Origin of the sequence: Acidiphilium sp. C61 (assembly GCF_905116885.1) — a bacterium.
In the GTDB taxonomy this organism is placed as follows: Bacteria; Pseudomonadota; Alphaproteobacteria; order Acetobacterales; family Acetobacteraceae; genus Acidiphilium.
In genome coordinates, this window is record NZ_CAJHNI010000005.1 from 1,736,546 (window position 1) to 1,792,123 (window position 55,578).

Here is a 55,578-nt window from a genome sequence, read left to right on the forward strand (position 1 = left end):
GACGTGACCTACAGCCACCTCAGCAGCAAGGTGATCATGGCGCATTTCCATGGGCCGATCACCAAGCCCGGGCAGAATGCGGGCGTGCAGGTGTGGCTGTCGAAGAAGCCGCCGCATCCGATGGCGGCCGGGCCGATCCGCGGCGCGGCGGTGCTGACGCCGGCGCAGGCGAAGGAGCTGATGGCCGGGCAGTGGTATGCCGTGGTCCATACCGTCAAGTTCAAGGCGGGCGAGCTGCGCGGCCGGGTTCACGCGGGTTAGAGCATTTTCCGATCAGATAGAATCATCTGATCGGATAAAGATGCCCTAATTATCAATATAATAGAGCACTTTCCGATCCGAAAGGATCGGAGCGGGTCTGCATCTGATCCGACATGCGACGGCCGGGCTTGCCTGCCCGGCCGGAGACGCGGTGCCGCACTCTTGCCTTTGGTCGCGTGGCGGCGCATGGGCGAAGGATGAACGAAAGCCATTTTCCCGCCCCGCCTGCCGCCGCAGCGCCGGCGCTGCGGCGGATGTTCGTGCGGGACATGGTGCTGGAAGCGCATATTGGCGTCCATGCCCATGAATTCGGCCGCACGCAGCGGGTGCGGATCAATCTCGATCTCGCGGTGCGCGAGGAGCATGATGGCCCTGCCGCGCAGATGTCGCGCGACGTTGCCGGCGCGCAGATGTCGCGCGGGGGCGTGGGGCGGGACGATCTCGCACGGGTGGTCGATTACGAGCGGATCGTGCTCGGCGCGCGGGCGGCGGTGGCGGCGGGGCATGTCCAGCTCGTCGAGACGCTCGCGGAACGGCTGGCCGAGCTGTGCCTCGCGGATGCGCGGGTCGTGCTGGTGCGGGTGCGGGTCGAGAAGCTCGACGTGTTCGCCGATATGGATTCGGTCGGCGTCGAGATCGAGCGGCGGAATTCCTGATCGGGGGCAGGGCATCATCCGATCAGTTGATCCCGTCTGATCGGAACGTGCTCTAGAGCACTTTCCGATCCGATTGGATCGGATGTAGTGCTCTATCTTGTTGATAAATAGAGCATATTTATCCGATCAGATGATTTCATCTGATCGGATGATGCTCTAGACCAGCAGCATCGCCAGGGTGCAGGCGCCCATGAGTGCTGCGGTGAGCCAGCCCATGACGCGCAGCCAGCGCGGCAGGATGTGGCCGTCCATCACCGCGGGGCGGCTGGCGAGGGCGACCATCGCCGCGATGATCGGCACCGCGGCGATGCCGTTGATCACCGCCGCCCAGAACAGCGCGCGGATCGGCGGGAGCGGCGAGAAGACGATGCCGACGCCGGCAAGCGTCGCTACGGCCAGCACGCCGTAGAAGGCGCGGGCCTCCAGCGCGCGGCGGGAGAGGCCGACCGTCCAGTGCAGCGCCTCGCCGATCGCATAGGCGGTGCTGCCGGCGAGGACGGGGATGGCGAGCAGGCCGGTGCCGAAAATGCCGAGGGCGAAGACGAGCCGCGCGAAGCTGCCTGCGATGGGGGCAAGCGCGCTCGCCGCATCCGCCGCCGAGGCGATGTCGGTGATGCCGTGGACATGCAGGGTCGCCGCCGTGCCGATGATGATCGAGAGCGAGACGGCGTTCGAATAGGTCATGCCGGCCCAGGTGTCGACGCGGATGCGGGCGAGTTCGCCGGCCACCGCCGCGCCGTCGGCGGGGATGCGCCCGGCATCCTCGGCTTCCTCGGCGGCCTGCCAGAAGAAGAGATAGGGGCTGATCGTGGTGCCGAAGACCGCGATCAGCGCGAGCAGGGCCGGGCGGTCCAGCGTGAGGCGGGGGATCAGCGCGCCGGCGAGGATCTCGCGCGCGGGCAGGCGCAGGACGAAGAGCAGCGCGACATAGGCGAGCAGTGCCGCGGTGAGGAATTTCAGCACGGTGACGTAGCGGCGGTAGGGGATGCGGATTTCGGCGATGACGCAGAATATCGCGATCGCCACCGTGTAGAGCCGCTCGGGGCCGCCGGCGAGCATGTGCGCGGTCTGCGCCATCGCGCCGAGATCGGCGCCGAGATTGAACACATTGGCGATGGCGAGCAGCAGGATCAGGGAGAGGGCGAGCGGGCGGGGCAGATGGGCTTCCATCGCCGCGCCGAGGCCGCGGCCGGTGATGCGGCCGATCCGCGCGCTGATCTCCTGCACCGCGACCATGAAGGGCAGGGCGAGCACCACTGACCAGCCCAGCGTGTAGCCGAATTGGGCGCCGACCTGGGAATAGGTGGCGATGCCGCTCGGATCGTCATCGGCGGCGCCGGTGATCAGACCGGGGCCGAGGCGGGCGAACAGGGCGCGGGGGACGCGCAGCCAGCGTGCCGGCCGGGCAGGAGTGCTGTTCATCGGCGGCACCTCGGGGTTCGGGAACGATAATCCCCAGTCTAGAGCACTTTCCGATCCTTCCGGATCGGATGTAGTGCTCTATCGTGTTGATAACTAGAGCATCTTTATCCGATCAGATGATTCCATCCGATCGGATGATGCTCTATAGCCCTGGTCTGCCGTCGGAAAACAGGGCCTTGTCCGATCAGGCGGGTTTACCCGATCGGACGAGGCTCCAGGTCGTCAACGAGATAGAGTACGTTCCGATCTGGAAGGATCGGAACGTGCGCGACGGGAAGCTGGGTCAGGCGGCGCGGGCGATCTCCATCTCCCCCCAGATCAGGCGCAGCGCGTCGATCAGCCGGTCGATATCCGCCTCGGTGTGCAGCGGCGAGGGGGTGAGGCGCAGGCGCTCGGTGCCGCGGGGCACGGTGGGATAGTTGATCGGCTGGACGTAGATGCCGAAGCGGTCGAGCAGGGTGTCGCTGATCTGCTTGCAGAGTGAGGCGTCGCCGACCATCACCGGCACGATGTGGCTCGGGTTGGGCAGATGCGGCACGCCGATCGCGTCGAGCTTGCGGCGCAGGGTGGCGACGCGGGCGTGCATCGCGATGCGCTCGGCGTCGCTGGTCTTGAGGTGGCGGATGCTGGCCAGCGCGCCGGCGGCGACGGTGGGCGGCAGGGCGGTGGTGAAGATGAAGCCCGAGGCGTAGCTGCGCACGAAGTCGCACATCGCGGCGCTGCCGGTGATGTAGCCGCCGATGACGCCGAAGCCCTTGGCCAGCGTGCCCTCGATCAGGGTGAGGCGATGGGCGAGACCCTCGCGCTCGGAAATGCCGCCGCCGCGCGGGCCGTAGAGGCCGACGGCGTGCACCTCGTCGAGATAGGTCATGGCGTTGTAGCGGTCGGCGACGTCGCAGATATCGGCGATCGGGGCGATGTCCCCATCCATCGAGTAGACGCTCTCGAAGGCGACGAGCTTGGGCCGCGCCGGGTCGAGTGCGGCGAGGTGGCGGGCGAGGTCGGCCGGGTCGTTGTGGCGGAAGACGATGCATTCGGCCCGGCTGTGGCGGATGCCCTCGATCATCGAGGCGTGGTTCGAGGCATCCGACAGCACGGCGCAGTTCGGCAGCTTGTGCGCGAGGGTGCAGAGCGAGGCCCAGTTGGACATGTAACCCGAATTGAACAGCAGCGCCGCTTCCTTGCCGTGCAGGTCGGCCAGCTCGGCTTCGAGCAGCACGTGATAGTGGTTGGTGCCGGCGATGTTGCGGGTGCCGCCGGCGCCGGCGCCGCAGCGGTCGAGCGCCTGGTGCATCGCGCTGAGCACGGCCGTGTGCTGGCCCATGCCGAGATAGTCGTTCGAGCACCAGACGGTGACCGGGCGGCCGCCATCGTCGCCGTGCTGGGTGGCGCGGGGGAAGTTGCCGGCATGGCGCTCGATGTCGGCGAAGACGCGGTAGCGCCCCTCGCTGCGGAGCTGGTCGAGCTGGGAGCGGAAGAAATGTTCGTAGTCCATGGCGCGTATCCTCCCTTTCTTGGTGTTGGTGCCGCGCGGTGACGGATCAGGTGGCGAGGTGCAGTTCGCAGCCGGCGAAGGCGGCGGCGAGCCCGGTTTCATCGAGATCGCGGCCGATGGCGACGACCCGCGGGGCCTCCCCCTCGGCGGCGGCGAAGGCGGCCATGCTGGCGTGGTGACCGGCGACGTCGAACTGGATCCAGCCGCGGCCGACGCGGGCGAGGCCCTTGAGCCGGGCGACCGGGCCGAAGGTGCCGCGCGCCGCCGCCTCGATCACCCGGCCGATCGCCTCGGCATCGCAGAGCGGGCCGAGCGTGCCGTGCCATGAGACGAAGCCGGCGGCGGCACCGTGGTCGTGATCGTGGTGTTCATGGTCGTGGTCGTGGTCGTGGTCGTCGTGATCGTGATGGCCGTGAGCGGCGTCGTGGTGGTGCGCATGATTGGGCGCGTGGTCGTGGTGGTCATGCGCGTGGTGATCGTGATCGTGGTCGTGGTGATCGTGCGCGTGCGGGTGCGGGGTTGTGGCCTCCGGCGCGGGGCGGGGGGTCAGCGCATCCGGCGGCACCGCGCCGTAGCAGGCGGTGACCAGCCTGGTCTCCGGGCTCAGCCGGTGCAGCGTCGCCTCGACGAGCAGGCGCTCGGTCGGGCTGACGAGATCGGTCTTGTTGATCACCACCAGCGAGGCGAGCCGGGCCTGGACGGTGAGGTGCGCCTGCATCTCGGCGAAATCGGCGAGGAAGGCGCCGGCATCGATCAGGGTGATCACCCGCAGGTCGCGCACGAAGCCGGCGATGGTCGGGCGCTGGATGACGCCGATCAGCGAGGCGAGATCGGCCACGCCCGAGGGCTCGATCAGCACGCGGTCGGGCGCGAAGCGGGCGACCACCTCCTCGAGCTGGGTGGCGAGATCGTCGCGCAGCGAGCAGCAGATGCAGCCGTTCGGCAGCTCCACCACATCCGCCCCCTGGCCGCGCAGCAGCGAGCCGTCGATCCCGACCGTGGCGAAATCGTTGACGAGGACGACGGTCTTTTCGCGGGTGGCGGCCGGCTGCTCGGCCAGCATGGCGAGGCGGCGGCGCATGAAGGTGGTCTTGCCGGCGCCGAGGAAGCCGGCGACGATCTCGACCGCGAAGGGCCGCGCCGGGGCGCGCGAGCGCAGGCTCCATTTCCACAGCCGCGCCGCCGGCAGCGGCAGCACGAGGAACCAGTGCTCGAGGATGGCGAGCGCCATCATCGTGCCGAGGAACATGTCGCCGACGCGGGCGAAGGCGGTGGGGGCGGCGGTGGCGCGCTGGAACATCAGCACGGCGATCACCGTCGAGATCGTGATGGAGAAGGGGAAGAGCAGGTTCATCGGCCGCTTGCGCAGGAAGCTCTTCAGGAAGGTCAGGTGCTCGGGGAGGAATTCCTCGTTGAGGTTGCGCACGCCGAGAAAGACGTTGAGCTTGGCGCTCTGGTGCATCCACCACAGCACCATGAAGGTCCAGGTGCCGATCTGGTTCGGCTGGCCCCAGGTGAGGGCGACGACGAGGCCGGCGGTGGCGATGATCGCCAGCTCGTGCCACAGGCTGGTCTGCACCGCGTGGCCGAAATGCCGCCAGCCGGCGCAATTCTCCGGGCAGGGCGCGCGGCGCGGCCCGGTGACGTAGCCCATGTAGAAGCTGATCTCCTGCCAGCCCCAGGCGAACAGGCCGTAGAAGAAGGCGAGATAGGCGGCGCCGACGGTGGTTCGCCCGGCGGTGTCTTGCAGGCCCCACAGACAGGCGAGCAGCACCGCGCTGGCGCCGAGCATGCTCCATTTGAAGGTGCGGCGGGGCAGGCCGTCGAGATAGATGATCGCGCCGGTGCTGAACCACCAGACGAACAGGGCGAAGGCGGCGGGGATGACATACTGGTGCATGGCGCGGCTCCTACCAGACCGGCTGCATGCGGATGTCCGCCGGCAGGGCGTTGGGCTTCGGGCGCATCAGGTAGAGCCGGCCGAAGGCGAGGGCGGCGCGGGCGGCGTTCGCGCCGCGGCGCAGCCGGGCGAGCGGGCCGGGCACCTCGCGCAGGGCGAGATTGGCGACGTCGAGCCGGCGCAGGGTTTCGAGCCCGGCGAGGAAGGCCGGGTTCTCGATGTCGAGCGTCAGCGGGAAGACCTGCCGGCAGATCGCGGAAGTGATGCGGAAGACCTGCATGTCGTAGTCGGTGGGATCGAGCCCGAGGGCAGCGTGGAAGCGGGGGCGGGCATGGTCGCGGATGTACATCGTGGCGAAGACCGCGAGCTGGAAGAAGCGCACCCAGAGCCGGTTGGCGCCGGTGAGCATGCCGGGATTGGCGCGCATCAGCAGCGCGAAGGCCTCGCCGTGGCGGAACTCGTCGTTGCACCACTCGCGGAACCACTTGAAGATCGGGTGGATCCGCAGCTCGGGATGGCGTTCGAGCTGGCGGAAGATCGAGATGTAGCGGGCGTAGCCGATCTTCTCGGAGAGATAGGTGGCGTAGAAGATGAATTTCGGGCGGAAGAAATGGTATTTCTTCGCCTTCGTCAGGAAGCCGAGATCGACCTTCATGCCGATGTCGTGCAGGGCCTCGTTGATGAAGCCGGCGTGGCGCGCCTCGTCGCGGCTCATGTAGCCGAACAGGGCCTTGAGGTCGGGGTTGGCGATGCGCTTGCGGATTTCGGCATAGAGCACGCAGCCGGAGAATTCGGCGGTGACCGAGCTGATCAGGAAGTCGATGAATTCCTGATACAGCTCCGGTTCCATCCTCGAGAGATCGACGGCGAATTCGTCGGTCCGCACGAAATGGCCCTTGTTGGGATCGGCCTCGAACTCGGCCATCAGCCGGTCCCACTCGGCGCGCACCGGCTCGATCGAGAGTCGGTCGAGGGCGGGGAAATCGGTGGTGTAGAAGCGCGGGCTGAGCATGGTGCTCGACTGGGCGATGGCCGTTTGCGCGTCGGGTGCTGCGGTGGGCGCGGTTCTTGCGTTCATGGCTCAGGCTCCCGGTGCGGCGAGGGCGGCCTCGGCCTCGGCGCGCGGCATGAAGCCGACCTCGTAGAGTTCGGTGATCTCGAGGATCGAGCGGAACTCGACCCACCAGCGCTCGATCGGGCTGGCGCGCCGCAGGGTGGCGCGGCGCGCGCAGGTCAGGCGCGTGCCGAAGCCTATCGCGGTCGGCATGTCGTGGACGATCACGACATCGCCGGGGCGGATCTCGACATCCTCGGGAATGGCGTGGGCGTGAAGGCTTTCGGGCGTTTGCTCGATGTCGATCGAGCAGAGCAGCTCGATGTCGCGGATGCTTCCGATCATGATGGCTCTCCCGGTTTGAGGGTCTCCGCGTTGCGGAGCAGCGTCGCGAACTGTTTCGCGTTGGCGGGCCCGAAGGCACGCAGGTCGATCCGCTCGTGCGTGGCCGGATCGGCGACGACGAGGCGGTCGGGCCCGTAAAGGGCGAGCTGGAAGGGAAGGTCGCGGGTGATGCCGGCGCGGGCGCGGGCGGCGAAGAGGATCCGCATGGTCGCGCGCAGGAAAGTGTCGGCGGTGGGGGCGATGCGGGCGATGGGCTGCGCGGTCGTGGCGTTGCGGATCACCAGCGCGTCATCCGGCGCCTGGGTGAAGCGCAGCAGCACGGATTCGCGCGGCGGCGGGGCGGGGTGCGGCTGGCGCGTGAGGCGCGCGCCGGCGGCGAGCGCGATGGTGCCGGCGACCAGCAGGAAACAGCCGGCGAGCGCCCAGGCGGGGATGTGGATCCGGTCGTCATGCGCTTCGAGACCGTCATCGATCTGGGAATAGACGACCCTGCCATCGCGGGGCAGCGCGGCAACAGGTGCGGCGGCGCGGGGCAGGGTGGGGCGGGTCATGCCGGGCTGGCCTCGCCATGTGCGCCGGCCGGCTCGATCGCGGGCCGCGCGGCCGATGTTGCGATGGGTGTGGTGATGGGGCGCGGGGCGACGCCGTGCGCCGTCAGCGCATCGGCCAGGCAGGCGGCGACCGACTCGGCCTCGGGGATGGCGCGCAGCATCGGCATCGCCCGTGCCCCGCGCCCGGCGCGCACATGCGGCCAGAGCAGGAGATAGGACAGCCGCGCATCCGGGCGCGGGGTCAGCGGAATGTCGCCGGTGCCATCGGCGAAGCGGCGCAGGCCGGCGGCGTCGATCGCGGTGAAGGGCAGGTTGAGATGCTTGCGGATGGCGGCGCCGTGGGCGATCACCACGCGGCGGCTGGTGATGGTGTAGATCGTGCTGCGCGCGGTCAGGCCGGCGAAGGCGACCAGCAGCAGCAGCGGCACGGCGCCGAGGGCGACGCACCAGGCGGCGGCGGCGAGGCCGGCGGCGGTGGAGTGATCGGCGATCGCGCTACTGATCCCGCCCCAGGCCACCAGCAGGCCGACATAGACCAGCCACAGCCGGATGCGGAAGGCGGAGACCAGGAGGCGGCCGAAGCGCGGCGCGCCCTGCCAGAGCAGCGCCTCGCCGGCGGGCAGCGCGTGGGGCAGACCGCGCGGCGCGCTCACAGCAGCGGCTCGGCGCGCTGGGGCGTTGCGTAGAGATGGCCGGAGGCGAAATAGGCCATCAGCCGGTCTTCCTCGCGCGGGCTGATCTGGTCGGGATGGGCGAGGGCGGGGGCGGCGGCGAATTGCGCCGCGGTGACCGACTTGACCATGACCTTGACCGTCTGGCCCGGCGCGCCGCCGGTCACACGGGCGAGCATGATCGGCACCAGGACATGGCGGGCGGGATCGGCGGCGAGGCTCGCCTCGAGCCAGACGGCCATCTGGTCCGCCCGGTCGATCCAGATATCGACGACCGTGCCGGGGGACTGGCGGTCGCAGCAGATGACCGCGGCGCCGCGCGGATCGGGGTCTTCGCTCGCCACCCAGTGATCGGTCGCGACGCGCAGCGGGACGATCCGCGCCTCGCCCTCGGGCATCAGCTCGGGATCGGTGTCACGCTGGGTGAAGGCGGCCGGCCCGAGGCCGTCCTGCATCGGGTCGCCGAGCGGGATGATCGGCGCGCCGTCCCAGGGGGCGCTGGATTTCGCGTTCAGCACCTCGATCGGCTCGTTCCACGGCACCGAATGGGTCTTGCCGTTGGGCAGGAGGAAGGTTTTCGGCGCCGGCAGGGTGGGAAAGCCTTCCAGCCGCTCGCCCTTGTGCCCGGTGACCAGCGGGTAGCCCTCGCGCTTGCTCTCGCGCTGGAGATAGAACACGAGGCCCGCGAAGAAGATCCAGAACGCGTAGAGAACGACCTGGGCGACATCGATATAGGGGGTTATGGCGCCGGTTGGCATGACGGACCTCATTGTCAGGGGTGGTGGGGCAGGATGGCGGCAAGGCCGGAAGGCTGCCTGCTGGAGCGGCGGACCAGGGGTCCGATCGCGACGAGGGTGGCGAAGAGCAGCAGGATCTCGAGGTGATAGACGACGCCGTAGCCGGCGGCGGGGCCGGCGAGGGCGGTGCCGAGCGCGCCGGTGGCGGCGAGATGGGCGACGGTGTCGCGCAGCACGCCGGCCATCGCGATGGCGAGGCCGGCGGCGAGCGCCTGCACCGCGCCCCAGGCGCCGAGCGCGAGGCCGCTCATGTTGCCGACGACGCGGATCATCGCGTCCGACAGGGTGCCGGCGAGAAACAGCCCGCCGCCGAAGCCGATCAGCCCCACCCCGGCGGCGAACAGCGCCGGCGAGGCGAGCGGGGCGGAGCAGATCACCGCGCTGAAGGCGAGCAGGCCGGAGAGCACGCCGGCGGCGGCGATGCGGTAGGGGTCGCTGCCGCCGGCGAGGCGGCGGCTCGCGACCAGGAAGGCGAGCCCGGCGCCGCCGGCCAGCATCGCGGTGAGTGCCGTGGTCGCACCCACCGGCAGGTGCAGCACCTGGCCGCCATAGGGTTCGAGCAGGATGTCCTGCATCGAGAAGGCCAGCGTGCCGATGAAGATGGCGACGAGGCGGCGCAGCGCGTGCGGCTGGGCGCGGAAGCGCGACCAGGCGAGGGCGAGGGTTTCTGCCGGCCTGGCGGCGGCGTCATCCTCGGCCGCCTCGGCGGCGGGGCTGCGGCGGGGTTCCTGTTTCCACAGGGCGATGCCGTTGCAGACGAGGGTGAGCACGGCGGCCGACTGGATCACCTGGATCAGCCGGAACGCGCTGAACGGGGTGAGGGCGGCGCCATAGGCCAGCGCGCCGCCGATCATGCCGAGCAGCAGCATCGCGCAGAGCATGGCGACGACGCGCGGGCGGGCGTGTTCGGGGGCGAGATCGGTGGCGAGGGCGAGGCCGGCGGTCTGCGTCGTGTGCATCCCAGCACCGGTCATCAGGAAGGCGATGGCGGCGCCGAAGCGGCCGGCGACCGGGGCGGTGCCGCTGGCGAGCAGCAGCAGGGCGAAGGGCATGATCGCGAGGCCGCCGAACTGCATGATCGTGCCGAACCAGATATAGGGGACCCGCCGCCAGCCGAAGGCGGAGCGGTGGCGATCCGAGCGGAAGCCGATCAGCGCGCGGGCCGGGGCCAGCAGCAGCGGCAGGGCGATCATGCTGGAGACCAGGGCGGCGGCGACGCGCAGCTCGACGATCATCACCCGGTTGAGCGTGCCGATGAGCAAAGCGGCGGCGAGGCCGACGGTGAGCTGGAACAGCGACAGGCGCAGCAGGCGCGGCAGCGGCAGCTCGGGGGTGGCTGCATTGGCGAAGGGCAGCCAGCTCGCATCGAGCCGCATCCAGAACGGCGCCGTCCCGCCGGTGCGCCGGCGCTTCACCGCCGCAGCTCCAGCGCCTGGGAGATGTAGAACCCGGTGCTGATCCGCCGCGTGCGCCCCGCTTCGAGGCGGGCGAGTGCGGGGCTGAGGCCGATCGCGGCGCGCAGCGCGGCCTCGGGCTGCGGCACGATGCCGGGCGCGCGGTCGCCGCGCGGAAACCAGCTGCCGGCGAGGTGCATGATCGCCAGAAGTGCCGTGCGGGGGGCGAAGGTGAAGAGCAGCGAGCGGTCGGTGCGGGCGGCGAGCCGGCCGAGGGCGGCGATCACGTCCGCCCTTTCGTAGTGGATCAGGGAATCCATCGCGACGACATGGTCGAACCTGCCGAGTTCGGCGCCCAGCATGTCGCCGCTCACGAAGTCGATCCGGGCGGCGGCGGGGTCGGACGCGGCGCGCTCGCGGGCGAGGTCGACCAGTTGCGGCGAGAGATCGACCGCGACCACCTCGGCGCCGCGCCGCGCCGCCGCGAGGGCGAGCGCGCCGGTGCCGCAGCCGGCATCGAGCAGGCGAAGGCCGGAGAGATCGGCCGGCAGCATGTCGAGCAGGGTGGCGCGCATCGCGTCGCGCCCGGCGCGGACGGTGGCGCGCACGCCGCTGACCGGCGCGTCTGACGTCAGCCGCGCCCAGTTCGCCAGCGCGGTGCGGTCGAAATAGGTTTCGATCTCGCCGCGGCGGCGGTGGTAGCGGTCGGCGGTGGCGGCGTCCGGCGTCATCACTCGAATCCCAGCAGGTCGAAGATCTCGCGGTCGCGCAGCGGGACCGCGGCGAGCGGCTCGACGCCGGCCCAGAGCGAGGCGGCGAGATCGAGATAGGCGGTGCGCACGGCGTCGAGCTCCGGCACGTCCTCCATTTCGAAGACGACGGATTTCTTCAGCCGGCTGCGGCGGATGGCGTCGAGATCGGGGAACCGGGCGAGGGTGGAGAGGCCGGTGGCCTCGTTGTATTTCGCGAGCTGGTCGACCGCGGCGCTGCGGTTGGCGATGACGCCGCCGAGCCGCACGCCGTAGTTGCGCGCCTTCGCGCCGATCGCGGCGACGATGCGGTTCATCGCGAAGATGCTGTCGAAATCGTTCGCCGTGACGATCAGCGCGCGGTCGGCGTGTTGCAGCGGGGCGGCGAAACCGCCGCAGACGACATCGCCCAGCACGTCGAAGATGACGACGTCCGATTCCTCGAGGAGATGATGTTCCTTGAGCAGCTTCACCGTCTGCCCGACGACGTAGCCGCCGCAGCCGGTGCCGGCCGGCGGGCCGCCGGCCTCGACGCATTGCACGCCGGCGAAGCCCTCGTAGACGAAATCCTCGACGCGGAGTTCCTCGGGGTGGAAATCGACACCTTCCAGCGCGTCGATCACGGTGGGGACCAGGCGCTTGGTGAGGGTGAAGGTGGAATCGTGCTTGGGGTCGCAGCCGATCTGCAGCACGCGGCGGCCCTGCAGGGCGAAGGCGGCGGAGAGGTTGGAGGAGGTCGTGCTCTTGCCGATGCCGCCCTTGCCGTAGATGGCGAAGACCTTCGCCCCGTCGATCCGCAGCGCGGGATCGAGGGCGACCTGCACGCTGCCCTCGCCGTCGCCGTCGCCACAGCCGGTGGCGCAGCGCGCGGCGGCGGGAAACGCGCCGGCTTGGGGGCTGATGTCGTTCATGCGGCTTGCTCCATATCGAGACCTTCGAGACGGTCTTCCAGTTCGGCGCCGGCGCGGCGCAGCGCATCGAGCATCGCCTCGTCCGGGCTCCAGTAGTGGCGCTCGTGCGCTTCGAGCAGGCGGTTGGCGATGCGGACCGAGGCCACCGGGTTCAGTTCGGCGAGGCGGCGGCGCATTTCGGGGTCGAGCATGAAGACGCTGCCGATCTCGCGGTAGATCCAGGGATCCACCTGGCCGGTGGTCGCCGACCATCCCAGCGTGTTGGTCACCGCCGCCTCGAGATGGCGCACGCCCTCGGCGCCGTGGGCGAGCATCGCCTCGAAATATTTCGGGTTCAGCGTGCGGGTGCGGGTTTCGAGCGAGACCTGCTCGGACAGGCTGCGCACGGTGCCGGCGCCGGTGGTCTGGTCGCCGATATAGACCGCGGCGTCGCTGCCGCGGGCGGCGCGGACCGCCCGGCTGATGCCGCCGAGGCCATCGAAATAGTGATCGACCGTGGTGATGCCGAGATCGAGGGATTCGAGGTTCTGATAGGCGAGATCGACGGTCTTGAGCACGCCGCCGAGCACCGCGTCGCACCGCGTCGGTCGGCCATCGGTGCCGTAGGCGAAGCCCTTGCGGCGCAGGAAGGCATCGCCCAGCTCGTCCTCGGTCTGCCAGGTGCCGGACTCGACGAGCTGGTTCACGTTGGCGCCATAGGTGCCATCGGCATTGCTGAAGACGCGCAACGCCGCGGTCTCGATCGTGCCGCCATGGGCGGCGATATGGGCGCGGGCGTGCCTGGCGACGAAGTTTTGCGTCTCCGGCTCGTCCGCCTGGGCGGCGAGCAGCAGGGCTTCGGCCAGCAGCTTCGTTTGCAGCGGCAGCAGGTCGCGGAAAATGCCGGAGAGGGTGACGATCACGTCGATCCGCGGCCGGCCCAGCTCGGCGAGCGGCACCAGCTCGGCGCCGGCGAGGCGGCCATAGGAATCGCGGCGCGGCCGGGCGCCGACGAGGCAGAGCGCCTGGGCGATCGGGCCGCCCTCTGATTTCAGGTTGTCCGACCCCCAGAGCAGCATCGCCACGGTTTCGGGCAGCCGGCCGCAATCGGCCATGTGGCGGGCGAGCAGGCGGTCGGCCTGGCGGGCGCCGTCGTCCATCGCGAAGGCGCCGGGCATGCGGAACGGATCGAACCCGTAGATGTTCCGCCCGGTGGGCAGGATTTCGGGGTTGCGCAGCAGGTCGCCACCCGGCGCGGGGCGGATATAGCCGCCATCGAGCGCGTGGATGATGGCGGGAAGCTCGCTGTCGGCCGCGAGCAGTGCGTCGGTCTCGGCGCGGCGGGCGGGATCGGTGATCCCGGCGGCATCGAGCAGTTCGGCGCGCTGGCTGGCGCCGGGCGGCTGGCCGACGACGTGCAGGCCGACCGGGATCAGCGCGTATTCGACATCGAGCAGCGAGGCGTGCAGCCGGGCGATGGCGGCATCGGCGTCGGCCCAGGAGAGATCGGCGGGATCGGTGGGGGCGAGATCGAGCCGCGCCGCCTCGGCCTGGATCAGGGCGGCGAGGCCCTGCCGCTCTTCGGCCCCGGCCTCGGGCGGCAGGGCGCGCCAGCGGAAGACCGAGGCCTTCAGATCGGCGAGGCCGCGATAGAGCCCGGCCTCGGTGACCGGTGGGGTGAGGTGGCTGATCAGCGTCGCGTTGGCGCGGCGTTTCGCGAGCATGCCCTCGGAGGGGTTGTTCGCCGCGTAGAGGCAGAAATTCGGCATCTCGGCGATCAGCCGATCCGGCCAGCAGGCGGCGGACAGGCCGGCATGCTTGCCGGGCATGAATTCCAGCGCGCCGTGGGTGCCGAAATGGAGCAGCGCGTGGGCGCCGAAATCCTGCCGCAGCCAGCGGTAGAAGGCGCTGAAGGCGTGGGTCGGCGCGAAGCCGCCCTCGAAGAGCAGGCGCATCGGGTCGCCTTCATGGCCGAAGACCGGCTGGACGCCGATGAAGACGTTGCCGAAGCGGGCGCCGAGGACGAACAGCGAGGCGCCGTCGGTATCGTGGCGGCCGGGAGCCGGGCCCCAGACCGCCTCGATCGCGGCGAGATGGGGTTCGGCGCGGAGATGCGCATCGCGCGGGATTTTCGCCGCGACATTGGCGGCCGCGCCATGGTCCTGCGCGTTGCCGACACAGACGGCGTGGCGCAGTGCTGCGACATCGGCCGGCAGGTCGACCGTGTAGCCGGCGGCGCGCAGGGCGGCGAGGGTGTTGAACAGGGATTCGAAGACGGAGAGATAGGCGGCGGTGCCGGTGGCGCCGGAATTGGGCGGGAAGTTGAAGATGACGATGCCGATGCGCCGCTCGGCGCGGGCGGTGCGGCGCAGCTCGACCAGGCGGGCGACGCGGGCGGCGAGCATGGCGGTGCGCTCGGGATGGGCCGACATCCGGCGCACGCCATCCCCGCCGTCATCCTGGCCCTCGGCGCGGCCGCCATAGGTCATCGGCATGATGCCGCCATCGAGTTCGGGGAGGGCGATCATCATCGTCGCCTCGATCGGCGTCAGGCCGCGCGGGTCGGCCTCCCAGGCGGCGATGCTCTGGAATTCGAGGGCGTGGGCGGAGATGTAGGGCAGGTCGAGCCCGGCGAGGACGGCCTCCGCCGATTTCGAATCGTTGTAGGCCGGGCCGCCGACCAGGGAAAACCCGGTGAGCGAGACCAGTGCGTCGATCACCGGCGCGCCGTCCGGCGCGAGATAGCGCGCGATGGCGGGACGGGCGTCGAGCCCGGCGGCGAAGACCGGCAGGGTGCGGAAGCCGGCGGCCTCGAACGCCGCGATCACCCCGTCATACTGGCCGACATCGCCGGACAGGACGAGGCTGCGCAGCAGGATCAGCCCGATCGTGCCGCGGCTGCCGGCGATACGGGGGAGGGACGCTTCGTCGGTCGCGATGCGGCCGGGAAGGCGCGGATGGTAGAGCCCGGTTTCGGGATAGTCGCGCGGCGGGGCGATGGCGGCCTGGCTGCGCAGGGCGGCGCGGGGGCCGGCGGCATAGCGCGCGACCAGCAGGCGGAGCAGGCCCTCGATATTGTCGGCCGAGCCGGCGAGCCAGTAGGACATGCCGAGGAAGAAATTGCGCAGGTCCTGCGCCGTGCCGGGGATGAGCCGCAGCAGGCGCGGCAGCCGGCGGAGCATGCGCAGCTGGGATTCGGCCGCCGAGACCTCCTTGCCGCCGCGCTTGCGCAGCGAGCGGAGGAATTCCAGCGCCGGGTTCTTCTGCCGGCTCATGTCCAGCCGGCCGAGCCTGGTCAGGTTCACGATCTCGGCGGCGGAGAGGATGCAGAGCATGGCATCGCAATTCATCCGCCGCGCCTCGAGATGCGGGCGGACGAGGCGGATGTGATCGTCGAGGAAGAGCATGGTCGCGATCACGATGTCCGCCGTCTCGATCGCGCGCACGCAGGCGGCGAGGCACGCGGGGTCGGCGGCGAAGCGCTCGGCGGTGTGCAGCTCGACGACCAGGCCGGGATGGTCGGCGGCGAGGGCGGCGCGCGCGGCGGCGATGACCCCGCTCAGATGGGAGTCCATCGTCACGATGGCGATGCGCAGGGGCGTCGCGTCAGGCTGAGAAATGGGCCTTGGCGTCATAGATCGTCTCGATGGTGATAGGGTTCAGGCCGCGTTCGCGGGCGAAAATCTCGGTGTTCCGCCGCGCCTTGCCGCGGACGAAGAAGGGGATCTTGCGCAGCTCGGCTTCGGCATCGTCGCGCCAGACCGGCGCGCTTGCTTCGTCGCGCCAGACCGGCGCGCTGGCATCGTCGCGCCCGACGGGCGCGCTGGCCAGTGTGTCGGCCAAGGCGCCGGCGGTTGCGCCGGCAGGGGCGGGCGCGGCCGATGCGGGTTCCGGCGGCGTGGTGGCGTGCGGGCCGAGATGGGAGGGGGCGGCGGTGTCGTTGAATTCGAAATCGTCGCGGAACATGCCGAGGAGATGTTCCTCGAGCCCCATCATCAGCGGGTGGATCAGGGTGTCGAACAGCACGTTCGCGCCCTCGAACCCGGCGAAGGGCGAGTGGCGGGCGGGGAAATCCTGGACATGCGCCGGGGCCGAGATCACCGCGCAGGGAATGCCGAGGCGCTTGGCGATGTGGCGTTCCATCTGGGTGCCGAGGACCAGCTCGGGCTGCGCCGCGGCGATGGCGGCCTCGACGGCGAGATAATCGTCGCTGATCAGCGCCTCGATCCCGTAGGACTGGGCGGCGGCGCGGACGGGGGCGGCGAATTCGCGGCTATAGGTGCCGAGACCGACCAGGGAGAAGCCGATCTCGGCGGTGGCGACGCGCGCGAGAGCGATCGCGTGGGTGGCGTCGCCGAAGATGAAGACGCGCTTGCCGGTGAGATAGGTGGAATCGACCGAGCGCGAATACCAGCCGAGCCGGCTCTCCTCGGCGAGGCCGGGCGGTGGGGTGATCTGCGCGAGACCGGCGATCTCGGCGACGAAATCGCGCGTGGCACCGAGGCCGATCGGCACGGTGGAGATCGTTTTCTGGCCGAAGCGGCGGGCGAGATAGCCAGCGGCGGTGCCGGCGGTCTCGGGGTAGAGCACGAGATTGGCGTGGGCCGCCGGCAGGCGGGCGAGATCGGCGAAGCTGGCGCCGAGCGGGGCGATGACGTTGACGGCGATGCCGAGCCGCGCGAGCAGGGCGGCGATGTCGCGCACATCGTCGCGATGGCGGAAGCCGAGTGCTGTGGGGCCGAGGATGTTGACGCAGAATGGCTGCGCCGCGCGGTCGGGCGGGGCCTGGCCGGCGGTCGCGGTGCGGACGAGCTGGTAGAAGGTTTCGGCCGCGCCCCAGTTTTCCTTGCGCTGGTAGGCCGGCAGCTCGACCGGGATGACCGGGATCGGCAGGCCGAGCCCGGCGGCGAGGCCGCCCGGGTCGTCCTGGATCAGCTCGGCGGTGCAGGAGGCGCCGACGATCATCGCCTCGGGGCGGAAGCGGTCATAGGCGTCGCGCACCGCGGTGCGGAACAGCTCGGCGGTGTCGCCGCCGAGATCGCGGGCCTGGAAGGTGGTGTAGGAGACGGGCGGGCGGCGGTCGCGCCGCTCGATCATGGTGAAGAGCAGGTCGGCATAGGTGTCGCCCTGGGGGGCGTGCAGGACGTAGTGCACGCCGTGCATCGCGGTGGCGATGCGCATGGCGCCGATATGCGGCGGTCCTTCATAGCTCCAGAGCGTGAGCTGCATCGGTTCAGACCTCCAGCAGCGCGCGGCGCGCGAGGGGACGGGCGAACAGGGCGGCGAGATCGGCGGCCTGTTCGAAGCCCTGGATCGGGCTGAACACCAGCTCGATCGACCATTTGGTGGCGAAGCCCTCGGCTTCGAGCGGATTGGCGAGGCCGAGACCGCAGACCACGAGATCGGGGCGGGCGGCGCGGCAGCGGTCGAGCTGGCGCTCGACGTCCTGGCCCTCGGCGAGCTGGGCGTCGGCGGGGAGCAAGGCGAGATCCGGCGCCATCAGCCTTCGGTTGAGGAAGGGTGTGCCGACCTCGGTGAGGATCATGCCGCATTCGCGGGCGAGGAAGCGGGCAAGCGGGATTTCGAGCTGGGAATCGGGGAAGAGGAACACGCGGCGGCCGGCGAGGCGGGCGCGCGGCGCGGCGAGGGCGGCGGTGGCGCGGCGGACGGGCAGCGACAGCACGCCATCGACATGGGCGGGATCGATGCCGAAGGCGGCGGCGATGCTCTCGAACCAGAGCCGCGTGCCCTCGGCGCCGAGCGGGCAGGGGGCGGCGATCTGCACCGCGCCGCGCCGCTCCAGCGCGGTGGCGGTTTCGCCGAGGAAGGGCTGGGCCAGCACGTAGCGCGTGAAGGGGCCGACCGGCGGCATCGCGTCGGCGCGGCGGGCGGGCAGGAAATCGACCGTGGCGATGCCGAGGGCAGCGAAGAGGCGGCGGAACTGGTCTTCCACCACATCGGCGAGGGCGCCGACCACCAGCAGGCGCGTGGCCGGGCCGGGCGCGGGTGCGAGGGTGGGGACGAGGGCGGACAGGCAGGCATCCTCGCCCTCGGTGAAGGTGGTGCCGATGCCGCTGCCGGAATAGGCAAGCACGCGCGGGCTGCGGCCGAAGCGCTCCTCCAGCCGGGCGGCGGCGCGGCCGAGATCGAGCCGGATCACCTCGGAGGGGCAGGAGCCGACCAGGAACAGCAGCCGGATATCGGGGCGGCGGGCGATCAGGCGGGTGGCGACGCGGTCGAGCTCATCGTCGAGATCGGCGCGGCCGGCGAGGTCGCGCTCCTCGATGATCGCGGTGGCGAAGCGGGGTTCGGCGAAGATCATCACCCCTGCCGCCGACTGGAGCAGATGCGCGCAGGTGCGCGAGCCGACGACGAGGAAGAACGCATCCTGGATGCGGCGGTGCAGCCAGACGATCCCCGTCAGTCCGCAGAACACCTCGCGCTGGCCGCGCTCGGCAATGATTGCGGGCGGGGCGGCCGGCGATGTGGTGCAGGCGCTCATCAGCTGGGGATCGCGGCGCGGGGGGCGGCTTCGAGCCGGGCGGCGCGCAGCTTCATCAGGAACTGGGTGGCGTTGACCAGGTAGGTGCCATAGGCCGCGAGCGCGATCAGCATCTGCGTGTGCGCGGGTGCGGCGCCGGTGACCAGCACCGCGACGTAGGTGACGTGCAGCCCGATCACGAGGACGCTGAACACGTCTTCCCAAAAGAAGGCCGGCGCGAAGAGATACTGGCCGAAGACCGCGTTTTCCCAGATCGCGCCGGTGACCATGATGGTGAACAGGATCGCGGTCTTGGCGAGGATGGAGGCGGTGGCCACAGCCAGGCCCTCGCCGGTGGCGAGATAGCGCAGCACGAGGCAGACGCTGATCAGGAACACCGCGAACTGGACCGGGGCGAGGATGGCCTGCACCGTGGTCCAGGGTGTCGTGTCCCGCCGCCGCCGTTCCTCGACACTATAGAGATAGGGTGCGCGCCGCGTGCCGCGCCGGGGCGCGGGATGGGCCTGCGCGGAGATGCCGTAGGCGTGGCCTTGCCAGGGGCAGCAATTCACGGGGGCGACGAGCCGGTCGATGATGCGTGTAAAGTCCACTTGACATGCCCTCTCGAGAAGCGTTCGATCGACAGATAAAAAAAGCCGGCAGGCAATCGGCCCGCTATCGTGCGGGTTTTGCCCAGCCAGCCCGTCGGGGGCAGCGATGGCCAGATTTCAATTTATCGAGCCGGATCATGGGAGTTTCCTCCACCGCGGCATAGCGGCTGGAAGAAAGCTAGCGTCCGGTCACGTTGAATGTCAATCTATATTTACGTCAATTTCGATTGACACGTGGGAAAAGTTAATGCCATTCTACCTCCAGGTTCGGGAGGCAACCGATGCGTGAATCGGCCGACGCGGATTTCGAAATTCACTACGGCGAGACCGGCGGCGCCACCGAGCGGAGCGGCAGCGGAGACCTCGTCGCACGCGGCGGCGAGCAGCGCCGGCAGCCACAGCAGAGCTTCTTTCCCCCCTGGGCGGAGCTGCTCGATCGTGTGCTGACCCAGCAGGTGCTGCCGCGCGTCGTCGCCAGTCATCTGCCGCTGCCGGTGTGGGTCGATGTCAGCCTGATCCGGCCTTCGGCGCGGGAGGTCGAGCAGTTTCTCGGCTTCATCCTGACCGACGATCTGAACCGCGCGCATGTGCTGATCGACCAGTTCACCGGGCGCGGGGCGGATCACGACATGATCCTGCACGATCTGCTGACCCCGGCGGCGCGCCGGCTCGGCGTGTTGTGGGAGGAGGATCGCTGCGATTTCGCCGCCGTAACCCTCGCCATGGTGCGGCTCAACCAGATCCTGGTCGAGAACGGTCCGCCGGCGGATCTGCCGGGCGGGGCGATACGGGTGGCCGGGCATGCGCTGTTCGCGGCCGCACCGGGCGAGCAGCATACATTCGGAATCGCGGTGCTGACGGATGTGTTCAGCCGCGCCGGCTGGCTGGCGAGTGCCGAGCCGCGCAGCACCCGCACGGTGCTGCTCGGGATCGCGCGGCGCAACTGGCTTGACGTGATCGGTCTGTCGGTGACGACGGATCGCTGGCTGAAGGGCCTGCCGGCCATCATCCGCTCGCTGCGCGCGGTGGCGCCGAACCCTGATCTGCATGTGATGGTCGGCGGCAAGGCGTTTCTCGACTACCCGGAACGCTGCCAGTTCGTCGGCGCCGACTCGATGGCCGCCGATGCGCAGGACGCGCTCCGCCAGGCCAGCGTGCTGACGCTGAACCGCGACGCGGCGCGACGTTGAATTTTGCCCTGAACCAGACGCATGTCAGTGCGCATTGACGACCAGGGTAGTTGAAAGTTGACACTAGGGAGGATACTTCAGACGTCTGGAATATATATACAACCGGCTGAAAGAGTGGTCCGAGATGAAAGCCTTCAAATCGCCCGGCAAATGGCTCGTCGGCATGAGTCCGGACATTGTCGGCATAATGATTGCGACGATGGCGGATATCGCGCTGATCGTCGACCGGAAGGGCGTGATCCGTGACATCGCGGTGCAGAACGCTGGCCTCGCGCGCGAATTCGCGGACATTTCCGGCTGGGTCGGGCAGCGCTGGGTGGACACGGTGACGGTGGAAAGCCGTGACAAGGTGGTGGCGATGCTGCGGGCGGCGGCCGATGACCAGGCCGAGCAGCCGCACGCCGCGGAACGGCACGTGAATTGCCCCGGCCATGACGGCCGCGATGTTCCTGTTATGTTCTCAGCGCTCGCGATCGGCGAGAAGGGCAGCATCGTCGCGTTCGGCCGCGATCTCAGGACCATCGCGGTGTTGCAGCAGCGGCTGATCGACGTGCAGCAATCGCTCGAGCGGGACTACTCGCGGCTGCGCCATGTCGAGACGCGCTATCGCATCCTGTTCCAAAAATCATCCGAGCCGATGCTGGTGGTCGACGGCGCGACGCAGCGCGTGGCCGAGGCCAACCCGGCGGCGCAGCGCCTGTTCCACGTGCAGGGCAAGCTGGTGGGGCGGCCCTTCGCCGATCTGGTGGAGCCGGGCAGCCGGGCGACGCTCGACCAGATGCTGGGCGGGGTGAGCCGGGCGGGGCGGGGCGACGACACGCCGATCCGCCTGCTCGGGCAGGCGGAGCCGGTGCATCTCTCGGCCTTCGTGATCCGCCAGGGTGCGGGGCTGAACTTCCTCATTCGCCTGACGCCGACGCCGCTCGCCGTGCGCCAGGACGTGCTGCCGGATGGCCGGGCGGACCTGCTGAAACTGATCGACAACGCGCCGGACGGCTTCGTCGTCGTTGGTCATGACGGGCGGGTGATCGCGGCGAACGCGGCCTTCGCCGAAATGGTGCAGGCGGCCTCCGCCGAGCAGGTCGTCGGGCGTTCGCTGGAGCAGTGGCTCGGCCGGCCGGGCGTGGACCTGCCGGTGGTGACCGGCAATCTGCGGCAGAACGGCGCCGTGCGGCTCTACCCCACCACCCTGCGCGACGAGTTCGGCACCGAAATCGATGTCGAGATCTCGGCAGCGTCGGTCACCAGCGGCGGCAAGCCCTGCTATGGTTTCGCGATCCGCAACGTCGCCGGGCGGAGCACGCCGGAGCTGATGCGCCCGACGGCGACGCGGGCCGTGCCGCGCTCGCTCGAACAGATCGGCGAGCTGATCGGCCGGGTGTCGCTCAAGGACATCGTCCGCGAGGCGACCGACGTGATCGAGCGGCTGTCGATCGAGGCGGCGCTCGACATTACCGGCGACAACCGGGCCTCGGCGGCCGAGATGCTCGGCCTGTCGCGACAAAGCCTTTACGTGAAGCTGCGGCGCTACGGCATGATGGATGCCGCGCCGGCCAGCCCCGGATAGGCGGAAGGGGGAGCGATGGCGTCAGCAAAAGAGACGAACCTCACGCTTGCTCCCCTGCGCGTCGCCCCGGCATCGCTGCCCGGATTCCGGGTCTGTCTCGAACTTCTCAAGCCGGTCACGTGGTTCGCCGCGATCTGGGCCTTCGTTTGCGGGGCCGTGTCCTCCGGCGCGCCGCTGGCCGGGCGCTGGCCGGAGCTGCTGCTCGGCATGGTGCTGGCGGGGCCGATGGTCTGCGGCACCTCGCAGGCGGTCAATGACTGGTTCGACCGCCATGTCGACGCGATCAACGAGCCGGACCGGCCGATCCCCTCCGGCAGGATGCCGGGGCGCTGGGGGCTTTACGTCGCGCTGATCTGGACCGCGCTGTCGCTCGCGGTGGCGGTGCCGCTCGGGCGCTGGGGGTTCGGCGCCGCGGTGTTCGCCCTGCTCGCGGCCTGGGCCTACAGCGCGCCGCCGCTGCGGCTCAAGCGCAATGGCTGGTGGGGCAATGCCGCCGTCGCGGTCTGTTACGAGGGGGTGCCGTGGTTCACGGGTGCCGCGGTGATGCGGGGCGCGCTGCCCTCCGCCCCGGTGCTGTGGCTGGCGCTGCTCTACAGTTTCGGCGCGCACGGCATCATGACGCTGAACGATTTCAAGTCGGTCGAGGGGGATCGGCGGAGCGGCATCCGCTCATTGCCGGTGCAGCTCGGCGTTGCCCCTGCGGCGCGGCTCGCCTGCGTGGTGATGGCGCTGCCGCAGCTCGTGGTGATCGGGCTGATGATCGCCTGGGATCACCGGCTCGCGGCGTTCGCGGTCGGGCTGCTGCTGGCGTGCCAGCTCGGGCTGATGGGAAGGCTGTTGCAGCGCCCGCGCGAGCGCGCCCCCTGGTACAATGCGACCGGGACGACGCTTTATGTCATCGGCATGCTGGTCTGCGCTTTCGCGCTCGCCGGCGGAGGAGCGTGAAATGGCCGCGATACAGGATTATGACGTGGCGGTGATCGGCGGCGGGCCGGCGGGGGCGACGGCTGCCGCCACGCTGGCGCGGGCCGGCCGCTCGGTGCTGCTGCTCGACCGCGCGGGGCGGATCAAGCCCTGCGGCGGCGCGGTGCCGCCACGGCTGATCCATGATTTCGACATCCCCGATCATCTGCTGGTGGCCCGCGCGCGGGGGGCGCGCATCGTCTCGCCGCGCGGGCGGCAGGTGTCGATGCCGATTGCCGGGGACGGGTTCGTCGGCATGGTGGATCGCGACGTGTTCGACGAGTTCCTCCGCGCGCGGGCGGCAGCTTCCGGGGCGGTGCGGCTGACCGGGCGGCACGAGCGCATCGAGCGCGCGGCGGACGGGCGGACGCTGGTGCATTACCGCGCCGGCGAAATGCGGCACACGGTGGCGGCGCGGGCGGTGATCGGCGCCGATGGCGCGGCCTCGGCGGTTGCGCGGCAGATGGTGCCGGGTGCTGGTGCCGCGCGGCGGGTGTTCGCCTATCACGAGGTGATCCGCACGCCGGCGGCGGGTGCGGCGGCCGCGGGCTGGGATGGCAGGCGGTGCGACATCTATTACGACGCCCGGGTTTCGCCCGATTTCTACGCGTGGATCTTCCCGCATGGCGAGACCGCGAGCATCGGCACCGGCAGCGCGGTGAAGGGGTTCTCGCTGCGCCGCGCCGTCGCGGCACTGCGCGAGGAGACCGGGCTCGGCCAGGCGGAGACGATCCGCGCCGAGGGCGCGCCGCTGCCGCTGAAGCCGCTGGCGCGGTGGGATGACGGGGTGAACGTGCTGCTGGCCGGGGATGCCGCCGGGGTGGTGGCGCCGGCCTCGGGCGAGGGGATCTATTACGCGATGCTCGGCGGGCAGCTCGCCGGCGAGGCGGCCGACGCGTTCTGCGCCAGCGGCGATGCGCGGGCGCTGCGCGAGGCGCGGCGGCGGTTCATGGCGGCGCATGGCATGGTGTTCACCGTGCTCGGGATGATGCAGGATTTCTGGTATGCGAGCGACCGGCGGCGGGAGCGGTTCGTCGCCATCTGCGGCGATGCCGACGTGCAGTCGATCACCTGGCAGGCCTACATGGAGAAGGCGCTGGTGCGGGCGAAACCGGCGGCGCACTTGCGCATCTTCGCGAAGAACATCGCGCATCTGACCGGGCTGGCGCGGGCATGAGCGCGCTCGGGGGCGGCTGGGGGCCGGTGATGGTCGCGGCGGGTGCGGCGGCGGCGACGGCGCTGGCCGGCGGGCTCGCGACGCGGCTCGGCGTCTGGTATCGGCAGCTGCGCAAGCCCGCCTGGCAGCCGCCGGAATGGCTGTTCGGCCCGGTCTGGACGCTGATCTTCGCGCTTGCCGCCGCCGCCGGCGTGATCGGCTGGGAGAGCGCGTCCGCACCCGGCGCGGCAGGGTGGCTCGTGGTGCTGTTCGGGCTCAACGCGGTGCTGAACATCCTCTGGAGCGTGCTGTTCTTCACCCTGAAGCGGCCGGACTGGGCGCTGGCCGAGCTGGTGGCGCTGTTCGCCTCGATCGCGGCGATCATGCTGGCGATGCAGCCCTATGCGGCGGGGGCGAGCCTGTTGCTGCTGCCCTATCTGCTGTGGGTCGGCTTCGCCGGCGTGCTGAACCTGACGATCGTGCGGCTCAACCGCCCATTCGGCGCCGCCATGGGAGCGCGCTGACATGGGCCCGTATCCGTTCAGCGCGATCGTCGGCCAGGCGGAGATGAAGGAGGCGCTGCTGATCGCGGCGACCGAGCCGGCGCTCGGCGGGGTGCTGGCGCTGGGCGATCGCGGCACCGGCAAATCGACCGCGGTGCGGGCGCTGGCGGCGTTGCTGCCGGCGGTGAATGCCGTGGCGGGCTGCCGCTATCGCTGCGATCCGGCCGATCGGCGGCGGCTCTGCCCGGAGTGCCGGGCGCGGCGCGTCGGCGGCCGGTTGCCGCGCGAGCGGGTGCGGGTGCCGGTGGTCGACCTGCCGCTCGGCGCCACCGAGGACAGGGTGGTCGGCGCGCTGGACATCGAGCGCGCGCTCGCCGACGGGGTGAAGGCGTTCGAGCCGGGGCTGCTGGCCCGCGCCAATCGCGGCTTTCTCTATATCGACGAGATCAATCTGCTGGAGGATCATCTGGTGGATCTGCTGCTCGATGTCGCGGCGTCGGGCGAGAACGTGGTCGAGCGCGAGGGGCTGAGCCTGCGCCACCCGGCGCGCTTCGTGCTGATCGGCAGCGGCAACCCCGAGGAGGGCGAGTTGCGGCCGCAGCTGCTCGACCGGTTCGGCCTGTGCGTCGAGGTCAGGACGCCGACGGATATCGACGAGCGGATCGAGGTGGTGCGGCGGCGGGATGCGTTCGAGCAGGACCCGGCCGGCTTCGCGCGGCGCTTCGCGGCGGCGGAGGCCGGGCTGCGCGATGCGATCGTCGCGGCGCGGCGGTTGCTGCCGATGGTCGCGGTCGCCGAGGAGGTGCTGGCGCTCGCTGCCCGCCTCTGCGTGGCGCTCGGCACCGACGGGCTGCGCGGCGAGCTGACGCTGCTGCGCGCGGCAAGGGCGAAGGCGGCGCTGGAAGGCGAGGTCGCGGTGACGCCGGCGCATCTGCGGGCGGTGGCCCCGGCGGCGCTGCGCCACCGGCTGCGGCGCGATCCGCTCGATGAATCGATGGCCGGCGCGCGGGTCGATCGCGCGCTCGACGAGGTGTTCGTCGCATGAGCCCGATGCCGCCGCCGCGCCCGGCGCGCAGTGCGGCGGTGGTCGCGGCCCTGTTCAGCCTCGACCCGGCGGGGCTGGGCGGCATCTGGGTCCGCGCGCCGTTCGGCCCGGCGCGGGACGGGTTTGTCGAGCATGTCCGCGCCCTGCTGCCGGCGGGGGCGGCGATGCGGCGGGTGCCGGCCGGGATCGATGACGGACGGCTGCTCGGCGGGATCGATCTTGCCGCCAGCCTTGCCGCCGGGCGCCGGGTGATGGCGGCCGGACTGCTGGCGGAGGCGGCGGGCGGCGTGCTGGTGCTGCCGATGGCCGAGCGGCTCGACCGCGCCTTGTGCGCGCGGCTGGCACAGGCGCAGGAGGGCCGGTTCGGCGCCATCGCCCTCGATGAGGGGATCGGGCCGGAGGAACATCTCTCCCCAGCACTGGCCGACCGGATGGCCTTCGCCCTCGATGCCGCCGATCTGCTGGCGCGGCGCCCGCTTGCGCGGGTGCGCGGGCTTGGTGCGGCGCGGCGGCGGCTCGTGCGGATGCGGATGGATGACGGGGTGGCCGAGGCGCTCTGCCATGTGGCGGCGCAACTCGGCATATTCTCGCTGCGGCCGGTGATCCTCGCGATGCGGACGGCGCGGGCCGCCGCGGCGCTGGCCGGCCGCCGCAGCGCCGGCGAGGAGGACGCGATGCTGGCAGCCCAGCTGGTGCTCGCCCATCGCGCCACCCGCCTGCCGGCGCCGGCGGAACAGGACATGGATCAGGCGCCCGAGCCGCCGCCGCCGGCGTGCGGTGACGATGCGGCGCCGCCGGCGCCACCCGAGACGGCGGGCGAGCAGGCGGCGGACCGGGTTCTCGATGCTGCCCGCAGCGCGCTGCCGCCGGAACTTCTGGCAGCACTGCTGCTCGGCCAGGGCCGCCGCGGCGCCGCGGGCGGGCGCGCCGCAGCCCCTGCCGCCGCAACGGCGGCGCATGGAAGACCGCTCGGCGCGCGCCCCGGCCGGCCGGGGCGGGAGCATGGTCTTGCCCTCGTCGATACGTTGCGGGCCGCCGCCCCGATGCAGGCGCTGCGCCGGCGCGAGCGGCCGGATCATCCGGGGCGGGTCATTGTTCTTGGCAGCGATTTCAGGGTTCGCCGGCATCAGGCGCCGGTCCGCTCGGTGGCGATTTTCGCGGTCGACGCTTCGGGCTCGTCGGCGCTGAACCGGCTGGCGGAAGCGAAGGGCGCGGTGCAGCTGCTGCTCGCCGATTGCTATGTGCGGCGCGACCAGGTGGCGCTTCTGGCGTTCCGCAACCGCGGCGCGGAGCTGCTGCTGCCGCCCACCGCGGCGCTGGCCCGCGCCCGGCGGAGCCTTGCGGCGCTACCGGGCGGCGGGGCGACGCCGCTGGCCAGCGGGATCGACGCCGCGCGGGACATGGCACTCGGCGCGCGGCGGCGGGGCAACCGGCCGCTGCTGGTGCTGCTGACCGATGGCGGGGCGAATATCGGCCGCGACCGGCAGCCCGGCCGCGCGGCGGCGGCGGCGGATGCGCGGGCGGCGGCGTCTGCCTGTGCTGCCGATGGAATTCCCGCCCTGCTGATCGACACGGCGCCGCGGCCGAACGCGTTCGCCGCCGAACTCGCCGGCGTGATGCGGGCGCGCTACCTGCCGCTGCCCTTTGCCGATGCGCGCGCGCTGAGCCGGGCGATCCGCGCGGAGCAGGCCGCATGAGCGCCGCGCTCGCGCTGTGGGACCGGGTGTTCGACGCCAATGCGCCCGACTGGGAGACCGACGGGCGGGACTGGCCGAACCGGGCGGCGAGCCGCTTCGTGACCGCCGGCGGGCTGCGATTCCACGTTCAGGTGATGGGGGCGGGGCCGGTTCTGCTGCTGCTGCACGGCACCGGTGCGGCGACGCATTCGTGGCGCGCGCTGGCGCCGCTGCTGGCGCGGGATTTCACCGTCATTGCGCCGGATCTGCCGGGCCACGGCTTCACCGCGGCGCCGTTCTGGCCGCGCATGTCGCTGCCCGGCATGGCCGGCGCGATCGCGGCGTTGCTCGACGTGCTGGAGGCGCCGCCGGCGCTGGTGGCCGGGCACTCGGCGGGGGCGGCGATCCTGGCCGAGATGTGCCTGCAGGGGCGGATCGCGCCGGCGGGGCTGGTCAGCCTCAACGGCGCGCTGCTGCCGCTCAAGGGCGTTGCAGGGCAGGTATTCTCGCCGCTGGCGCGGCTGTTCGCGCTCAACCCGCTGGTGCCGCGCGTGTTCGCCTGGCACGCGGCGGACAAGGCGGTGGTGGCGCGGCTGCTGCGCGGCACCGGATCGCGCATCGATGCGCAGGGGGCGGAATTCTATGCACGGCTGGCGCGGCGCAGCGGCCATGCGGGGGCGGCACTGATGATGATGGCGAACTGGGACCTGGCACCGCTGGCCGCGGCGCTGCCGCGTCTCGCGCCGAGGCTTTTGCTGATCGTGGGGGCGGCGGACCGCTCGATCCCGCCGGCCGATGCGCGGGAGATCGCGCGTCTTGTGCCGGGGGCGCGGGTGATCGTGTTGCCGCGTCTCGGCCATCTCGCGCATGAGGAGGCGCCGGAGCCCGTCGCCGGGGAGATCGCCGGCTTCGCGCGCGAGATCGGGGTGCTGGCGGCATGAACGTGATCACCCGTCAGGATGCGGGGCAGGAGGCGAGGACGAAGCGGCCGCATGCCATCGTGATCGGGGCGGGGTTCGGCGGGCTGGCCGCCGCGATCCGGCTCGGCGCGCGGGGCTGGCGCGTCACCGTGCTGGAGCGCTGCGAGCAGCCCGGCGGCCGGGCCTCGGTGTTCCGGCAGGACGGGTTCGTGTTCGATGCCGGCCCGACCATCATCACCGCCCCGTTCCTGCTGGAGGAACTCTGGACGCTGGCCGGCGGGCGAATGGCCGATGATGTCGATCTCCGCTCGATCGACCCGTTCTACCGCATCCGCTTCGACGATGGCTCGCATATCGACTGTTCCGGCCATCATGACGCGATGTGCGCGGAGATCGGCCGGCTCGCGCCCGGCGATGTCGCCGGCTACGAGCGCTTCATCGCGATGACCGAGGAGATCTACCGGATCGGGTTCGAGCAGCTCGGCCACGTGCCGTTCGGCCACTGGACCGACATGGCGCGCATCCTGCCCGACCTCGTGCGGCTGTCCGGCCATCGCAGCGTGCACGGGCTGGTCGCGCGGCATGTGCGCGATCCGCGGGTGCGCGCGGCGCTGAGCTTCCATCCGCTGCTGGTCGGCGGCAATCCGTTCCGGGTCAGCGCCATCTACGCGCTGATCCTGCATCTGGAGCGCCGGCATGGCGTGCATTTCGCGATGGGCGGGACCGGGGCGATCGTCGCCGGGCTGGCGCGGCTGATCGAGCGGCAGGGCAACCGCATCCGCTGCAACACGCCGGTCGACCGGATCCTCGTGCGCGAGGGGGCGGCATGCGGCGTCGAACTCGCGGATGGCAGCCGGATCGCGGCGGATATCGTGGTCTCGGACGCCTGCACCGGGTTTACCTATGGCCATCTGCTGCGCGGGGTGGCGCGGCGGCGCTGGACCGACCGCAAGCTCGCCGCGGCGCGCTACTCGATGGGGTTGTTCGTCTGGTATTTCGGCACCGACCGGACGTTCGGCGACGTGCCGCACCACACGATCGTGATGGGGCCGCGCTATCGCGGGCTGCTCGACGATATTTTCGAGAAGAAGCGCCTGGCGCCGGACATGAGCCTCTATCTGCACCGGCCGACGGCGACCGATCCGGCGCTCGCGCCCGCGGGGTGCGACGCCTTCTATGCGCTGGCGCCGGTGCCGCATCTCGGCGGCGGCCAGGACTGGGCGCGCGAGGCCGAGGCGTTCCGCCAGCGGGTCGAGCGGCGGCTGGAGGAGACGGTGATGCCGGGGCTTGGCGGGCACATCGTCACCTCGCGGGTGATGACGCCGCAGGATTTCGCCACGCGCTACGATTCGACCTGGGGCGCCGGCTTCGGGATGGAGCCGGTGCTGACCCAGAGCGCCTGGTTCCGCCCGCACAATGCGAGCGAGGATGTGCGCAACCTTTTCCTGGTGGGCGCGGGCACCCATCCCGGCGCCGGGGTGCCGGGCGTGCTCTCGACCGCCCGGGTTCTCGACACGGTGGTTCCCGATGCCAATGCGTTCGTCTGATCCCGACATCGCCGCCTGCACGGCAAGGCTGCGCCGCGGCTCGGTCAGTTTCCACGCCGCCTCGCGCCTGTTGCCGGCGGAGGTGCGCGCTGCGGCGACCGCGCTCTACGCCTTCTGCCGCGAGGCCGACGACGCGGTCGACCTTGCCGCCGACAAGCAAGCCGGGGTTGCCGCGATATCGGCGCGGCTGGAGGCGATCTGCCGGGGTGTGCGGCTCGATGATCCGGTCGATCGCGCGTTTGCCGCGACGATCGCCCGGCACGGTATCCCGCTTGCGCTGCCCGAGGCGCTGATCGAGGGGCTGGCCTGGGACGCGGCGGGGCGGCGCTATGCCACGCTGGCGGAGCTGCGCGCCTATGCGGCGCGGGTGGCGGGGTCGGTCGGCGTGATGATGGCGATGCTGATGGGCGCGCGGGATGAGGCGAGCCTTGCCGCCGCCTGCGATCTCGGCCTCGCGATGCAGCTGACCAATATCGCCCGCGATGTTGGCGAGGATGCGGCCGAGCGCCGGCTCTATCTGCCGCTGGACTGGCTGGAGGAGGCGGGGCTGGAGCCCGAGCGGTTCCTTGCCCGCCCGGCCTTCACCCCGGCGCTGGCACACGTGATCGGGCGCTTGCTCGACGAAGCCGAGCGGCGCTATGCGGCGGCCGGATGCGGCATCGCCGCGCTGCCGCTGGCCTGCCGGCCCGGCATTGCGGCGGCGCGGCGGATCTATCGCGAGATCGGCCGGCTCCTGGCGGCGAACGGGCTCGACTCGGTCTCCACCCGCACCCGCGTGTCCGGCCGGCGGAAGCTCGGGCTGGCCGCACTCTCGCTGGCCGATGCCGCGACCGCGGGGCTGTGGGCGCCGCTGGCCGCATCGCCGCCGCCCTGCCCGGAAGTGCGCTTCCTGATCGATGCTGCGGCGGCAGCGGGGGGCGAGACGGTGGGCGCGGCGGCGCGGGTGATCCTGCTGATCGACCGGCTGGAACGCGAGGAACGCACGGCGCGGATGAGGGCGGCCGGGGCGCGCGGCCCGCTCGTCTGCGGCGCGGCGGAGCCGGCGTGATGGAAGACGCATGATGGAAGCATGGGCCAGCCACTACGCGACCTTCCTGGAGTTTTCCGGCATCGACGTGCTGGTGCTGGCGGCCGCCATCTGGTCGCTCGTGTCGGTGCGGCGGAGCCTGCGGCGGGACCGCGAGCGCGACGGGTCCTAGAGCACTTTCCGATCCAGTTGGATCGGATGTAGTGCTCTATCATATTAATAAACAGAGCATCTTTATCCGATCAGATGATTCCATCTGATCGGCTGCCTCAATCTCAGATGAACCGGCGCGGCATGCGGAAGGGCAGCATGAACTGCACGGCGGGGTGGACCAGACGGTCGCAATCCAGCGTTTCGTGCACGGCCTCGACTTGTTCGCCGCCGAGCGAGGCGGCGATGCGGGCGCGGGCGTAAAACGGCGTATCCTCGAGATTGCGGATGAGGCGGGCGCCGCCATCGCTGCGGGTTTCGCGCGCGAGGCGCCAGCGCGTCGCCGGCAGGGCGGCGATGGGCGGCGGCGTGAAGGCGGTGGCACCGCCGGCGGCGTCGAAGCCCAGCGCGAGCGCGGTCTGCCCGCCATCGCGCCGCTCCGCGTGATAGAGGATCGCGGCACCCCGCCGCGTTGCCGCGCGCGACCAGTGCCAGCGCCGGAAGGCACGCGCGACCGGTTCGTCGCCCTCGTTGCGGTCGAGATAGGCGTTGCCCTCCCAGGCGAGTTCGGGCGCGGTGAAGGCGACGCGGATGCGCGCGCAGGGGGCGAGCGGCTGCCAGCGGTGCCGGCCCGCCGCATCGAGCTCGTAGGTGGTCGGCTCGACGGCGTGGGGGGTGAGGCGGATCGTGCCGCGCACCCGGCGCGGCAGCGGGTTCGACCATTCGGCGATCTCGGCGGCAAGCCCGCCTTCATCGACGGTGAGCCGGCTCGGGCCGATGGCGAGGCTGTCGGCCTCGGCCCGCAGGCTGTGGCGGCGGCGCTCGGTCATGGTCCAGCGATTGCCGCGCGGGCCGTAGAGGGCGAGGTTGATGGCGACGAAATCCTCCGGTGCCGCGCTGTCGGGGGCGAAGCGGCGGGCGGCGGCGTAATAGGGTGAGAACACCGAGCCGATGAAGGCGATCAGGGTGAGCGCGTGGCGCCCGTCATCGCTCAGCGCGTCGACATACCACCAGGCATAGCCGCCGCGCGGGACCGGGCGGTCGAAGCGGATCATTCGGTATCCGCCATGATGGCGGCGGCGGCGAAACTGCCGGAGAGGGCGGCCATCGGCAGGCCCGGGCCGGGATGTGCCGAGCCGCCGGCGAGGTAGAACCCCGGCAGCGCGGTGCGCGCCCGCGGGCGGGCGAAGGGGTCACGCCAGCCGGCGAGATCGCGGCCATAGAGCGCGCCGCCGGCGCCGGGGAACAGGCGCTCGAAACCGGGCGGGCCGGTGACGGCACTGCCCACGATGTCGAGCGTGAGGCCGGCGGCGGCGAGGCGGGCGCGCACGCGCGCCCAGCAGGCGTCGGTCGCGGCGTCGTCCGGTGCGGCGCGGTCGCCGAGCGGCGGGGCGTTGACCAGCACCAGTAGCCGTTCCGCCGCAGCACCGGCGTTGCGGTCGGCCGGTCCCGGCCCGCCGCGATCCAGCATGCGATCCGGCATGCGATCAAGCATGCGATCTTGGGGGCGGTGCTGGGTACGGTCTTGCGCGCAGACATAGATGGTCGGGTCCGTCGGCAGCGTGCCGGCGGCGAGGGCGGCGAACTCGGCGGGGTAGTCGCGGCTGAAGAACACGTTGTGATGGCTGAGCGGGAAACCGCGCGCATGGGCGACGACCTGCCAGGTCACCGCCGAGAGCGAGCGTGGGGCGGCGGCGGCGCGGCCGAGGGCGGCGCGGGCGGCGGCGCCGAGGCTGCCGGCCGCGATCGCGCCGATCTCGCCGGCGGCGATGACCGTGCGGCCGGCGATCTCCGAACCGTCCGCGAGGCGGACGCCGCGGACGCGGGCGCCATCGGTCAGCACCTCGGCTACCGGCGCGCCGAGGTGGAAGCGCGCGCCGTGGCGGCCGGCGGCGCGCATCAGGGCGGAGGCCAGCATCGTCATGCCGCCCTCGATCGTCCACACGCCGCGCTGTTCGGCATGGGCAATCAGCATCAGCGTCGCCGGCGCGGCGAAGGGCGAGGCGCCGGAATAGGTCGCGTAGCGGGCGAAGAGCTGGCGCAGCCTCGGATCGGTGAAGCGGCGGCCGAGAACCGACCACAGGCTGGCGAAGGGCGAGGCGCGGCTGAGGGCCAGCAGGCCGGCGACGCCGGTGCGGCGGCCAAGGTCGAGAAGATCCGGAGAGGGGTTGCGCATGAAGGCGGCATCCAGCGCGTCGTACAGCGCGCGGCTGCGGCGGCAGAAAGTGGCGAACTCGCCGGCTGCGTGCGGGCCGAAGGCGGCGAGGATGGCGGCCTCGCTCGCCTCGGCGGTCTGCCGCAGGTCCAGCCGGGTGCCGTCCTGCCAGTGATGCCGGGCGATGACATCGAGCGGCGCGAGGCGCAGCTCGGCCGCGAGGCTGGTGCCGGCGGCGCGCAGCAGGTCGTCGAACACGTGACGCATCGTCACCACCGTCGGCCCGGCATCGATGGCGCGGCCGGCGACGGCGACCGCGCGCAGCTTGCCGCCGGGTGCGGCCGCGCGGTCGAACACCGCGACGCGCCGGCCGGCGGCGGCAAGCCGGATGGAAGCGGCGAGGCCGCCCATGCCAGCGCCGATGATCAGGACCGTCGATGTGTCTCGTGCTGAAATCGCGGCGTCCTCCGTTGCGGTCGAGTATCCGAAATTACTTGACTGAGTGTCAACCAAATCGCACAGTTAAAAACGACAATAAAAAGTGACACACGGCTTAACCATCGGAGGTCCGTCATGGATGCCATGTCGCTCATCGAATCCACTCTCACCACGGCCATGCTGCGGGCCGAAACCGGCGGCGGGCCGCCGAAGCTGGCGGCGGCGATGCGGCACGCGGTGTTTCCGCGCGGCGCGCGGGTGCGGCCGCGACTGTGCCTGGCGGTCGCCTCGGCCTGCGGGGCGGAGCGGTTCGACGCGGCGGTGGCGGCGGGGGCGGCGCTGGAATTTCTGCATTGCGCCTCGCTGGTGCATGACGACCTGCCGTGTTTCGACGATGCGGCGACGCGGCGCGGCCGTCCCTCGGTGCATGCCGCGTTCGGCGCGCCGCTCGCGGTGCTTGCGGGCGACGCGCTGATCGTGCTGGCGTTCCAGACCCTCGCACTCGGCTGCGCGGTGCAGCCGGGCCCGGTGATCGCGCTGAGCGGGATCGTCGCCGAGGCGGTGGGCATGCCGGGCGGGATCGTCGCCGGCCAGGCCTGGGAGAGCGAGGACGAGGTGGATCTCGCGCGTTATCAGCGGGCCAAGACCTCGGCGCTGTTCGCGGCGGCGGCGATGGCCGGGGCGGCGAGCGCGGGCAAGGATCCGCTGCCGTGGCGGGCGCTGGGGGACAATCTCGGCGATGCCTATCAGATCGCCGATGACCTCTGCGATGCCGCCGGGGATGCGGCTTCGTGCGGCAAGCCGGTCGGGCGCGACGACGCGCTGCAGCGGCCGAGCGCCGTGCGGCGCTTTGGCATCGAGGGTGCGCTCGACCTGCTGGACGAGGTGGCCGAACGCGCGGCTTCGTCGATTCCCGATTGTCCGGGCGTCGCGTCGCTGCGCGCGCTGATCGTGCAGGAGGCGAAGCGGCTGGTGCCCAAGGGGCTGGCCCGCGTGGCGGCCTGAGGCACGCACGGTGACGGCGAGCGTGTCGGGCTTCGTGGATCCGCCGGTGCCGGCCTGGCTGCGGCGCTGGCGGGATTTGCGCAACCGGCTGCTTGCGAACGGCACCTTCCAGGATCTTGCGGCGCGCTTCCCGCCGACCCGGTTCGTGGCGCGGCGGGAGGCGCGGGCGCTGTTCGATCTCTGTGCCGGCTTCGTCTATTCGCAGACGCTTGCGGCCTGCGTCGAACTCGACCTGTTCGCCCAGCTGGCGGCGGGGGCGGAGACGGTCGAGCATCTCGCCGCGCGCTGCCGCCTCGCGCCGGCCGCGCTGCTGCGGCTCGCGCGTGCGGGGGCGGCGCTGCGGCTGCTGGAGACCGATGGCGCACGCGTGGCGCTTGGCCCGCTGGGTGCTGCGCTGCTTGCCAATCCGGGCATCGCGGCGATGGTTCGGCATCATGCGCTGCTCTATCGCGACCTCGCCGATCCGGTCGGGCTGCTGCGCGGCGAGACGGACGCGACCCTGGCCGGGTTCTGGCCGTACGAGGGCGGCGACGCGCCGCGGGCGGATGCCTATTCGCAGCTGATGGCGGCGTCGCAGCCGATGATCGCCGCGGGGATCCTCGCCGCCTGGAAATTCCGCCGGCACCGCCGGATTCTCGATGTCGGCGGCGGCGATGGCCGGTTTCTCGAGGCGGTGGCCGCCCGCGCGCCGGCGCTCGCGCTCATGCTGTTCGACCTGCCGGACGTGGCGGCGCTGGCGCGGGCCCGCTTCGCCCGCGCGGGGCTCGCCGGGCGGGCCGCCGCGTGGGGCGGCGACATGCGCGCCGACCGGCTGCCGGAGGGGGCGGACATCGCCACCCTCGTCAGGGTGCTGCACGATCACGACGACGACGATGCGATGGCGATCCTGCGCAATGTCCGCGCCTGCCTGCAACCGGGCGCGACACTGCTGATCGCTGAGCCGCTGGCCGCCGCCGCGGGGGCGGCGCCGGTCGGCGATGCCTATTTCGGGTTCTACCTGCTGGCGATGGGGCGCGGCCGGGCGCGGCGCGCGGCGGAGCTTGCCGCGATGGCCGAGCGCGCCGGCTTCATCGGGGCGCGGCAGATCGCCACGCCGCAGCCGCTGCTGACCGGTTTGATCGCGGCGCGCGCCGGTTGAGCCGGCGCGATAAAAGAAACGTTGACTGTAAGTTTAGATTGACATTTTGTTTTGTACTTGTAAGCTGACATTTACAATACGACCGCACGGCTCGCGGCACTCCAGAGGGGACGTGCCTTGCTCGACAGTCTCGCCATCATCATCGAAAGACCGTTAGACCTGTCGCTCCGGCGGGTGAGGCTTGATCCGCCCGCGGCCACGGATGTGGTGGTCGAGGTCGCGTGGTCGGGCGTGAGCACCGGCACGGAGAAGCTGATCTACACCGGCGAGATGCCGTCCTTTCCGGGCATGGGCTATCCGCTGGTGCCGGGCTACGAGGCGACGGGCACGATCGTCGAGACCGGGCGCGAAGTGCGCGGCCGGATGGGCGAGACGGTGTTCGTGCCGGGCGCCCGCTGCTTCGGCGAGATGCGCGCGCTGTTCGGCGCCGATTCCCGACATCTGGTGGTGCCGGCCGAGCGGGCGGTGCGGGTTCCCGCCGCCCTCGGCGCGCATGCGACCCTGCTGGCGCTGGCGGCGACGGCCCGGCATGCGATCAGGATTGCCGGCGGCGCGCCGGAGCTGATCGTCGGGCATGGCGTTCTCGGCCGGCTGATCGCCCGCCTCGCGACGCTCGATGGCGGCGCGCCGGTGGTCTGGGAAACCAGGGTGGCGCGGTTCGCCGGGGCGCAGGGCTACGAGGTGCGCGCTGCGGCGGACGACCCGCGGCGGGATTATCGCACGATCATCGACGCCTCGGGCGATTCCGCAATTCTCGACCGGCTGATCGGGCGCCTGGCAGCGGGGGGGATGATCACCCTCGCCGGGTTTTACGCCGCACCGCTCGGCTTTGCCTTTCCCCCGGCCTTCATGCGCGAGGCGCGGATTGCCATCGCCGCCCAGTGGCAGCCGGAGGATCTCGCCGATGTCGCAGCACTGGTCGCGGCGGGGCGGCTCGATCTGTCCGGCCTGGTGACGCACCGGGTGCCGGCGGCGGACGCGGCGCAAGCCTATTCCGCCGCCTTCAACGACGATTCCTGCCTCAAACTGCTCATCGACTGGAGAGACATGACATGAACGCAAGCGCCGGCCGCACGGCTCCGGATACCGAGATTGGCGCGAGCGCGAATCCGGCGAAGAAGACCCAGATCATCGCGATCTATGGCAAGGGGGGGATCGGCAAGAGCTTCACCCTCGCCAACCTGTCGTATTCGATGGCGCAGCTCGGCAAGCGGGTGCTGCTGATCGGGTGCGACCCGAAAAGCGACACGACCTCGCTGCTGTTCGGCGGCAAGTCGTGCCCGACGATCATCGAGACCTCGGCGCGGCGCAAGGCCGCCGGCGAGGCGGTGGAGATCGGCGATGTCTGTTTCAAGCGCGACGGGGTGTTCGCCATGGAGCTGGGCGGCCCGGAAGTCGGGCGCGGCTGCGGCGGACGCGGGATCATCCACGGGTTCGAACTGCTCGACAAGCTCGGCTTTCACCAGTGGGATTTCGATTACGTGCTGCTCGACTTCCTGGGCGACGTGGTCTGCGGCGGGTTCGGCCTGCCGATCGCGCGCGATCTGTGCCAGAAGGTGATCGTGGTCGGCTCGAACGACCTGCAATCGCTCTATGTCGCCAACAATGTCTGCTCGGCGGTGGATTATTTCCGCAAGCTCGGCGGCAATGTCGGCGTTGCCGGGCTGGTGATCAACAAGGATGACGGTACCGGCGAGGCGCAGGCCTTCGCCGAGGCGGCGGGGATTCCGGTGCTGGCCGCGATCCCGGCGGATGAGGATATCCGCCGTAAATCGGCGAATTACGAGATTGTCGGGCGGCCCGGCGGGCGCTGGGCGCCGCTGTTCGAGGCGCTGGGCGTGCAGGTGGCCGAGGCGCCGCCGATCCGCCCGACGCCGCTGACCCAGGACGGGCTGCTCGGCCTGTTCAAGGGCGACGTGGTGGGCCGCGGCGTGGTGCTGGATCCGGCGAGCCTCGAGGACATGTGCGGTTCGGACGTGCTGAACCGGCCCTCCCTCGAAGTCGTCTACGAGGGGGCCTGATCATGCCCCCGCCGGAGGGAACGATCGCGCGGCCGCAGGAAGCCGGCTGCCATGGCGGGCGGGAGACGATGCGCGAGGCTGCCCGCGCCGCCGGCAAGTCCGCCGTGCTGGAGCGGCTCGCCGCCGATTACCCGCAGGGGCCGCACGACCAGCCGCAATCGATGTGCCCGGCCTTCGGGTCGTTGCGCGTCGGCCTGCGGATGCGGCGGGTGGCGACGATCCTGTCCGGCTCGGCCTGCTGCGTTTACGGTCTTACCTTCACCTCGCATTTCTACGGCGCGCGCCGCAGTGTCGGCTACGTGCCGTTCGATTCCGAGACGCTGGTCACCGGCCAGCTCTTCGAGGATATCCGCGACGCGGTGCGCCGGACGGCGCAGCCGGACGCGTATGACGCCGTCGTTGTCATCAATCTGTGCGTGCCGACCGCTTCGGGCGTGCCGCTCGACCTGCTGCCGCGGGAGATCGATGGTGTGCGGGTGATCGGCATCGACGTGCCGGGCTTCGGCGTGCCGACCCATGCCGAGGCGAAGGACGTGCTGGCCGGGGCGATGCTGCGCTATGCCCGGCGCGAGGCCGAGGCCGGGGCGGTGGCGCGGCCGCGCACGGGGCTTGCCGAGGAGCGGCGGATCACCCTGCTGGGCGAGCTGTTTCCGGCCGATCCGCCAGGGGTTGCGGCGATGCTGGCGCCGATGGGGCTCGGCGTCGGGCCGGCGGTGCCGGCACGGGAGTGGCGGGATCTGTACGGCGCGCTCGATTGCGTCGCGGCCGCCGCGGTGCATCCGTTCTATACCGCCAGCGCGCGGGAATTCGAGGCCGCGGGCCGCAAGCTGATCGGCTCGGCGCCGGTGGGCGAGGAGGCGACGGCCGACTGGCTCGACGCCGTCGGTCGCATCGCCGGGATCGAGGCGGTGCGGATCGACCGGGCGAAGGCCGCGGCGATCGCGCCGGTGCGCGCAGCACTCGCCGCCAACCCGGTTTCGGCGCGGATGATCGTTTCGGGTTACGAGGGGTCGGAGCTGCTGGTCGCGCGGCTGCTGATCGAGGCGGGGGCGGAAATCCCCTATGTCGGCACCGCGCTGCCGGCGACGCCGTGGAGCGAGGCGGACCGCGCCTGGCTTGCCCAGCAGGGCACGCATGTGCAGTTCCGCGCCTCGCTCGAACAGGATTGCGCGGCGCTGCGCGATGTTCGCCCCGACCTCGCCTTCGGCACCACGCCGCTGGTGCAGGCGGCGAAGGAGGCGGGTGTGCCGGCCGTCTATTTCACCAACATCGTATCATCGCGGCCGATTTTTGGCGCATCCGGTGCTGCGTCGCTCGCTGCGATCGTCACGGCGCAGACGCGCGGGCGCGAGCGGTTCGGCCGGATGATCGGCTTCTTCGCCGGCGATGCGGCGCAGGCGGAGGAGGTTTCCTGATGCTGGTGCAGGATCATGACCGGGCGGGCGGGTATTGGGGCGCTGTATACGCCTTCGCCGCGATCAAGGGGTTGCGCGTCGTCATCGACGGGCCGGTGGGCTGCGAGAACCTGCCGGTGACGGCGGTGCTGCATTACACCGACGCGCTGCCGCCGCACGAGTTGCCGATCGTGGTGACGGGGCTCGACGAGGAGGCGCTCTCGATGAGCGGCACCGAGGGGCCGATGAAGCGCGCCGCCGGGATCGGCGACCAGAAGGTGCCCGCGGTCGTCGTCACCGGCTCGATCGCCGAGATGATCGGCGGCGGGGTGACGCCGGAGGGCTCCAACCTGCGGCGCTTCCTGCCGCGCACGATCGACGAGGACCAGTGGCAGTCCGCCGACCGGGCGATGGTGTGGCTGTGGAACGAGTTCGGCAACGCGAAGGCGAAGCGCCCGGAGCGCAAGGCGGGCAAGCCGCGCGTCAACATCATCGGGCCGATCTATGGCACGTTCAACATGCCATCCGATCTCGCCGAGATCCGCCGGCTGGTCGAGGGGATCGGCTGCGAGGTCAACCTGACCTTTCCGCTCGGCGCGGACCTCAAGGACACGCCGCGGCTGGCCGACGCGGATGTCAATGTCTGCCTTTATCGCGAATTCGGCCGCAAGCTCTGCGAGGCGCTGGACAAGCCCTACCTGATGGCGCCGATGGGGATTTTCGCGACCACGAATTTCCTGCGCAAGCTCGGCGAGCTGGCCGGTGTCGATCCCGAGCCGTTCATCGCCCGCGAGAAGGAGACCACGATCAAGCCGATCTGGGATCTGTGGCGGAGCGTGACGCAGGATTTCTTCGCGACCTCGTCGTTCGGGGTGGTGGCGACCGAGACCTATGCCCGCGGCCTGCGCCGCCTGCTCGAGGATGATCTCGGCATTGCGTGCAGCTTCGCGATTTCCCGTCGCCCCGGGGTGAAGCCGGACAACGACGCGGTGCGCGCGGCGATGGCGGCGAACCCGCCGCTGGTGCTGTTCGGTTCGTATAACGAGCGGATGTATGCGGCGGAGCGCGGCGGACGGTCGGTCTATATTCCGGCATCGTTTCCGGGCGCGATCATCCGCCGCGCGACCGGCACGCCGTTCATGGGGTATGCGGGTGCCACCTATGTCGTGCAGGAATACTGCAACGCGCTGTTCGACGCGCTGTTCAACATCCTGCCGCTCGGCACCGATCTCGACCGGATCGAGCCGACGCCGGCGCGCGCCGATGCGGGCGAGGCCTGGGCCCCGGATGCGGCCGCAGCACTCGACCGGCATCTCGCCCATGAGCCGTTCCTGATCCGGATTTCCGCGGCCAAGCGGCTGCGCGACAGCGCCGAGCGGTGCGCGCGCGAGGCGGGTGCCGAGCGCGTCGAGGCGGCGCATGTCGCCGTGGCGCTGCGCGAGACGGTGCCGGCATGACCGCTTCACCTGACAGATCAGCACCCGGGCCGAGCCTGGCGCTGCCCCTCCTGCTTGCCCCAGCGGCGAGGCTCCCCCATCGGCCGCCCGCCGCAAGGCGCCGGCTGTCCCCCCGCGCGGGGTTCGCGCGGAACTGGCAGGCACGGGCAACCGCGCCGGCCACAACGAGGATAACAGTCTGATGTCCATGACCACACATGATCGGGAAGGGTCGTTATCCGGCCTGACCGAACGGGAGGCGAAGGAGTTCCACTCGATCTTCATCGCCAGTTTCATCGGCTTCACCGTCATCGCGATCATTGCCCACTTCCTGGTGTGGCAGTGGCGCCCGTGGATCCCGGGGCCGCACGGCTATGTCACGGGGTTCCTGGATAACGCGCATATCGGGGTGAAGATGCTCACCTCGCGTATCGGATAAGGGAGGACAGACCATGTGGCGCATGTGGCTTCTTTTCGATCCGCGCAGGGTGCTGACCGCGCTCGGCGTGTTCCTGTTCGCGCTGGCGATCCTGATCCACTTCATCCTGCTGAGCACGCCGCGTTTCGACTGGCTCGGCGGCGCACCGGCGATGTCGGCGGTGCAGCAGCAGTCGGCCATGCCGGCAAACAAGTAACGGGGCCTGCCAAACCCCTCCAGATGACCCCGGCGCCGGTCGGCTCGTGCCGACCACGCCGGGGGGAGGGGCCCCAACCGAACGGTGAGGAACTGCCCGATGGCACTGCTCAGTTTTGAAAGAAAATACCGCGTCCGCGGCGGGACCCTGATCGGCGGGGACCTGTTCGATTTCTGGGTCGGGCCGTTCTATGTCGGCTTTTTCGGTGTGACCGCCGCCTTCTTCATCATGCTCGGCACGGCGCTGATCATCTGGGGTGCGGCGCTCGGGCCGACCTGGAACATCTGGCAGATCAACATCGCGCCGCCCGACCTTTCCTATGGGCTCGGCCTCGCGCCGCTGGCCAAGGGCGGGCTCTGGCAGATCATCACGGTCTGCGCGATCGGCGCCTTCGGCTCCTGGGCGCTGCGCGAGGTGGAGATCAGCCGCAAGCTCGGGATCGGGCTGCACGTGCCGGCGGCGTTCAGCGTCGCGATTTTCGCCTATGTCACGCTCGAGGTCATCCGCCCGCTGCTGATGGGCGCCTGGGGCAACGGCTTTCCCTACGGCATCATGAGCCATCTCGACTGGGTGTCGAACACCGGATACGCCTATCTCAATTTCGAATACAACCCGATGCACATGGTCGCCGTGACGCTGTTCTTCACGACGACGCTCGCCCTCGCGCTGCACGGATCGCTGGTTCTGGCCGCGATCAACCCGCCGGCGGGCGAGACGGTGAAGTTCGCCGAGCACGAGGACACGTTCTTCCGCGATTTCATCGGCTACTCGATCGGCACGCTGGGCATTCACCGGCTCGGCCTGTTCCTCGCCCTCGGGGCGGGGTTCGCCAGCGCCACCTGCATCCTGCTCTCCGGCCCGTTCTGGACCCAGGGCTGGCCCTCGTGGTGGGGGTGGTGGCTGCACCTGCCGATCTGGCAGTTCGGCGGTCATTGAGGTGCGCCATGCAAGACCGCACCAGTCATAACCTTCAAGCAGTCCGGGGGCTCGGATGATCGAATATCAGAACATCTTCACGCGGGTGCAGATCCGTGGGCCACTGCATGACGGCGTTCCGGCGCCGGCGGGTGTGTGGGGCCGGCAGGGCAAGCCGTTCTTCAGCTACCTGCTCGGCCAGATCGGCAACGCCCAGGTCGGCCCGATCTATCTCGGCTCGCTCGGCGTCGCTTCCATCGCCTGCGGCCTGATCGCCTTCGAGATCATCGGGCTGAACATGATGGCCTCGGTGAACTGGAACCCGATCCGCTTCGTGCGCGACCTGCCATGGCTCGCGCTCGAACCGCCGCCGCCGGCCTACGGGCTGCGGCTGCCGCCGATGGACCAGGGCGGATGGTGGCTGCTGGCCGGGTTCTTCCTGACCACCTCGCTGCTGCTCTGGTGGATGCGGGTCTATCGCCGCTCGAAGCAGCTCGGCCTCGGCACTCATACCGCGTGGGCCTTCGCCTCGGCCATCTGGCTGTTCCTCGTGCTCGGCTTCATCCGCCCGCTGCTGATGGGCAGCTGGGGCGAGGCGCCGCCCTTCGGCATCTTTCCGCATCTCGACTGGACCGTCGCGTTCTCGTTGCGATACGGCAACCTGTATTACGATCCGTTCCACATGCTCTCGATCGTGTTCCTGTATGGCTCGGTCCTGCTGTTCGCGATGCATGGCGCGACCATTCTCGCCGTCAGCCGGTTCGGCGGCGAGCGCGAGGTGGAGCAGACGGTGGACCGGGGCACCGCATCGGAGCGCGCCGCGCTGTTCTGGCGCTGGACGATGGGGTTCAACGCGACGATGGAGAGCATCCATCGCTGGGCCTGGTGGTTCGCGGTGCTGACCACGCTGACCGGCGGGATCGGCATCCTGCTGACCGGCACCGTCGTCGACAACTGGTTCCTGTGGGCGATCAAGCACCATGTGGCGCCGGCCTATCCGCACATCTACGGGCATGTCGCCGATCCGGCGCAGGGTGCGGCCGCGGGCAAGGGGACAATGCCATGAAAGTCACGATCACCCTGCTCGCCCTGATCGGCGGCATGACGGCGATGGTCCTCGGCGTGCTGACCTTGCAGCCGCCCACGGTCCGCTCGGTGCAGCGCGGCTATCGCGGCACCGGCCAGCAGGTCGAATACAGCCCGGCGGTGATCGCCGCCGCCTTTGCCGCCAACCAGGCCCCCTCCGCCCTGCCGCAGAACAATGCCGGGCCGCCGGCCGGCACGATCTACAAGAACGTTCAGGTGCTCAAGAACGTTCCGGCCGGCGCCTTCGCGCGGATCATGGTCTCGATGGTGCAGTGGGTCGCGCCGAAACAGGGCTGCGGCTACTGCCACGTCGCCGGCAATTTCGCGTCCGACGCCAAGTATCAGAAGCGGGTCGCGCGGCGGATGCTGGAGATGACGATCTTCGTCAATGCCGACTGGCAGACGCATGTGAAGAATGTCGGCGTCACCTGCTATACCTGCCATCGGGGCAACAACGTGCCGAGCCGGGTCTGGTTCGAGGGCGTCGCCCCGCCGCATGCGGGCGGGCTGCTGCAGACCAACAGCGGCGAGGCGCGGCCCTCGGTGGTGGCGGATGGCTCGGCGCTGCCGGCCGATCCGCTCACACCCTTCCTGCTCGGGCACGAGCCGATCCGGGTGACCGGCACGAGCGCGCTGCCCGCCGGCAACCGCCTCTCGATCCAGCAGACCCAGTGGACCTATGCGCTGATGATGCACTACGCGACCGCGCTGGGCGTGAACTGCGATTTCTGCCACCAGACCCGTGCCTTCGCCGACTGGTCGGAAAGCACGCCGCAGCGGGTGACGGCCTATTATGGCCTGCACATGGTCCGCGCGCTCAACAACGACTACCTGCTGCCGCTGACCGGCACCTTCCCCAAGGCCATGCTTGGCCAGGCCGGCGATGTGGCGAAGGTGGACTGCGCGACCTGCCACCAGGGCGTGTTCAAGCCACTCTATGGCGCGCCGGTTGCGAGCCCGTTCCCCTATCTCCGCGGCCCCGCCGCGCTTGCCCAGCCCGATCCGAAGGCGGCGGCGGCGCATGGCGAGGATAACCCGGCGATGATCACCATGGCGTCCGCCCCGGCTGCGGGCAGCGCCAAACCCACAGCGTCCCCCGCCCCGACCGGGGCGGGTGCACCGGGCCAATAGCGCCGCGGCTCCCCGGCGTTCGCCCGTTACTTGGCGTGGGTCGAGAGACCCACGCCATTTTCTTTGCGCCATTCTCCTTGCGCCATTTTATCGGTGCGGGGGCGTTTCGGTTTGGCGGGCCGGTTTGGCGGGCCGGTTCGGCGGGGGTGACGCGGATGGGCCGCGTGGTGCGCCGGGAGGGACTCGAACCCCCAACCAAACCGTTATGAGCGGTCCGCTCTAACCATTGAGCTACCGGCGCCCAGCGCCTGTATGACGTCGGGGCGGGGCAATTGGCAATATCCTTCCGGACGGCTAGAAGGCGCGCGACATCATTCAGGAGGTTTCGCCATGGACGTTACCAAGATCCCGGCCGGCAAGGCGCCGCCGTCCGACATTCATGTGGTGATCGAGATCCCGCAGGGTTCGGCGGTGAAATACGAGGTCGACAAGGAGAGCGGGGCGGTGATGGTGGACCGCTTCCTGTTCACCCCGATGGCCTATCCGGCGGCCTACGGGTTCATCCCCAACACGCTCGCCGACGATGGCGACCCGGCGGACGCGCTGGTGCTGGTGCCGGCGGCGGTGGTGCCGGGCGCGGTGATCCGGGCCCGGCCGATCGGCGTGCTGCGGATGGAGGACGAGGCGGGGCAGGACGAGAAGATCGTCTGCGTGCCGCATGACAAGATCCACCCGCAATTCTCCGGCATCACCGAGATCGACCAGTTGCCCGCGATCACGCGCGACGCGATCGAGCATTTCTTCACCCATTACAAGGACCTGGAGAAGGGCAAGTGGGTGAAGGTGACCGGCTGGGAAGGCCGCGAATCCGCCGAGGCGGCGATCAGCCAGAGCCTCGCCCGCGCCGCGAAGTAGTTTTGTTCCCCTCCCGGCCCAAGGGGGAAGGGAGGTTTTTTGCCCGGTGAGGGGCGGAACGCTTGTTTGTTCCGTTCAGAATTCGGTTTCCGCCGCGAGGATGGCTTCGAGCCCCTCTCGGTAGGAGGGAAAACGCCAGGGACGGCGCAGCGCCGCCCTGGTGCCCTCGCTCCGCACGATGCGGTTTTCCGACCAGAAGGACAGCGCCATCGGCGACATTCCGCGCCGCGCCTCGTCGAAGGGGATCAACGGCGGCGGGGCGATGCCGAGCAGGGATGCGGCATGGGCGATGACATCGGCGCTCGGGGCCGGCTCGTCATCGGCGAAGTTGAGGATGCGCGCGCCGCCGGCCGCCGTGGCGATGGCTGCGAGCGTGCCGCCGGCGATGTCGTCCACATGGATGCGGCTGAATTTCTGCTCAGGCCGGTCGATCCGGCGGGCGGTGCCGGCGCGCAGGTCGTCGAAGGCGGAGCGGCCGGGGCCGTAGATGCCGGCGAGGCGGATGATGTCGACGGCGCGACGCTCGTTCGCCATCGCCGCCCAGTTCTGCTCCGCCTCGACCCGCCGGAGGGTGCGCGGCGAGCCGGGGGCGGGCGGCGTGGCTTCGTCGACGGCGCCGCCCTGGCGATCGCCATAGACGCCGGTCGTGGAGAAATAGCCGATCCAGCGCAGCGCCGGGGCGGCGGCGATGGCATCGGCGCAGAGGGCGAGCAGCGGGTCGCCCGCTTCGCCGGGCGCGGCGGTGAGCAGGAGATGGGTGGCGTCCGGCAGGGCGGCGGCGGCATCGGCGAAGGGGATGAGCGCCACGCCCGCTTGCGCGGATTTGCCCGCCGGGTCGCGCGCAGTGGCGGTGACGGCGAATCCCGCTTCGCGGGCAGCGGTGGCGACGGCCCGGCCGGTATAGCCGAGGCCTGCGATCAGCAATGTCGGAGTCATCTCTTCTGCGGCAGCTTGTCGGGGAGCGAGGCGCGGTCGGCGGCGGCGCGTTCGAGGCGGTCGCCATGGCGGCGGGCGAGGAAGACCATCGCCACGCCGACGCCGATGATGATGACCGCCGCGGCTGCGCCGAGCGGGCCGGCGAAACGGTTGATCTGCTTGCCGAAAATATAGGCGACGCCGCCATAGACGCTGGCCCAGATCAGGCAGGCGAGGACCTGGAAGCCGATGAAGCGGCGCCAGTCCATCACCGTGACGCCGGCGAGCAGGGCGGCGAGGGCGCGCATCACCGCGAAGAAGCGGCCGAAGACGACGATCTTGCCGCCGTGATTCTCGAACAGCCAATGGCCGGCGCGCAGGCGGCGCTCGGTCAGGCCGATATGGCGGCCATGGCGCAGCAGCATCGGGTAGCCGGCATTGCGGCCGATCCAGTAGCCGGCGGCGCCACCGACGATCGCACCTGCCGCGGCGGCGAGGATGAGGGCCGAAATGTCGATCCGGTGGGTGGTGCCGGCATAGATCGCGGCGGAGACCAGCGCGGTTTCGCCGGGCAGCGGCAGGCCGAGGCTTTCCAGCATGATCAGCGCGGCAACGGCGACGCTGCCATAGGCGGCGATCCAGGGAGCCAATGCGTGGTTGAGGGCGGCGATCATGTTGTGTTGCGGGCCTGTATGGCGGTTCGGGTTAATCGGCTTTCATTGTAACGCAAAATCCGCGATAAGCATCGCATGGTGGAGCAGGAAACCGAAATTCAGGCGATCGAGCGGCTCGAAGCGGCGCTGGCGCGCATTGCCGCCCATGTGGCGAAGCCCGCCGAGGCGGAGCGGCGCGACGACATCAAGGACGCGCTGGATCGCATGATCGGGCAGTTGCGCGCGGCGCTCGACGAGGCCGAACGGGTGGAACAGGGTTGATATGGCGAACGTGAACATCCGCATCAACGGATTTTCCTATTCGGTGAGCTGCGAGGACGGCCAGGAGCGGCATTTGCAGGCGATGGCCGGCGAGATCGACCGCCGGGTGAGCAGCATCAAGGCGATCGGCGAGCAGACCGGCGAGGCGCGGCTGCTGGTATTGGCGGCGCTGCTGCTGGCCGACGAGCTGCACGACTTGCGGGCAACCCATGAGGCGTTGCGGGCGGCGAAGCCCACCGGCGTTTCCCCCGAGCATGTCGCAAGGCTGCGGCGCGTCGCCGCGCGTGCGGAAGAGATTGCAGCGGACCTCGCGGAGTCCTAAGTAGATGGGGCGAGGCTGCCCGGTGCGTCAGGCAAGCACATCCCCGGGGCCAGTAAGTATCTCCCAGGGAGCTGGCTCTGTCGGAACCGTGGTTCCGGTATTTCCGGCGCCCACCTGCTCACGCAGGCTCTGGGAGGATGTCAACGCCAACGGCCAGGGCGGCTTCGCACTCTTGTTCCTCTCCCCGACATCATGACCGAGACCGATCTCATCGCCCGCAAGGCGGCGGCGCGACAGGCTGCCCTCGACCGGCGCGACGGGCTTGACCCCGCGCTCGGCGCGATGCTGGCCTCCGTCGTGCTGGAGCAGTGCCCGCCGCCTGCCGGCGCGGTGGTTTCGGGGTTCTGGCCGATCGGGGCTGAAATCGACATCAGGCCGTTGCTGGCCGAGCTGGAGGCGCGGGGGCACGCGATCGGCCTGCCGGTGACGCCCAAGCGCGGCCTGCCGCTGATCTTCCGGCGCTGGCGGCGTGGCGAGGCGCTGGTGCCGGGGCGGTTCGGCACCTTGCACCCCGAGGGCGAGGAGATCGTGCCCGATTTCGTGCTGGTGCCGCTGCTGGCCTTCGACCGGCGGGGCAACCGGCTTGGCTATGGCGCGGGATATTACGATCGCACGCTCGCCGGCCTGCCCGATGCGTTCCGGCTGGGGTGCGCCTATGCATCGCAGGAGGTGGACGAGGTGCCGGTGGGGCCGCAGGATGCGCGCCTTCATGCGGTGGCGACCGAACGCGGCGTGGTGCGCGCGGGCTGACGCCGCCTTTCAGGGTGGTCAATGGATATCATTCGGATTCCGCGATCGAAGATCGGCGATATCGGGCGGCTGGCCTTTGCCGACCCGGAGGTGGACAATCTGGCGTTCGGCGAGTCCGACCGGCTGCCGCCGGACGCGGCGCGGGCGGCGCTGATCCGCGCCGTCGAGGCCGGGGACACGCATTACGTGGACAGCCGGGGGCGGCTGTCGCTCCGCCTCGCGCTGGCGGAATATCTGAGCCGGGTGCATGCGAAACCGGTGGCGGAGACGCGGATCGCGGTGACCGCCTCGGGCATGGCGGCTATCGGCGTCGCGTTCACCGCGATCTTGCGGCAGGGCGACAAGGTGGTGATCCACGAGCCGGAATGGCCGAACCTCGCCGGGGCGGCGCTGGCGCGGCGGGCCGAGGTGATGCGGCTGCCGCTGGATGAGGATGGGATGGGCGGTTTCCGCCTCGATCTCGACCGGCTGGACGCAGCGCTCGACGGCGCGCGGGTGTTTTGCCTCAATTCGCCGAACAATCCGACCGGGTGGATGGCGAGCGATGCGGAGATCGTCGCGATCCTGGAGATCTGCCGGCGGCGGGGCGTGTGGCTGCTGTCCGACGAGGTGTATTCGCGGCTGAGTTTCGACGGGCGGGCGGCGGCGCCCTCGGCGCTGGACCATGCGGGGCCGGAGGATCGGGTGATCGTCGCCAATTCGGTGTCGAAGACCTGGGCGATGACGGGATTCCGCGTCGGCTGGCTGGTGCTGCCGGAGGGCGAGCGGGACGCGGTGGGCGAGCTGATCGAGGCGACCCATTCCGGCGTGGCGCCCTTCGCGCAGGAGGCGGCGCTGGCGGCGCTGGACTGCGAGGACTATGTCGCCGGGTTCCGGGCATTCTGCGCCGAGGGGCGGGCGATCGTCGGCGCCGGGCTCGCCGGGCTCAACCGCGTGCGCTACAGCGCGCCGCCGGCCGGGCTTTATGCCTTCGCCCGGATCGAGGGGGTGACGGACAGTCTGGAGCTGGCGCGGCATCTCGCGATTGCGCACAAGGTGGCGGTGGCGCCGGGGATCGCGTTCGGCGCGGCGGGCGAGGGGCATTTGCGGATCTGCTTCGCGCAGAGCCCGGAAAAGCTGGAGCGGGCGATGGCGAAATTGCGCGCTGGGTTGACTTCGTTAACCTGATATTAACTCGTTCACGCTATGTTCGAAATATGGTTCTGGTCATGAGATGGATACGCCTGATCGCGGCAACCTGGGTGCTAGCCGGCGGTGTCGCGGCGGCGCGGGGGGTTTCGCCGCTGCCCGATGCGGCGCTGACGCCGGGGGCGATCAACCCCGCGGTGCGCGAGGCGACGATCGATGCGACGATCTGCCGGCGCGGCTGGACGCGGACGGTGCGACCGCCAGTGTCCTATACCGAGCCGCTGAAGAAGGCGCAGATCCGGCGCTATGGCTATGCCGATTCGCGGCCCTGGAAATACGAGGAGGATCACCTGATCCCGCTCGCGCTCGGCGGGTCGCCGAGCAGCCCGGCGAATCTCTGGCCGCAGCCGCATCTCGGGCGAGGGCAGTGGGGCTCCTTTGCGAAGGACCGGCTGGAGGCCCGGATGGCCCGGCTGGTCTGCGCGCATCGGCTGGGGCTGGATGAAGCGCGGCGGATGATCGCGCGGGACTGGAGTTCGGCGTATCGGCGCTTCATCGGCAACCGGCCGAACAATGCGCGGCTGCACGGGCGCGGCGCTGGGTATCACGGCGGATACCGGCCGTATGACCACTGGCATCACTGGCATCACTGGCATCGGCGCGACTGGTGAGGCGCGACTGGTAAGGCGGGGCGGCGCGAGCCGTCACGCTACGGCAGGTCGCCTTTTGGTGTCTGCAAATCGCGGCTGAAATTCAGCAATGCGCGGATCGTCGGGTTTCCGGATGATCCGGGACGGCGCGAGACTTCAGGCGGGGCGGTCGGCGTCGGCGCCGGTCAGCGCGCGGGCGAATTCGGTGGCGTCGAACGGGCGGAGATCGGCCGCCTGTTCGCCGACGCCGACGGCATGGATCGGCAGGGCGGCGGTTTCGGCTAGGGCGACGACGACGCCGGCGCGGGCCGAGCCGTCGAGCTTGGTGACGATCAGCCCGGTGAGGTCGACCATTTCCTTGAACGTGGCGACCTGGGCGATGGCGTTCTGGCCGGTCGTGGCGTCGAGCGTCAGCAGCACGGCGTGGGGGGCGGTTTCGTCCTGCTTGCGGATGACGCGGATGATCTTGCGCAGCTCCTCCATCAGCGCGGCCTTGTTGTGCAGGCGGCCGGCAGTGTCGATCAGCACGATGTCGTGCCCGTCGCGCCGGGCGCGGGCGATCGCGTCGAAGGCGAGGCCGGCGGGGTCGGCGTTGGCGGGGCCGGTCATTACCGGCGCGCCGGTGCGCTCGCCCCAGACCTGGAGCTGTTCGACCGCGGCGGCGCGGAACGTGTCGCCGGCGACGAGCAGGGGCCTGGCGCCGGCCTCGCCATAGGATTGGGCGAGCTTGCCGATCGTGGTGGTCTTGCCAGTGCCGTTGACGCCGACCATCAGGATGACGAACGGGTTTTTGCTCCGGTCGATATCGAGCGGCTGCGCGACAGGGGCGAGGATTTTCGCAACCTCCTCGGCCAGCGACGCGCGGATTTCGGGCGCGGAGACGTCCTGGCCGAAACGGGTGCGGCGGAAGGCGCGGATGACGCGGGCGGCGGCGGCGGGGCCGAGATCGGCGGTGATGAGGAGGTCTTCGAGCTCTTCCAGCGCCGCATCGTCGAGCTTGCGCTTGGTGAAGGTGTCGGTGATGCCGGCGGCGAGCTTCTGGGTGCTGCGGGTGAGGCCGGATTTGAGCCGCGCGAGAAAGCCGAGCGCCATCATTCTGCTCCTGCGGTCACGCCGGTGGCATCCGCGCCGGTGATCCTCGCGGTGATGAGCGCGCCCGGGGTGACGGGTGCGGAAAACCGGATCGGCGCGAAGGTTTCGGTGTGGCCGGTGGTTTCGGTTTCGGCCAGCGCGGTGACGGTGGTGCCGGTCATCGCCCGGAAGCGGGCCTCGGCGCGGCGGGCGCCGGCTTCGCGCAGGCGGGCGGCGCGGGCGCGGCGCTCGACCATCGGCAGGGCTGGGATGCGCGCGGCGGGCGTGCCCTTGCGGGCGGAGAAGGGAAAGACGTGGAGATAGTCGAGCCCGGCATCGTCGACCAGCGCGAGGGTTTCGGCGAAATGCGCCTCGGTTTCGGTGGGGAAGCCGGCGATGAGGTCGGCGCCGAGGGCGATTTCGGGGCGGAGCGCGCGGGCGCGGGCGGCGGCCTCGATGACGTGATGGCGGAGATGGCGGCGCTTCATGCGCTTGAGAATGAGGTCCGATCCGGCCTGCACCGAGAGATGCAGATGCGGCATCAGCCGGGGCTCGGTTTCGATCAGGCGCCAGAGATCGTCGTCGATCTCGGCGGGGTCGATCGAGGAGAGGCGCAGGCGCGGCAGGTCCGGCACGGCGGCGAGCAGGCGGCGGCAGAGCTGGCCGAGTTTCGGCGCGCCGGGCAGGTCGGCGCCGTAGGAGGTGAGGTCGACGCCGGTGAGCACGACCTCGTTGTAGCCATTCGCGACGAGGGTGCGGACCTGCTCGACCACGGCGCCGAGCGGGATTGAGCGCGAGGGGCCGCGGCCATAGGGGATGATGCAGAAGGTGCAGCGGTGATCGCAGCCCTGCTGCACCTCGATGAAGGCGCGGGCGCGGGTGCCGAAGCCCTCGATCAGGTGGGCGGCGGTCTGGCGGAGCTGCATGATGTCGGCGACCAGGACCGGCGCTTCCGATTGCCAGGCCTCGGGCGTGAGCTTCTCGGCATTGCCGAGCACGCGGGCGACGCCTTCGATTTTCGACCAGGCTTCGGGGTCGATCTGGGCGGCGCAGCCGGTGACGATGATTTTCGCGCCGGGGTCGGCGCGGTGGGCGCGGCGGATGGCCTGGCGGGCCTGGCGCTCGGCCTCGGCGGTGACGGCGCAGGTGTTGACGATGACGGCGCGGCCGAGCCCGGCGGCCTCGGCGTGGCCGCGCATCACCTCGCTCTCGAAGGCGTTGAGGCGGCAGCCGAAGGTGAGGATGTCGAGGCTCATGGCGCGAGCGTGGCGGCGTCCAGCTCGCCCTCGAAGACCAGGGCGACGGGGCCTTCCATCAGCACGTGGCCGTCGTCGCGCCAGGTGAGGGTGAGGGTGCCGCCGTCCATCTCGATCTCGGCGCGGCGGGCGGCGAGGCCGCGGCGATGGGCATTGACCAGGGCGGCGCAGGCGCCGGAGCCGCAAGCGAGGGTGAGGCCGGCGCCGCGCTCCCAGACGCGCAGGCGGATGCGGTCCGGCGCGTCGATCCGGGCGAAGCCGATATTGGCGCGCGCGGGGAAGAGGCGGGCGCGTTCGAGCTTCGGGCCGATCGTCTCGATCTGCAGGTGGGTCAGGTCGTCGACGAAGAAGGTGGCGTGGGGGTTGCCCATCGAGCAGGCGGCGGGGTTCTGCACCGGGCCGAGGGCGAGGCGGAGCGAGAGCGTATCCGCCGGTTCGGCCAGGGGAATGTCTTCCCAGCCGAATTTCGGCACGCCCATGTCGACCTCGACCAAGGTGGGGCCCTTGATGTCGGCGGGCAGCAGGCCGGCATTGGTGCGGATGGTGAGGTGGCGGGCGCCGGTTTCGGCGGCGAGCAGCGCGGCGACGCAGCGTGTGGCGTTGCCGCAGGCGCCGGATTCCGAGCCGTCCGCGTTGAGGATGCGCATGAAGGCAGCGGCGCTGTCGTCCGGCTCGATCAGGATGATCTGGTCGCAGCCGACGCCGCGGTGACGGTCGGCGATGCGGGCGGCGGCGGCGGGGGCGAGGTCAAGCGGAAGCGCGCGGGCATCGAGAACGACGAAATCGTTCCCGGCGCCGTGCATTTTCAGAAAGGGTCGGGTCGCTGCCATGCAGTTCGTATATGGCGTTGCGGCGCGGCGCGGAAGGGGGCGCTATTCGAGGGGGAGCGTTGCGGTGATCGCGGCGAGGTCAGGCGCGGCGCGGCGGGCGCGCAGGTAGAGAGCCGTGCCGATCAGCGCCATCACCCCGCCCTGGAACAGCGGCTGGACGTAGAAGGGCGCGTGGGGCAGCACCAGCACCGAGCGGATCAGCGCGATGGTGACGACGATCGATAGCAGGGCGACGGGCACGACCATGACGCCGCGGCGGAAGGGTTCCGACCAGCCATGGCTGGCATGGCGCGGGTTGTAGCGCAGGTTGAGCGCGGCGCAGGCGACGGCGAGCCAGACCAGCAGGATGGTGACCGAGCGGGCGACGATGCCGAAGGCCCAGCCGATATAGGTCGCCTGCACGAGGAAGAGCGAGGCGAGCACGACGGTGAGGGTGAGGGCGGCGACCGGGGCGCGGCGGCGCGAGGTTTCGGCGAAGCGGGCGGGGATCAGCCCGTCCTCGGCCCAGGCGAAGACCATGCGCGAGGTGACGACCATCTGCGGCGCGAGCGTCTTGCCGACGATGAGCGCGATCACGAGGTCGAGCGCGGCGGCCAGCGGGCGCGGTGCGGCGAGGCCGATGATGCCGGGGGCGGTGACGAGGGAGGCGTGCTTGTGGCGGATGAGGTCGAGCGCCGCCCACCAGGGCACGGCGTGCAGCAGGGCTGCGGCGACCAGCGAGAACAGCACGACCGAGGTGAGCCAGGCGATGACGATGCCGCGCGGCATCACGGTTTCGGCGCGTTCGGTCTCGCCCGACAGGGCGGGCGCGCCGGACAGCCCGCCGTAGGCGAAGATGAACAGGGTGCAGACGGCGAGGAAGGCGTGCGGGTCGAACGGCGGGGCGGCGGCCGGGCGGGTGAAGGCGATGCCGGTGCGCGCCGCGGCGGTGTGCAGCAGGGCGGCGGGGTCGGCGGCGAAGCCGATGACGCCGACGGTGAGGGCGGTGGCCACGACGAGGGCGAGCAGGATGACGACCAGGCGGCCGTAATCGCGGATGCCGGCGACATGGATGCCGTAGATGATCCAGAGCGCGGCGAGGCCGAGGGCGAGATGGCCGGGTTTCGAGAGCAGCGTGTGGCCGGCGGCGAAGCCGGCATTGAGCATCGCGTTGCCGAGGAAATTGCCGAAGGCGAAGGCGATGAAGCCCATCGCCGCGGTGATGCTGGCCCACCAGACGAAATGCAGGATGAAGCCGAGCGGCAGGTTGAGGGCGCGCACCGTCCAGACATAGGACGAGCCGGCGCGCGGCATCGCGCTGGAGAACCGGGCGTAGAGAAAGACCTTCAGGAAGATCACGAGGCCGGTCGCGAACATCGCCAGTGGCACCAGCGCGCCGATGTCGGGGTAGACGCCGAGGCTCTGGGGGACCACGAAGTTGATTCCCGCGCCGTATTCCTGGGTGACGGCGGAGGCGACGACGGCGGCGAGGCCGAGGGTTTTCGCGAGGCGGAAGCCGGAGGACGCGCTCATGCCCGGCGGGCCCGGACGGGTGCTGCGGGCTTGGGGGTGAAGACGCACCATTGCGCGCCGGGGCAGCGCCAGCATTCGGGCTGGCGGGCCTTGCAGACATAGCGCCCGTGCAGGATCAGCCAGTGATGGGCGCGGCGCAGCAGGTCGGGCGGGATGCGCTTGATCAGGCCATCCTCGACCTCGCGCACCGTCTTGCCGGGGGCGAGGCCGGTGCGGTTGCCGAGGCGGAAGATGTGGGTGTCCACCGCCATGGTGGGTTGGCCGAAGATTTCGTTCAACACCACATTCGCGGTCTTGCGGCCGACGCCGGGCAGGGCTTCGAGCGCCTCGCGCTCAGCGGGGACGGCGCCGCCGTGCCGCTCGACGAGGAGCTGGGCGAGGGCGGCGACGTTCTTCGCCTTGGACTGCCAGAGGCCGATCGAGCGGATATGCGGACCGATGCCCTCGGCGCCGAGGGCGGCCATCGCCGCCGGGGTGGGGGCGGCGGCGAACAGGAAGGGGGTCGCCTTGTTCACCGCGGCGTCTGTCGTCTGCGCCGAGAGGACGACGGCGACGAGGAGGGTGAAGGGGTCGGCATATTGCAGTTCGGTACGCGGATCGGGGTTGCCGGCGGCGATGGCGTCGAGGAAAGGGCGGATATCCGCCTGCTTCATCTTGCGCGCGGTGCGGCGGGCGGTGCTGCGCTGCTTGGGGTGTGCGGCTTCTTCGGACGGCATCGGCGATTAGTGCGGTTCGGACGGGAATTTGGCAAGCTCGGGCGCTTGCGGAACCTGGATTCGATGCGAAGATAGGGTGATGTCCGATATCGCGAGCACGGCCGTGGCGCCGCCAGGGCGGCTGATCTTCCAGGCGATGCTGACGCCGCACCGGAGCATGAGCCGGCGGGGCATGTTTGTCGTGTTCGGACTGATGGCGGTCGGCTCGCTGCTGGTGACCAGCCTGATGTGGCGGCTCGGCGCGGTCATGGTGATCGGGTTCA

The 55,578-nt window shown here is 70.6% G+C and carries 55 protein-coding genes, 1 tRNA gene and 1 other RNA gene (2 of these 57 only partly in view); 32 read left to right on the forward strand and 25 right to left on the reverse strand.

The genetic code is table 11. From position 1 onward, the window contains the following. Positions 1-261: the 3' portion of a CHRD domain-containing protein gene (locus tag HUW10_RS10950; protein WP_236656344.1), read on the forward strand. The gene continues 165 nt to the left of window position 1, outside the view; only the last 261 of its 426 coding nucleotides appear in the window; the start codon falls outside the window, past its left edge; its stop codon occupies positions 259-261. 197 nt (positions 262-458) lie between these two features. Continuing rightward, positions 459-917, forward strand: a complete 459-nt coding sequence (locus tag HUW10_RS10955) for a dihydroneopterin aldolase (protein WP_174503533.1) — start codon at positions 459-461, stop codon at positions 915-917. Between the two features lie 156 nt (positions 918-1,073). Here the strand turns inward: HUW10_RS10955 and HUW10_RS10960 are convergent, their stop codons facing one another. The 15 genes from HUW10_RS10960 to bchF form a co-directional block, all read right to left on the reverse strand. Next, positions 1,074-2,339 carry an NRAMP family divalent metal transporter gene (locus tag HUW10_RS10960; protein WP_174503534.1) on the reverse strand — a complete coding sequence of 422 codons (1,266 nt, stop codon included), beginning with the start codon at positions 2,337-2,339 and terminating at the stop codon, positions 1,074-1,076. Between the two features lie 283 nt (positions 2,340-2,622). Continuing rightward, complete coding sequence (gene hemA, locus HUW10_RS10965; RefSeq protein WP_174503535.1) at positions 2,623-3,834, reverse strand: 5-aminolevulinate synthase; 1,212 nt, start codon at positions 3,832-3,834, stop codon at positions 2,623-2,625. Between the two features lie 46 nt (positions 3,835-3,880). After that, positions 3,881-5,734, reverse strand: a complete 1,854-nt coding sequence (puhE, locus tag HUW10_RS10970; RefSeq protein ID WP_174503536.1) for a putative photosynthetic complex assembly protein PuhE — start codon at positions 5,732-5,734, stop codon at positions 3,881-3,883. Between the two features lie 10 nt (positions 5,735-5,744). Continuing rightward, the gene (gene acsF, locus HUW10_RS10975) at positions 5,745-6,812 is read right to left on the reverse strand and encodes a magnesium-protoporphyrin IX monomethyl ester (oxidative) cyclase (RefSeq protein ID WP_174503537.1); all 1,068 of its coding nucleotides are present in this window, start codon (positions 6,810-6,812) and stop codon (positions 5,745-5,747) included. Positions 6,813-6,815: 3 nt separating this feature from the next. Then, positions 6,816-7,133, reverse strand: coding sequence for a hypothetical protein (locus HUW10_RS10980; protein ID WP_174503538.1), 318 nt, complete (start codon positions 7,131-7,133; stop codon positions 6,816-6,818). Continuing rightward, positions 7,130-7,684 (reverse strand): photosynthetic complex assembly protein PuhC, encoded by a 555-nt coding sequence (gene puhC, locus HUW10_RS10985; RefSeq protein ID WP_174503539.1) that lies wholly within the window; start codon positions 7,682-7,684, stop codon positions 7,130-7,132. The genes HUW10_RS10980 and puhC overlap by 4 nt, the downstream gene beginning before the upstream one ends. Then, a complete protein-coding gene (puhB, locus tag HUW10_RS10990; RefSeq protein WP_174503540.1) occupies positions 7,681-8,337 on the reverse strand; it encodes a photosynthetic complex putative assembly protein PuhB in 657 nt (218 codons plus the stop codon). The genes puhC and puhB overlap by 4 nt, the downstream gene beginning before the upstream one ends. Next, positions 8,334-9,113, reverse strand: a complete 780-nt coding sequence (gene puhA, locus HUW10_RS10995) for a photosynthetic reaction center subunit H (RefSeq protein WP_174503541.1) — start codon at positions 9,111-9,113, stop codon at positions 8,334-8,336. Before puhA ends, puhB begins: the two co-directional genes overlap by 4 nt. 14 nt (positions 9,114-9,127) lie before the next feature. Further along, positions 9,128-10,567, reverse strand: coding sequence for a BCD family MFS transporter (locus HUW10_RS11000; RefSeq protein WP_201712609.1), 1,440 nt, complete (start codon positions 10,565-10,567; stop codon positions 9,128-9,130). Continuing rightward, entirely contained in the window at positions 10,564-11,277 is a 714-nt protein-coding gene (bchM, locus tag HUW10_RS11005; protein ID WP_174503542.1) for a magnesium protoporphyrin IX methyltransferase, read from the reverse strand. The genes HUW10_RS11000 and bchM overlap by 4 nt, the downstream gene beginning before the upstream one ends. Further along, on the reverse strand, positions 11,277-12,206 hold the full coding sequence (gene bchL / locus HUW10_RS11010) for a ferredoxin:protochlorophyllide reductase (ATP-dependent) iron-sulfur ATP-binding protein (RefSeq protein WP_174503543.1): 930 nt from the start codon (positions 12,204-12,206) through the stop codon (positions 11,277-11,279). Before bchL ends, bchM begins: the two co-directional genes overlap by 1 nt. Next, complete coding sequence (locus HUW10_RS11015) at positions 12,203-15,820, reverse strand: cobaltochelatase subunit CobN (protein ID WP_174503544.1); 3,618 nt, start codon at positions 15,818-15,820, stop codon at positions 12,203-12,205. Before HUW10_RS11015 ends, bchL begins: the two co-directional genes overlap by 4 nt. Then, entirely contained in the window at positions 15,792-17,414 is a 1,623-nt protein-coding gene (bchB, locus tag HUW10_RS11020; protein ID WP_174503545.1) for a ferredoxin:protochlorophyllide reductase (ATP-dependent) subunit B, read from the reverse strand. Before bchB ends, HUW10_RS11015 begins: the two co-directional genes overlap by 29 nt. Before the next feature lie 4 nt (positions 17,415-17,418). Further along, the gene (locus tag HUW10_RS11025; protein ID WP_174503546.1) at positions 17,419-18,687 is read right to left on the reverse strand and encodes a ferredoxin:protochlorophyllide reductase (ATP-dependent) subunit N; all 1,269 of its coding nucleotides are present in this window, start codon (positions 18,685-18,687) and stop codon (positions 17,419-17,421) included. Continuing rightward, the gene (bchF, locus tag HUW10_RS11030; RefSeq protein ID WP_174503547.1) at positions 18,687-19,277 is read right to left on the reverse strand and encodes a 2-vinyl bacteriochlorophyllide hydratase; all 591 of its coding nucleotides are present in this window, start codon (positions 19,275-19,277) and stop codon (positions 18,687-18,689) included. The genes HUW10_RS11025 and bchF overlap by 1 nt, the downstream gene beginning before the upstream one ends. 281 nt (positions 19,278-19,558) lie before the next feature. Here bchF and HUW10_RS11035 point away from each other — a divergent pair, with 281 nt between their 5' ends. From HUW10_RS11035 to HUW10_RS11085, 11 genes are all read left to right on the forward strand, one after another. Beyond that, the gene (locus HUW10_RS11035; RefSeq protein ID WP_174503548.1) at positions 19,559-20,467 is read left to right on the forward strand and encodes a B12-binding domain-containing protein; all 909 of its coding nucleotides are present in this window, start codon (positions 19,559-19,561) and stop codon (positions 20,465-20,467) included. A 124-nt stretch (positions 20,468-20,591) separates the two neighbouring features. After that, on the forward strand, positions 20,592-22,034 hold the full coding sequence (gene ppsR / locus HUW10_RS11040) for a transcriptional regulator PpsR (protein WP_174503549.1): 1,443 nt from the start codon (positions 20,592-20,594) through the stop codon (positions 22,032-22,034). 15 nt (positions 22,035-22,049) lie between these two features. Further along, complete coding sequence (gene chlG, locus HUW10_RS11045) at positions 22,050-22,979, forward strand: chlorophyll synthase ChlG (protein WP_174503550.1); 930 nt, start codon at positions 22,050-22,052, stop codon at positions 22,977-22,979. Between the two features lies 1 nt (position 22,980). Continuing rightward, on the forward strand, positions 22,981-24,174 hold the full coding sequence (locus HUW10_RS11050) for a geranylgeranyl diphosphate reductase (RefSeq protein WP_174503551.1): 1,194 nt from the start codon (positions 22,981-22,983) through the stop codon (positions 24,172-24,174). Further along, positions 24,171-24,677, forward strand: a complete 507-nt coding sequence (locus HUW10_RS11055) for a TspO/MBR family protein (RefSeq protein ID WP_174503552.1) — start codon at positions 24,171-24,173, stop codon at positions 24,675-24,677. The genes HUW10_RS11050 and HUW10_RS11055 overlap by 4 nt, the downstream gene beginning before the upstream one ends. Before the next feature lies 1 nt (position 24,678). Continuing rightward, on the forward strand, positions 24,679-25,701 hold the full coding sequence (bchI, locus tag HUW10_RS11060; protein WP_174503553.1) for a magnesium chelatase ATPase subunit I: 1,023 nt from the start codon (positions 24,679-24,681) through the stop codon (positions 25,699-25,701). Next, a complete protein-coding gene (locus HUW10_RS11065) occupies positions 25,698-27,398 on the forward strand; it encodes a magnesium chelatase subunit D (protein WP_201712610.1) in 1,701 nt (566 codons plus the stop codon). The genes bchI and HUW10_RS11065 overlap by 4 nt, the downstream gene beginning before the upstream one ends. After that, a complete protein-coding gene (gene bchO, locus HUW10_RS11070; protein WP_174503554.1) occupies positions 27,395-28,318 on the forward strand; it encodes an alpha/beta fold hydrolase BchO in 924 nt (307 codons plus the stop codon). Before HUW10_RS11065 ends, bchO begins: the two co-directional genes overlap by 4 nt. After that, a complete protein-coding gene (gene crtI, locus HUW10_RS11075; RefSeq protein WP_174503555.1) occupies positions 28,315-29,844 on the forward strand; it encodes a phytoene desaturase family protein in 1,530 nt (509 codons plus the stop codon). Before bchO ends, crtI begins: the two co-directional genes overlap by 4 nt. Further along, complete coding sequence (locus tag HUW10_RS11080) at positions 29,825-30,892, forward strand: phytoene/squalene synthase family protein (protein ID WP_236656345.1); 1,068 nt, start codon at positions 29,825-29,827, stop codon at positions 30,890-30,892. The genes crtI and HUW10_RS11080 overlap by 20 nt, the downstream gene beginning before the upstream one ends. Before the next feature lie 10 nt (positions 30,893-30,902). Then, positions 30,903-31,043 (forward strand): hypothetical protein, encoded by a 141-nt coding sequence (locus tag HUW10_RS11085; protein ID WP_174503556.1) that lies wholly within the window; start codon positions 30,903-30,905, stop codon positions 31,041-31,043. A gap of 103 nt (positions 31,044-31,146) precedes the next feature. Here the strand turns inward: HUW10_RS11085 and HUW10_RS11090 are convergent, their stop codons facing one another. Both HUW10_RS11090 and HUW10_RS11095 read right to left on the reverse strand, forming a co-directional pair. Further along, positions 31,147-32,076 (reverse strand): carotenoid 1,2-hydratase, encoded by a 930-nt coding sequence (locus tag HUW10_RS11090; protein WP_174503557.1) that lies wholly within the window; start codon positions 32,074-32,076, stop codon positions 31,147-31,149. Beyond that, positions 32,073-33,689 carry an NAD(P)/FAD-dependent oxidoreductase gene (locus HUW10_RS11095; RefSeq protein ID WP_255540018.1) on the reverse strand — a complete coding sequence of 539 codons (1,617 nt, stop codon included), beginning with the start codon at positions 33,687-33,689 and terminating at the stop codon, positions 32,073-32,075. The genes HUW10_RS11090 and HUW10_RS11095 overlap by 4 nt, the downstream gene beginning before the upstream one ends. 60 nt (positions 33,690-33,749) lie before the next feature. Here HUW10_RS11095 and HUW10_RS11100 point away from each other — a divergent pair, with 60 nt between their 5' ends. The 11 genes from HUW10_RS11100 (at position 33,750) to pufC (ending at position 44,375) form a co-directional block, all read left to right on the forward strand. After that, positions 33,750-34,619, forward strand: coding sequence for a polyprenyl synthetase family protein (locus HUW10_RS11100; protein ID WP_174503559.1), 870 nt, complete (start codon positions 33,750-33,752; stop codon positions 34,617-34,619). A gap of 10 nt (positions 34,620-34,629) precedes the next feature. Further along, positions 34,630-35,757: a methyltransferase gene (locus tag HUW10_RS11105; protein WP_174503560.1), complete on the forward strand. Its 1,128-nt coding sequence runs from the start codon at positions 34,630-34,632 to the stop codon at positions 35,755-35,757. Positions 35,758-35,874: 117 nt separating this feature from the next. Then, the gene (gene bchC / locus HUW10_RS11110) at positions 35,875-36,813 is read left to right on the forward strand and encodes a chlorophyll synthesis pathway protein BchC (protein WP_174503561.1); all 939 of its coding nucleotides are present in this window, start codon (positions 35,875-35,877) and stop codon (positions 36,811-36,813) included. Next, the gene (locus HUW10_RS11115) at positions 36,810-37,778 is read left to right on the forward strand and encodes a chlorophyllide a reductase iron protein subunit X (RefSeq protein WP_174503562.1); all 969 of its coding nucleotides are present in this window, start codon (positions 36,810-36,812) and stop codon (positions 37,776-37,778) included. Before bchC ends, HUW10_RS11115 begins: the two co-directional genes overlap by 4 nt. A gap of 2 nt (positions 37,779-37,780) precedes the next feature. Continuing rightward, complete coding sequence (gene bchY, locus HUW10_RS11120) at positions 37,781-39,193, forward strand: chlorophyllide a reductase subunit Y (protein WP_174503563.1); 1,413 nt, start codon at positions 37,781-37,783, stop codon at positions 39,191-39,193. After that, complete coding sequence (gene bchZ, locus HUW10_RS11125) at positions 39,193-40,629, forward strand: chlorophyllide a reductase subunit Z (protein WP_174503564.1); 1,437 nt, start codon at positions 39,193-39,195, stop codon at positions 40,627-40,629. Before bchY ends, bchZ begins: the two co-directional genes overlap by 1 nt. A gap of 181 nt (positions 40,630-40,810) precedes the next feature. Further along, entirely contained in the window at positions 40,811-41,047 is a 237-nt protein-coding gene (pufB, locus tag HUW10_RS11130) for a light-harvesting antenna LH1, beta subunit (RefSeq protein WP_371808626.1), read from the forward strand. A 13-nt stretch (positions 41,048-41,060) separates the two neighbouring features. Next, complete coding sequence (pufA, locus tag HUW10_RS11135) at positions 41,061-41,243, forward strand: light-harvesting antenna LH1, alpha subunit (protein WP_174503565.1); 183 nt, start codon at positions 41,061-41,063, stop codon at positions 41,241-41,243. A gap of 99 nt (positions 41,244-41,342) precedes the next feature. Further along, the gene (pufL, locus tag HUW10_RS11140; protein WP_174503566.1) at positions 41,343-42,179 is read left to right on the forward strand and encodes a photosynthetic reaction center subunit L; all 837 of its coding nucleotides are present in this window, start codon (positions 41,343-41,345) and stop codon (positions 42,177-42,179) included. A gap of 55 nt (positions 42,180-42,234) precedes the next feature. Further along, positions 42,235-43,224, forward strand: coding sequence for a photosynthetic reaction center subunit M (gene pufM / locus HUW10_RS11145; protein ID WP_174503567.1), 990 nt, complete (start codon positions 42,235-42,237; stop codon positions 43,222-43,224). After that, on the forward strand, positions 43,221-44,375 hold the full coding sequence (pufC, locus tag HUW10_RS11150; RefSeq protein ID WP_174503568.1) for a photosynthetic reaction center cytochrome PufC: 1,155 nt from the start codon (positions 43,221-43,223) through the stop codon (positions 44,373-44,375). Before pufM ends, pufC begins: the two co-directional genes overlap by 4 nt. 165 nt (positions 44,376-44,540) lie before the next feature. Here the strand turns inward: pufC and HUW10_RS11155 are convergent. Further along, positions 44,541-44,616: transfer RNA gene (locus HUW10_RS11155), tRNA-Ile, on the reverse strand. A gap of 89 nt (positions 44,617-44,705) precedes the next feature. On the opposite strand from HUW10_RS11155, the gene ppa reads away from it, so the two are divergent. Beyond that, entirely contained in the window at positions 44,706-45,230 is a 525-nt protein-coding gene (gene ppa, locus HUW10_RS11160) for an inorganic diphosphatase (protein ID WP_174503569.1), read from the forward strand. A gap of 75 nt (positions 45,231-45,305) precedes the next feature. Here the strand turns inward: ppa and HUW10_RS11165 are convergent, their stop codons facing one another. Both HUW10_RS11165 and HUW10_RS11170 read right to left on the reverse strand, forming a co-directional pair. Further along, the gene (locus HUW10_RS11165; RefSeq protein WP_174503570.1) at positions 45,306-46,166 is read right to left on the reverse strand and encodes an SDR family NAD(P)-dependent oxidoreductase; all 861 of its coding nucleotides are present in this window, start codon (positions 46,164-46,166) and stop codon (positions 45,306-45,308) included. Continuing rightward, positions 46,163-46,819, reverse strand: coding sequence for a DedA family protein (locus HUW10_RS11170; RefSeq protein WP_174503571.1), 657 nt, complete (start codon positions 46,817-46,819; stop codon positions 46,163-46,165). Before HUW10_RS11170 ends, HUW10_RS11165 begins: the two co-directional genes overlap by 4 nt. A gap of 75 nt (positions 46,820-46,894) precedes the next feature. Here HUW10_RS11170 and HUW10_RS11175 point away from each other — a divergent pair, with 75 nt between their 5' ends. The 6 genes from HUW10_RS11175 to HUW10_RS11200 all read left to right on the forward strand — a co-directional run bounded on the left by HUW10_RS11175 (position 46,895) and on the right by HUW10_RS11200 (position 49,951). After that, positions 46,895-47,080, forward strand: a complete 186-nt coding sequence (locus HUW10_RS11175; RefSeq protein WP_174503572.1) for a hypothetical protein — start codon at positions 46,895-46,897, stop codon at positions 47,078-47,080. A gap of 1 nt (position 47,081) precedes the next feature. Beyond that, a complete protein-coding gene (gene zapA, locus HUW10_RS11180) occupies positions 47,082-47,402 on the forward strand; it encodes a cell division protein ZapA (RefSeq protein ID WP_174503573.1) in 321 nt (106 codons plus the stop codon). Positions 47,403-47,411: 9 nt separating this feature from the next. Beyond that, positions 47,412-47,571, forward strand: a non-coding RNA gene (ssrS, locus tag HUW10_RS11185) — 6S RNA. Between the two features lie 23 nt (positions 47,572-47,594). Beyond that, a complete protein-coding gene (locus tag HUW10_RS11190) occupies positions 47,595-48,152 on the forward strand; it encodes a 5-formyltetrahydrofolate cyclo-ligase (RefSeq protein ID WP_174503574.1) in 558 nt (185 codons plus the stop codon). A 21-nt stretch (positions 48,153-48,173) separates the two neighbouring features. Further along, positions 48,174-49,319: an aminotransferase class I/II-fold pyridoxal phosphate-dependent enzyme gene (locus HUW10_RS11195; RefSeq protein WP_174503575.1), complete on the forward strand. Its 1,146-nt coding sequence runs from the start codon at positions 48,174-48,176 to the stop codon at positions 49,317-49,319. 41 nt (positions 49,320-49,360) lie between these two features. Then, positions 49,361-49,951 carry a hypothetical protein gene (locus HUW10_RS11200; protein WP_174503576.1) on the forward strand — a complete coding sequence of 197 codons (591 nt, stop codon included), beginning with the start codon at positions 49,361-49,363 and terminating at the stop codon, positions 49,949-49,951. A gap of 135 nt (positions 49,952-50,086) precedes the next feature. Here the strand turns inward: HUW10_RS11200 and ftsY are convergent, their stop codons facing one another. Genes ftsY through nth form a run of 5 tightly spaced genes read right to left on the reverse strand, consistent with a single transcriptional unit; the run spans position 50,087 to position 55,252 of the window. After that, a complete protein-coding gene (ftsY, locus tag HUW10_RS11205; protein WP_174504848.1) occupies positions 50,087-51,022 on the reverse strand; it encodes a signal recognition particle-docking protein FtsY in 936 nt (311 codons plus the stop codon). Beyond that, a complete protein-coding gene (gene mtaB, locus HUW10_RS11210; RefSeq protein WP_174503577.1) occupies positions 51,022-52,257 on the reverse strand; it encodes a tRNA (N(6)-L-threonylcarbamoyladenosine(37)-C(2))-methylthiotransferase MtaB in 1,236 nt (411 codons plus the stop codon). The genes ftsY and mtaB overlap by 1 nt, the downstream gene beginning before the upstream one ends. Continuing rightward, positions 52,254-53,087 carry a diaminopimelate epimerase gene (dapF, locus tag HUW10_RS11215; RefSeq protein WP_174503578.1) on the reverse strand — a complete coding sequence of 278 codons (834 nt, stop codon included), beginning with the start codon at positions 53,085-53,087 and terminating at the stop codon, positions 52,254-52,256. The genes mtaB and dapF overlap by 4 nt, the downstream gene beginning before the upstream one ends. 42 nt (positions 53,088-53,129) lie before the next feature. Then, complete coding sequence (locus HUW10_RS11220) at positions 53,130-54,599, reverse strand: APC family permease (RefSeq protein WP_174503579.1); 1,470 nt, start codon at positions 54,597-54,599, stop codon at positions 53,130-53,132. Continuing rightward, the gene (nth, locus tag HUW10_RS11225) at positions 54,596-55,252 is read right to left on the reverse strand and encodes an endonuclease III (protein ID WP_201712642.1); all 657 of its coding nucleotides are present in this window, start codon (positions 55,250-55,252) and stop codon (positions 54,596-54,598) included. Before nth ends, HUW10_RS11220 begins: the two co-directional genes overlap by 4 nt. Positions 55,253-55,394: 142 nt before the next feature. Between nth and HUW10_RS11230 the strand changes: the two genes are divergently transcribed. Then, positions 55,395-55,578, forward strand: partial view of a DUF2244 domain-containing protein gene (locus HUW10_RS11230; RefSeq protein ID WP_174503581.1) — the 5' end (the start) only. Its footprint extends 341 nt past the window's final position; only the first 184 of its 525 coding nucleotides appear in the window; its start codon is at positions 55,395-55,397; its stop codon lies beyond the right edge, outside the window.

Coding starts and splice junctions, on each gene's coding strand:
- bchM (WP_174503542.1), bottom strand. CDS start 11,277: ATGACGCCGGACGCCGCCACCGCCGACCGCTACCACCGCCGCCGCGGC.
- pufL (WP_174503566.1), top strand. CDS start 41,343: ATGGCACTGCTCAGTTTTGAAAGAAAATACCGCGTCCGCGGCGGGACC.
- puhA (WP_174503541.1), bottom strand. CDS start 9,113: ATGCCAACCGGCGCCATAACCCCCTATATCGATGTCGCCCAGGTCGTT.
- HUW10_RS11220 (WP_174503579.1), bottom strand. CDS start 54,599: ATGAGCGCGTCCTCCGGCTTCCGCCTCGCGAAAACCCTCGGCCTCGCC.
- pufB (WP_371808626.1), top strand. CDS start 40,811: ATGTCCATGACCACACATGATCGGGAAGGGTCGTTATCCGGCCTGACC.
- HUW10_RS11065 (WP_201712610.1), top strand. CDS start 25,698: ATGAGCCCGATGCCGCCGCCGCGCCCGGCGCGCAGTGCGGCGGTGGTC.
- pufA (WP_174503565.1), top strand. CDS start 41,061: ATGTGGCGCATGTGGCTTCTTTTCGATCCGCGCAGGGTGCTGACCGCG.
- ppa (WP_174503569.1), top strand. CDS start 44,706: ATGGACGTTACCAAGATCCCGGCCGGCAAGGCGCCGCCGTCCGACATT.
- bchY (WP_174503563.1), top strand. CDS start 37,781: ATGCCCCCGCCGGAGGGAACGATCGCGCGGCCGCAGGAAGCCGGCTGC.
- bchL (WP_174503543.1), bottom strand. CDS start 12,206: ATGAACGACATCAGCCCCCAAGCCGGCGCGTTTCCCGCCGCCGCGCGC.
- mtaB (WP_174503577.1), bottom strand. CDS start 52,257: ATGAGCCTCGACATCCTCACCTTCGGCTGCCGCCTCAACGCCTTCGAG.
- pufC (WP_174503568.1), top strand. CDS start 43,221: ATGAAAGTCACGATCACCCTGCTCGCCCTGATCGGCGGCATGACGGCG.
- chlG (WP_174503550.1), top strand. CDS start 22,050: ATGGCGTCAGCAAAAGAGACGAACCTCACGCTTGCTCCCCTGCGCGTC.
- HUW10_RS11085 (WP_174503556.1), top strand. CDS start 30,903: ATGATGGAAGCATGGGCCAGCCACTACGCGACCTTCCTGGAGTTTTCC.
- HUW10_RS11175 (WP_174503572.1), top strand. CDS start 46,895: ATGGTGGAGCAGGAAACCGAAATTCAGGCGATCGAGCGGCTCGAAGCG.
- HUW10_RS11050 (WP_174503551.1), top strand. CDS start 22,981: ATGGCCGCGATACAGGATTATGACGTGGCGGTGATCGGCGGCGGGCCG.
- HUW10_RS10955 (WP_174503533.1), top strand. CDS start 459: ATGAACGAAAGCCATTTTCCCGCCCCGCCTGCCGCCGCAGCGCCGGCG.
- acsF (WP_174503537.1), bottom strand. CDS start 6,812: ATGAACGCAAGAACCGCGCCCACCGCAGCACCCGACGCGCAAACGGCC.
- HUW10_RS11080 (WP_236656345.1), top strand. CDS start 29,825: ATGCCAATGCGTTCGTCTGATCCCGACATCGCCGCCTGCACGGCAAGG.
- ppsR (WP_174503549.1), top strand. CDS start 20,592: ATGAAAGCCTTCAAATCGCCCGGCAAATGGCTCGTCGGCATGAGTCCG.
- dapF (WP_174503578.1), bottom strand. CDS start 53,087: ATGGCAGCGACCCGACCCTTTCTGAAAATGCACGGCGCCGGGAACGAT.
- bchB (WP_174503545.1), bottom strand. CDS start 17,414: ATGCAGCTCACGCTCTGGAGCTATGAAGGACCGCCGCATATCGGCGCC.
- HUW10_RS10960 (WP_174503534.1), bottom strand. CDS start 2,339: ATGAACAGCACTCCTGCCCGGCCGGCACGCTGGCTGCGCGTCCCCCGC.
- bchZ (WP_174503564.1), top strand. CDS start 39,193: ATGCTGGTGCAGGATCATGACCGGGCGGGCGGGTATTGGGGCGCTGTA.
- HUW10_RS11100 (WP_174503559.1), top strand. CDS start 33,750: ATGGATGCCATGTCGCTCATCGAATCCACTCTCACCACGGCCATGCTG.
- bchO (WP_174503554.1), top strand. CDS start 27,395: ATGAGCGCCGCGCTCGCGCTGTGGGACCGGGTGTTCGACGCCAATGCG.
- HUW10_RS11170 (WP_174503571.1), bottom strand. CDS start 46,819: ATGATCGCCGCCCTCAACCACGCATTGGCTCCCTGGATCGCCGCCTAT.
- pufM (WP_174503567.1), top strand. CDS start 42,235: ATGATCGAATATCAGAACATCTTCACGCGGGTGCAGATCCGTGGGCCA.
- puhE (WP_174503536.1), bottom strand. CDS start 5,734: ATGCACCAGTATGTCATCCCCGCCGCCTTCGCCCTGTTCGTCTGGTGG.
- nth (WP_201712642.1), bottom strand. CDS start 55,252: ATGAAGCAGGCGGATATCCGCCCTTTCCTCGACGCCATCGCCGCCGGC.
- puhC (WP_174503539.1), bottom strand. CDS start 7,684: ATGACCCGCCCCACCCTGCCCCGCGCCGCCGCACCTGTTGCCGCGCTG.
- HUW10_RS10980 (WP_174503538.1), bottom strand. CDS start 7,133: ATGATCGGAAGCATCCGCGACATCGAGCTGCTCTGCTCGATCGACATC.
- bchI (WP_174503553.1), top strand. CDS start 24,679: ATGGGCCCGTATCCGTTCAGCGCGATCGTCGGCCAGGCGGAGATGAAG.
- HUW10_RS11025 (WP_174503546.1), bottom strand. CDS start 18,687: ATGAGCGCCTGCACCACATCGCCGGCCGCCCCGCCCGCAATCATTGCC.
- HUW10_RS11165 (WP_174503570.1), bottom strand. CDS start 46,166: ATGACTCCGACATTGCTGATCGCAGGCCTCGGCTATACCGGCCGGGCC.
- hemA (WP_174503535.1), bottom strand. CDS start 3,834: ATGGACTACGAACATTTCTTCCGCTCCCAGCTCGACCAGCTCCGCAGC.
- zapA (WP_174503573.1), top strand. CDS start 47,082: ATGGCGAACGTGAACATCCGCATCAACGGATTTTCCTATTCGGTGAGC.
- HUW10_RS11055 (WP_174503552.1), top strand. CDS start 24,171: ATGAGCGCGCTCGGGGGCGGCTGGGGGCCGGTGATGGTCGCGGCGGGT.
- crtI (WP_174503555.1), top strand. CDS start 28,315: ATGAACGTGATCACCCGTCAGGATGCGGGGCAGGAGGCGAGGACGAAG.
- ftsY (WP_174504848.1), bottom strand. CDS start 51,022: ATGGCGCTCGGCTTTCTCGCGCGGCTCAAATCCGGCCTCACCCGCAGC.
- HUW10_RS11195 (WP_174503575.1), top strand. CDS start 48,174: ATGGATATCATTCGGATTCCGCGATCGAAGATCGGCGATATCGGGCGG.
- HUW10_RS11090 (WP_174503557.1), bottom strand. CDS start 32,076: ATGATCCGCTTCGACCGCCCGGTCCCGCGCGGCGGCTATGCCTGGTGG.
- HUW10_RS11200 (WP_174503576.1), top strand. CDS start 49,361: ATGAGATGGATACGCCTGATCGCGGCAACCTGGGTGCTAGCCGGCGGT.
- HUW10_RS11015 (WP_174503544.1), bottom strand. CDS start 15,820: ATGACGCCAAGGCCCATTTCTCAGCCTGACGCGACGCCCCTGCGCATC.
- HUW10_RS11115 (WP_174503562.1), top strand. CDS start 36,810: ATGAACGCAAGCGCCGGCCGCACGGCTCCGGATACCGAGATTGGCGCG.
- HUW10_RS11190 (WP_174503574.1), top strand. CDS start 47,595: ATGACCGAGACCGATCTCATCGCCCGCAAGGCGGCGGCGCGACAGGCT.
- HUW10_RS11035 (WP_174503548.1), top strand. CDS start 19,559: ATGCGTGAATCGGCCGACGCGGATTTCGAAATTCACTACGGCGAGACC.